This window comes from Frigoribacterium sp. VKM Ac-1396, from assembly GCF_015350895.1.
In the GTDB taxonomy this organism is placed as follows: Bacteria; Actinomycetota; Actinomycetes; order Actinomycetales; family Microbacteriaceae; genus Frigoribacterium.
Genome location: NZ_JADKSD010000001.1, coordinates 686274 through 742347, shown reverse-complemented (window position 1 = coordinate 742347; position 56074 = coordinate 686274). Strand labels below are relative to the sequence as shown.

60 protein-coding genes and 1 tRNA gene are annotated in these 56074 nt (G+C 71.9%); 41 read left to right on the top strand and 20 right to left on the bottom strand.

What is annotated here, in order from left to right; genetic code table 11:
• Positions 1-161 precede the first annotated feature (161 nt).
• Complete coding sequence (locus ITJ55_RS03495; RefSeq protein ID WP_194594090.1) at positions 162-938, top strand: SDR family oxidoreductase; 777 nt, start codon at positions 162-164, stop codon at positions 936-938.
• 37 nt (positions 939-975) lie between these two features.
• Here ITJ55_RS03495 and ITJ55_RS03490 read toward each other — a convergent pair whose 3' ends face one another.
• Entirely contained in the window at positions 976-1551 is a 576-nt protein-coding gene (locus ITJ55_RS03490; RefSeq protein ID WP_194594089.1) for a hypothetical protein, read from the bottom strand.
• A 618-nt stretch (positions 1552-2169) separates the two neighbouring features.
• Here ITJ55_RS03490 and ITJ55_RS03485 point away from each other — a divergent pair.
• From ITJ55_RS03485 to ITJ55_RS03460, 6 genes are all read left to right on the top strand, one after another.
• The gene (locus tag ITJ55_RS03485) at positions 2170-3132 is read left to right on the top strand and encodes a glycosyltransferase (protein WP_194594088.1); all 963 of its coding nucleotides are present in this window, start codon (positions 2170-2172) and stop codon (positions 3130-3132) included.
• A gap of 113 nt (positions 3133-3245) precedes the next feature.
• Positions 3246-4010 carry a YqjF family protein gene (locus ITJ55_RS03480; RefSeq protein WP_194594087.1) on the top strand — a complete coding sequence of 255 codons (765 nt, stop codon included), beginning with the start codon at positions 3246-3248 and terminating at the stop codon, positions 4008-4010.
• Positions 4011-4044: 34 nt separating this feature from the next.
• Positions 4045-4593 (top strand): phosphoribosyltransferase, encoded by a 549-nt coding sequence (locus ITJ55_RS03475; protein WP_194594086.1) that lies wholly within the window; start codon positions 4045-4047, stop codon positions 4591-4593.
• Entirely contained in the window at positions 4590-5333 is a 744-nt protein-coding gene (locus ITJ55_RS03470) for a Type 1 glutamine amidotransferase-like domain-containing protein (RefSeq protein ID WP_370543998.1), read from the top strand. Before ITJ55_RS03475 ends, ITJ55_RS03470 begins: the two co-directional genes overlap by 4 nt.
• 5 nt (positions 5334-5338) lie before the next feature.
• Complete coding sequence (locus ITJ55_RS03465) at positions 5339-6109, top strand: uracil-DNA glycosylase (RefSeq protein WP_194594085.1); 771 nt, start codon at positions 5339-5341, stop codon at positions 6107-6109.
• A gap of 33 nt (positions 6110-6142) precedes the next feature.
• On the top strand, positions 6143-6736 hold the full coding sequence (locus ITJ55_RS03460; protein WP_194594084.1) for a GNAT family N-acetyltransferase: 594 nt from the start codon (positions 6143-6145) through the stop codon (positions 6734-6736).
• Between the two features lie 3 nt (positions 6737-6739).
• Here the strand turns inward: ITJ55_RS03460 and ITJ55_RS03455 are convergent, their stop codons facing one another.
• Positions 6740-7345, bottom strand: a complete 606-nt coding sequence (locus ITJ55_RS03455; protein ID WP_194594083.1) for a TetR family transcriptional regulator — start codon at positions 7343-7345, stop codon at positions 6740-6742.
• Positions 7346-7349: 4 nt separating this feature from the next.
• Positions 7350-7688, bottom strand: coding sequence for a multidrug efflux SMR transporter (locus ITJ55_RS03450; protein WP_056257100.1), 339 nt, complete (start codon positions 7686-7688; stop codon positions 7350-7352).
• 121 nt (positions 7689-7809) lie between these two features.
• Here ITJ55_RS03450 and ITJ55_RS03445 point away from each other — a divergent pair, with 121 nt between their 5' ends.
• On the top strand, positions 7810-9234 hold the full coding sequence (locus ITJ55_RS03445; RefSeq protein ID WP_194594082.1) for an amidase: 1425 nt from the start codon (positions 7810-7812) through the stop codon (positions 9232-9234).
• 32 nt (positions 9235-9266) lie between these two features.
• Here the strand turns inward: ITJ55_RS03445 and ITJ55_RS03440 are convergent, their stop codons facing one another.
• From ITJ55_RS03440 to ITJ55_RS03420, 5 genes are read right to left on the bottom strand one after another with little or no spacing between them, the layout of a single operon-like run.
• Positions 9267-10073: an ABC transporter ATP-binding protein gene (locus ITJ55_RS03440; protein ID WP_370543997.1), complete on the bottom strand. Its 807-nt coding sequence runs from the start codon at positions 10071-10073 to the stop codon at positions 9267-9269.
• A complete protein-coding gene (locus ITJ55_RS03435; RefSeq protein ID WP_194594081.1) occupies positions 10070-10849 on the bottom strand; it encodes an ABC transporter ATP-binding protein in 780 nt (259 codons plus the stop codon). The genes ITJ55_RS03440 and ITJ55_RS03435 overlap by 4 nt, the downstream gene beginning before the upstream one ends.
• Entirely contained in the window at positions 10846-11790 is a 945-nt protein-coding gene (locus ITJ55_RS03430; RefSeq protein WP_194594080.1) for an ABC transporter permease, read from the bottom strand. The genes ITJ55_RS03435 and ITJ55_RS03430 overlap by 4 nt, the downstream gene beginning before the upstream one ends.
• On the bottom strand, positions 11787-12740 hold the full coding sequence (locus ITJ55_RS03425) for an ABC transporter permease (RefSeq protein WP_194594079.1): 954 nt from the start codon (positions 12738-12740) through the stop codon (positions 11787-11789). The genes ITJ55_RS03430 and ITJ55_RS03425 overlap by 4 nt, the downstream gene beginning before the upstream one ends.
• Positions 12737-14236 (bottom strand): ABC transporter substrate-binding protein, encoded by a 1500-nt coding sequence (locus ITJ55_RS03420; RefSeq protein WP_194594078.1) that lies wholly within the window; start codon positions 14234-14236, stop codon positions 12737-12739. Before ITJ55_RS03420 ends, ITJ55_RS03425 begins: the two co-directional genes overlap by 4 nt.
• A gap of 284 nt (positions 14237-14520) precedes the next feature.
• Between ITJ55_RS03420 and ITJ55_RS03415 the strand changes: the two genes are divergently transcribed.
• Together ITJ55_RS03415 and ITJ55_RS03410 are read left to right on the top strand one after the other, a co-directional pair.
• On the top strand, positions 14521-14949 hold the full coding sequence (locus ITJ55_RS03415) for an SIP domain-containing protein (protein ID WP_194594077.1): 429 nt from the start codon (positions 14521-14523) through the stop codon (positions 14947-14949).
• Positions 14950-14963: 14 nt separating this feature from the next.
• Entirely contained in the window at positions 14964-15902 is a 939-nt protein-coding gene (locus ITJ55_RS03410) for a siderophore-interacting protein (RefSeq protein WP_194594076.1), read from the top strand.
• Between the two features lie 74 nt (positions 15903-15976).
• On the opposite strand, the gene ITJ55_RS03405 is transcribed toward ITJ55_RS03410, so the two are convergent.
• From ITJ55_RS03405 to ITJ55_RS03395, 3 genes are read right to left on the bottom strand one after another with little or no spacing between them, the layout of a single operon-like run.
• Positions 15977-16798: an SDR family NAD(P)-dependent oxidoreductase gene (locus tag ITJ55_RS03405; protein WP_194594075.1), complete on the bottom strand. Its 822-nt coding sequence runs from the start codon at positions 16796-16798 to the stop codon at positions 15977-15979.
• Positions 16795-17151: a Fe-S oxidoreductase gene (locus tag ITJ55_RS03400; protein ID WP_194594074.1), complete on the bottom strand. Its 357-nt coding sequence runs from the start codon at positions 17149-17151 to the stop codon at positions 16795-16797. The genes ITJ55_RS03405 and ITJ55_RS03400 overlap by 4 nt, the downstream gene beginning before the upstream one ends.
• Positions 17148-18548, bottom strand: coding sequence for an NAD(P)/FAD-dependent oxidoreductase (locus ITJ55_RS03395; protein ID WP_194594073.1), 1401 nt, complete (start codon positions 18546-18548; stop codon positions 17148-17150). The genes ITJ55_RS03400 and ITJ55_RS03395 overlap by 4 nt, the downstream gene beginning before the upstream one ends.
• Before the next feature lie 194 nt (positions 18549-18742).
• Here ITJ55_RS03395 and ITJ55_RS03390 point away from each other — a divergent pair, with 194 nt between their 5' ends.
• A complete protein-coding gene (locus ITJ55_RS03390) occupies positions 18743-18913 on the top strand; it encodes a CsbD family protein (protein WP_056257081.1) in 171 nt (56 codons plus the stop codon).
• A 108-nt stretch (positions 18914-19021) separates the two neighbouring features.
• Here the strand turns inward: ITJ55_RS03390 and ITJ55_RS03385 are convergent, their stop codons facing one another.
• The 6 genes from ITJ55_RS03385 to ITJ55_RS03360 form a co-directional block, all read right to left on the bottom strand.
• Positions 19022-19828 (bottom strand): crotonase/enoyl-CoA hydratase family protein, encoded by an 807-nt coding sequence (locus ITJ55_RS03385; protein ID WP_370543995.1) that lies wholly within the window; start codon positions 19826-19828, stop codon positions 19022-19024.
• Positions 19825-20667 carry an arginase family protein gene (locus ITJ55_RS03380; protein WP_370543994.1) on the bottom strand — a complete coding sequence of 281 codons (843 nt, stop codon included), beginning with the start codon at positions 20665-20667 and terminating at the stop codon, positions 19825-19827. Before ITJ55_RS03380 ends, ITJ55_RS03385 begins: the two co-directional genes overlap by 4 nt.
• 13 nt (positions 20668-20680) lie before the next feature.
• Positions 20681-21757, bottom strand: a complete 1077-nt coding sequence (locus ITJ55_RS03375; protein ID WP_194594072.1) for a DUF418 domain-containing protein — start codon at positions 21755-21757, stop codon at positions 20681-20683.
• 59 nt (positions 21758-21816) lie between these two features.
• Positions 21817-22539, bottom strand: coding sequence for a PspA/IM30 family protein (locus ITJ55_RS03370; RefSeq protein WP_194594071.1), 723 nt, complete (start codon positions 22537-22539; stop codon positions 21817-21819).
• Between the two features lie 77 nt (positions 22540-22616).
• Positions 22617-24635, bottom strand: a complete 2019-nt coding sequence (locus ITJ55_RS16175) for a TPM domain-containing protein (RefSeq protein WP_194594070.1) — start codon at positions 24633-24635, stop codon at positions 22617-22619.
• Positions 24636-24726: 91 nt separating this feature from the next.
• Positions 24727-25134: a hypothetical protein gene (locus tag ITJ55_RS03360; protein ID WP_194594069.1), complete on the bottom strand. Its 408-nt coding sequence runs from the start codon at positions 25132-25134 to the stop codon at positions 24727-24729.
• 50 nt (positions 25135-25184) lie between these two features.
• On the opposite strand from ITJ55_RS03360, the gene ITJ55_RS03355 reads away from it, so the two are divergent.
• From ITJ55_RS03355 to ITJ55_RS03340, 4 genes are all read left to right on the top strand, one after another.
• Positions 25185-26075, top strand: a complete 891-nt coding sequence (locus tag ITJ55_RS03355) for an EamA family transporter (RefSeq protein ID WP_194594068.1) — start codon at positions 25185-25187, stop codon at positions 26073-26075.
• A gap of 147 nt (positions 26076-26222) precedes the next feature.
• Positions 26223-26438: a hypothetical protein gene (locus tag ITJ55_RS03350; RefSeq protein ID WP_157490025.1), complete on the top strand. Its 216-nt coding sequence runs from the start codon at positions 26223-26225 to the stop codon at positions 26436-26438.
• Positions 26439-26536: 98 nt separating this feature from the next.
• The gene (locus tag ITJ55_RS03345; RefSeq protein ID WP_194594067.1) at positions 26537-27121 is read left to right on the top strand and encodes a recombinase family protein; all 585 of its coding nucleotides are present in this window, start codon (positions 26537-26539) and stop codon (positions 27119-27121) included.
• A gap of 40 nt (positions 27122-27161) precedes the next feature.
• Complete coding sequence (locus ITJ55_RS03340; protein ID WP_194594066.1) at positions 27162-27812, top strand: hypothetical protein; 651 nt, start codon at positions 27162-27164, stop codon at positions 27810-27812.
• A 73-nt stretch (positions 27813-27885) separates the two neighbouring features.
• Here ITJ55_RS03340 and ITJ55_RS03335 read toward each other — a convergent pair.
• Positions 27886-27960 (bottom strand) — tRNA-Arg (locus ITJ55_RS03335).
• Positions 27961-28037: 77 nt separating this feature from the next.
• Between ITJ55_RS03335 and ITJ55_RS03330 the strand changes: the two genes are divergently transcribed.
• Positions 28038-28757, top strand: a complete 720-nt coding sequence (locus ITJ55_RS03330) for a pyridoxal 5'-phosphate synthase (RefSeq protein WP_194594065.1) — start codon at positions 28038-28040, stop codon at positions 28755-28757.
• 127 nt (positions 28758-28884) lie between these two features.
• Positions 28885-29709: a gamma-glutamyl-gamma-aminobutyrate hydrolase family protein gene (locus ITJ55_RS03325; RefSeq protein WP_228497555.1), complete on the top strand. Its 825-nt coding sequence runs from the start codon at positions 28885-28887 to the stop codon at positions 29707-29709.
• A gap of 105 nt (positions 29710-29814) precedes the next feature.
• Here the strand turns inward: ITJ55_RS03325 and ITJ55_RS03320 are convergent, their stop codons facing one another.
• Complete coding sequence (locus ITJ55_RS03320; RefSeq protein ID WP_194594064.1) at positions 29815-30441, bottom strand: hypothetical protein; 627 nt, start codon at positions 30439-30441, stop codon at positions 29815-29817.
• Positions 30442-30505: 64 nt separating this feature from the next.
• Here ITJ55_RS03320 and argS point away from each other — a divergent pair, with 64 nt between their 5' ends.
• The 21 genes from argS (at position 30506) to ITJ55_RS03215 (ending at position 52806) form a co-directional block, all read left to right on the top strand.
• Positions 30506-32167, top strand: coding sequence for an arginine--tRNA ligase (argS, locus tag ITJ55_RS03315; RefSeq protein ID WP_194594063.1), 1662 nt, complete (start codon positions 30506-30508; stop codon positions 32165-32167).
• Between the two features lie 83 nt (positions 32168-32250).
• Positions 32251-33030 (top strand): DUF2993 domain-containing protein, encoded by a 780-nt coding sequence (locus tag ITJ55_RS03310; RefSeq protein ID WP_194594062.1) that lies wholly within the window; start codon positions 32251-32253, stop codon positions 33028-33030.
• Between the two features lie 118 nt (positions 33031-33148).
• Positions 33149-34543, top strand: coding sequence for a diaminopimelate decarboxylase (gene lysA, locus ITJ55_RS03305; protein ID WP_194594725.1), 1395 nt, complete (start codon positions 33149-33151; stop codon positions 34541-34543).
• 69 nt (positions 34544-34612) lie between these two features.
• On the top strand, positions 34613-35944 hold the full coding sequence (locus tag ITJ55_RS03300; protein ID WP_194594061.1) for a homoserine dehydrogenase: 1332 nt from the start codon (positions 34613-34615) through the stop codon (positions 35942-35944).
• Positions 35944-37026, top strand: coding sequence for a threonine synthase (gene thrC / locus ITJ55_RS03295; protein WP_194594060.1), 1083 nt, complete (start codon positions 35944-35946; stop codon positions 37024-37026). Before ITJ55_RS03300 ends, thrC begins: the two co-directional genes overlap by 1 nt.
• Positions 37023-37976: a homoserine kinase gene (gene thrB / locus ITJ55_RS03290; protein ID WP_194594059.1), complete on the top strand. Its 954-nt coding sequence runs from the start codon at positions 37023-37025 to the stop codon at positions 37974-37976. Before thrC ends, thrB begins: the two co-directional genes overlap by 4 nt.
• 272 nt (positions 37977-38248) lie before the next feature.
• Positions 38249-40573: a transcription termination factor Rho gene (rho, locus tag ITJ55_RS03285; RefSeq protein WP_194594058.1), complete on the top strand. Its 2325-nt coding sequence runs from the start codon at positions 38249-38251 to the stop codon at positions 40571-40573.
• A 2-nt stretch (positions 40574-40575) separates the two neighbouring features.
• Positions 40576-41658 carry a peptide chain release factor 1 gene (gene prfA / locus ITJ55_RS03280; protein ID WP_194594057.1) on the top strand — a complete coding sequence of 361 codons (1083 nt, stop codon included), beginning with the start codon at positions 40576-40578 and terminating at the stop codon, positions 41656-41658.
• Positions 41655-42545, top strand: a complete 891-nt coding sequence (gene prmC / locus ITJ55_RS03275; protein ID WP_370543993.1) for a peptide chain release factor N(5)-glutamine methyltransferase — start codon at positions 41655-41657, stop codon at positions 42543-42545. The genes prfA and prmC overlap by 4 nt, the downstream gene beginning before the upstream one ends.
• 39 nt (positions 42546-42584) lie before the next feature.
• Complete coding sequence (locus ITJ55_RS03270; protein ID WP_194594056.1) at positions 42585-43262, top strand: L-threonylcarbamoyladenylate synthase; 678 nt, start codon at positions 42585-42587, stop codon at positions 43260-43262.
• Positions 43259-44539, top strand: a complete 1281-nt coding sequence (locus ITJ55_RS03265) for an MraY family glycosyltransferase (RefSeq protein WP_194594055.1) — start codon at positions 43259-43261, stop codon at positions 44537-44539. Before ITJ55_RS03270 ends, ITJ55_RS03265 begins: the two co-directional genes overlap by 4 nt.
• A complete protein-coding gene (locus tag ITJ55_RS03260) occupies positions 44536-44961 on the top strand; it encodes a hypothetical protein (RefSeq protein ID WP_194594054.1) in 426 nt (141 codons plus the stop codon). Before ITJ55_RS03265 ends, ITJ55_RS03260 begins: the two co-directional genes overlap by 4 nt.
• 182 nt (positions 44962-45143) lie before the next feature.
• Positions 45144-45950, top strand: coding sequence for a F0F1 ATP synthase subunit A (atpB, locus tag ITJ55_RS03255; protein ID WP_194594053.1), 807 nt, complete (start codon positions 45144-45146; stop codon positions 45948-45950).
• A 54-nt stretch (positions 45951-46004) separates the two neighbouring features.
• Positions 46005-46238, top strand: a complete 234-nt coding sequence (gene atpE, locus ITJ55_RS03250; protein WP_043594505.1) for an ATP synthase F0 subunit C — start codon at positions 46005-46007, stop codon at positions 46236-46238.
• A gap of 20 nt (positions 46239-46258) precedes the next feature.
• Positions 46259-46819: a F0F1 ATP synthase subunit B gene (locus tag ITJ55_RS03245; protein ID WP_194594052.1), complete on the top strand. Its 561-nt coding sequence runs from the start codon at positions 46259-46261 to the stop codon at positions 46817-46819.
• 2 nt (positions 46820-46821) lie between these two features.
• On the top strand, positions 46822-47616 hold the full coding sequence (locus tag ITJ55_RS03240) for a F0F1 ATP synthase subunit delta (RefSeq protein WP_194594051.1): 795 nt from the start codon (positions 46822-46824) through the stop codon (positions 47614-47616).
• 59 nt (positions 47617-47675) lie between these two features.
• On the top strand, positions 47676-49313 hold the full coding sequence (atpA, locus tag ITJ55_RS03235) for a F0F1 ATP synthase subunit alpha (protein WP_194594050.1): 1638 nt from the start codon (positions 47676-47678) through the stop codon (positions 49311-49313).
• A 44-nt stretch (positions 49314-49357) separates the two neighbouring features.
• Positions 49358-50257, top strand: a complete 900-nt coding sequence (locus ITJ55_RS03230; RefSeq protein WP_043594511.1) for a F0F1 ATP synthase subunit gamma — start codon at positions 49358-49360, stop codon at positions 50255-50257.
• A 41-nt stretch (positions 50258-50298) separates the two neighbouring features.
• Positions 50299-51759: a F0F1 ATP synthase subunit beta gene (gene atpD, locus ITJ55_RS03225; RefSeq protein WP_194594049.1), complete on the top strand. Its 1461-nt coding sequence runs from the start codon at positions 50299-50301 to the stop codon at positions 51757-51759.
• Between the two features lie 2 nt (positions 51760-51761).
• Positions 51762-52022: a F0F1 ATP synthase subunit epsilon gene (locus ITJ55_RS03220; RefSeq protein ID WP_056256999.1), complete on the top strand. Its 261-nt coding sequence runs from the start codon at positions 51762-51764 to the stop codon at positions 52020-52022.
• Between the two features lie 28 nt (positions 52023-52050).
• Positions 52051-52806 (top strand): YaaA family protein, encoded by a 756-nt coding sequence (locus tag ITJ55_RS03215; protein WP_194594048.1) that lies wholly within the window; start codon positions 52051-52053, stop codon positions 52804-52806.
• A 47-nt stretch (positions 52807-52853) separates the two neighbouring features.
• On the opposite strand, the gene ITJ55_RS03210 is transcribed toward ITJ55_RS03215, so the two are convergent.
• Positions 52854-53414, bottom strand: coding sequence for a methylated-DNA--[protein]-cysteine S-methyltransferase (locus ITJ55_RS03210; protein ID WP_194594047.1), 561 nt, complete (start codon positions 53412-53414; stop codon positions 52854-52856).
• Positions 53415-53606: 192 nt separating this feature from the next.
• Here ITJ55_RS03210 and ITJ55_RS03205 point away from each other — a divergent pair, with 192 nt between their 5' ends.
• The 3 genes from ITJ55_RS03205 to ITJ55_RS03195 all read left to right on the top strand — a co-directional run.
• Entirely contained in the window at positions 53607-54155 is a 549-nt protein-coding gene (locus ITJ55_RS03205; protein WP_194594046.1) for an FHA domain-containing protein, read from the top strand.
• Entirely contained in the window at positions 54152-54949 is a 798-nt protein-coding gene (locus ITJ55_RS03200; RefSeq protein ID WP_370543992.1) for a PP2C family serine/threonine-protein phosphatase, read from the top strand. Before ITJ55_RS03205 ends, ITJ55_RS03200 begins: the two co-directional genes overlap by 4 nt.
• Positions 54950-55122: 173 nt before the next feature.
• Positions 55123-56074: serine/threonine-protein kinase (locus tag ITJ55_RS03195; protein ID WP_194594045.1), on the top strand; the 952-nt coding region annotated here is incomplete at its 3' end.

The following is a 56074-nucleotide window of genomic DNA, read 5'->3' as shown; positions in this document are numbered from 1 at the left end:
GGGGTCTGGGGTCTGGGTCCGGCTCGGGGTGACAGCCACGGTACGGTCCGCCCGCCCGGCCGTCCACGATGCCGGACACGTGACGTAACCGGGCCGCTAGCGTGGGCGGGTCGCGTCCGCACGGACGACGACGACGACGGACGAGGCAGCAGGAGGCGCACATGGTGGGACGGGTCGTGGTGACGGGGGCCAGCTCGGGCATCGGAGCGGCGACGGTGCGGCTGTTCCGCTCGCGCGGCTGGGACGTGCTGGCGGTCGCCCGACGCGAGGAGCGCCTCCGTGCGCTCGCCGACGAGACGGGCGCGACCTGGTTCCGGGCCGACCTCACGAGCGACGACGACGTGGCCGCCCTGCGGGCCCACGTCGAGGGCACCGGTCCGCTGCACGCGCTCGTCAACAACGCCGGCGGCGCGTTCGGCCTCGACAGCGTCGAGCACGGCTCGATCGACGACTGGCAGCGCATGTTCGACGTCAACGTGCTCGGCACGAAGCGCGCGATCACCGCGCTGCTGCCGTCGCTGCGTCGGGGAGCCGAGGAGGCGCGGGGCGCCGACGTCGTCACGGTCACCTCGATCGCCGGTCACGTCGCGTACGAGAACGGCGGCGGCTACAACGCCTCGAAGTTCGCCGAGCACGCCCTCGTGGCCGTGCTGCGGCTCGAATTGGCCGGCGAACCGATCCGCGTGATCGAGATCGCCCCGGGCATGGTGCACACCGAGGAGTTCTCGCTCGTGCGCTTCGACGGCGACCGGGACCGCGCCGACGCCGTCTACCGCGACGTCGAGGCACCCTTGACGGCCGACGACGTCGCCGAGTCGATCGTGCACTCGGTCGAGCTGCCGGCCCACGTCAACCTCGACCTGGTGACCATCAAGCCGGTGGCCCAGGCGGCGACGTACAAGGTCGCGAAGGGCGAGCTGCGCGTCCGGAAGGACTGACCGGGCCGGGCCTGGCCGGGCCGGGCGGTAGGGGGCGTCAGGGGCGTCCGGGCCGCGGGTGCGCCTCGCGCAGGGCGGCCAGGTCGCCCTCGACGAGGTCGCGCAACCGCTCGGCGCGACCGTCGTCGTAGTCGTCGGCGGGCCGGGCGGCCCAGCCCAGCCGGTCGACGACGGTCTGCCCGACGTCGTCCCACGCGCGGGCCCGGGCGTCCGCCACGACCCCGCCGACGAAGTCGTCGTCGTCCCGTCGGGCCGCGAGCTCTCGGGCCACGCCCTTCGAGGCGGCCTCACGCAGCTTGAGCGCCTCGGCGTCCTCGGGTCGGTAGTCGAACTGGTGTCGCGACTGACCGTACGACCGGCCGGTCATCCGGCGCAGCTTGCGAACCCGCACGGCGGCGGCCGTCTGCTCGGCCGCCAGGCGGTCGATCTCGTCCCGCGTGACCCGGGTGGCGACGCCGTCGTCGAAGGGCAGGTGCTCTTGCAGCGCACGCCGGATGATCTGGTTGGTGACGGCGACGACGAGCGCCGAGCGGACGATCAGCACGCCCTCGTCGACCGCACGCTCGAGCGCCGTGCGTTCGGCTCGGCGCCGTGTTCCCGATCCGTGGGGCACTCGTCGACGTCCTCTCGTGCTGGGGTCAGGCTCCGACACTACCGGCGTGGGCACGGGCCCCGACCGGGCGAGGGGGCCGGGTGTGGGGCGGACGCGCGACACCGCCACGGGTCACCGGCGGGTGGTTCCTGCCCGGGGCGACCGGGCTCGTGACCGGGCGGACGCGGCCGACCGACCGGCGCCTCCTGCCGTCCGGGGGTCGCCGGGCCGCCGAACCGCGCGGGACGGCGGGCCTCACCCCGGGGGGTGCGTGACGGCGAGGGTGCCCACCCGGGCGTCACCCGGACGGGTCCCCCCTCGAAAGGGGGACCCCCGTTCGCCTCGTCTTCCCAGGACGTCCCGCGTAGCGTTGGACGCGTCAGGTCGCCCCGTACCCGAATCCGGGGCGCGCCTCTGCCGCGGTCGCCCGAATCGACCACCGGCCGACGCCGCCGAGCCACCCACTCGGCCCCGTCACCCGAACGCACCCTCCGACGAGGGTCGCCACCCGAACGCGCCGTCCGCGGCGTGACCGGCGACCGTCGACGAACCCCGAGGAACCCCCGTGACCCTCTGCGTCCGCTTGCCCGAGCCCGCCGTCCGCCCGTCCGCCAGCCACCCCACCCGGGGAGGCGTCGCGTGAACCGCCCCGCCCCCCGCATCAGCGTCGTCGTCTGCGCCGACGAGACCACGCCCTTCGACGGGCTGTTGGCCTCGCTCGACTCCGTCCTGCGTGACGGGGGAGTGCACGAGGTGCTCGTGGTCGTCGACCGGGCACCGCGGCTGCGCGACGACCTGCGCCACCGGTACGACGACCTCGTGGTCGTCGACAACACCCGGACGCCCGGCCTCGCCGGCAGCCGCGACACCGGCATCGAGTCGTCCCGTGGCGACGTCGTCGCGTTCCTCGCCGCGGACGCCTCGGTCCACGCGGGCTGGGCGCACGCGCTCGCGGCCCCCTTCGACGAGGTCGACGTCATCGCCGTCGTCGGGCGCACCGAGCCGACCTGGCCCGGGACGGCCGCGACGAGCCTGCCCGACGCCCTGCTCTGGGCCGTGGACTGCACGCCCCGCGCGCGTCCCGACGGGCTGCTCGGCCTCGAGGACGTCTCGGGTCCGAGCGTCGCGTTCCGCCGGTGGGACCTCTTGCAGGTCGGTGGTCTTGCCAGCGGCGCCGACGTCGCGGACGCGACCCCCCACGGCGCCGAGTTCGTCGAGCTCTGCCTGCGCCTCGCCGCGGACGAGCCGGAGGCGCGGGCCGTCTCGACCTCGTCGGCCCGCGTCTCGCGCACGGTCACCCCGGGCGAGACCCGGTGGCGGTCCGTCGCCGGTGCCGCGTTCGACCGCGGCGTCGCCCAGACCGCCCTTCGACGCTCGCTCGGTCGCGACGCCGACGCGGGCACCGTCCGCGGGGTCACGCCCGGTCGGCTGGCCGCGGCCGCGTGGCGGTCGCTGGTCGGCCGTCGCCCGGCAGTGTCGCTCTTGGCCGTCGCCGCGCTGGGCCTGGTGGCCGGTCGCGTCTCGGGCCTGCTGCGCGGAGCCCGCATCGGCGTGCCGGTCGACCACCTCGAGCCGCTGCGATCGGCGACGGTCCGCCACTGACGGCCGTCGCCGGGCGCCCGTCGCCGGGGTGGACGACGCACCTCGGCCGTCCTCGTGCGACTCCCGCCGACCGACCCGGCCCGCTCACGGGCGGCGTCCGTAGCGTGGGCGTCATGGACCCGACCACGCAGGGGGCCGAGCCCGAGCCGGTCACCGCCACCGCCCCTCCGTTGCTCCGCCCCGCTTTCATCCGGCAGCACTGGGGCGGCCTGGCCTTCGCGCACTGGCGGGTCGAACCCGAGCGGGTCGCGCCGTTGCTGCCGCCAGGCACCCGGCCCGACGTGTTCGACGGTTCGACCTGGGTGGGGTTGATCCCGTTCGAGCTGACCGGCAGCGCGTTCGGTCCGCTGCCGGCCGTGCCGTGGGCCGGCGACTTCCTCGAGACCAACGTGCGGCTGTACTCGGTCGACGCCCTCGGGAGGCGCGGCGTCGTGTTCCGCACCCTCGAGGCCCAGCGGCTCGTCTCGGTGCTCGCGGCCAACGTCGGCCTCGGCCTGCCGTACCGGTGGGCGTCGATGGAGCGCTCGCGGGCCGACGGCGTCGTCACCTACCGCAGCACCCGGCTCGGGCCCGGGGCGAACCCGTCGTCGCTGTTGGCCGTCCGTCCCACCGACGAGGTGGTCGCGGGCGACCCGCTCGCGGAGTTCCTCACCGCCCGCTGGGGCATGCACGTCGCCCGCGGCGGACGCACCCGCTACTGGCCGAACCGGCACGAGACGTGGTCGCTCCGTCGTGCCGAACTGGTCGACCTCGACGACGAGCTGGTGGCCGACGGCGGCCTGCCGGGCGTCACCGACCGCGAACCCGACTCGCTGCTCTGGTCCGACGGCGTCGACACCGTCTTCGCGCCGCCCGGGGGTGCCTGGGTCCCCGCGTGACGCGCGGAGGCCTGCGCGCGTTACGGTTGTCGGCATGGTCACCCCACCCGACGACAGCCAGGCCGCCCCCGCACGACCAGAGGTCGAGGCTCCCGAGAGGGAGGTGCTGGGCTGGCTCGAGTTCGGTGAGGCCGCCCGCCACCTGGCCTCCGACGTCGTGCAGGCCGGCTTCGTGCCCGACGTGATCGTGGCCGTGGCCCGGGGTGGGCTCGTGCTCGCGGGGGCCGTCTCGTACGCGCTCGACACCAAGATGTGCGGCTCGATCAACGTCGAGTTCTACACCGGGGTCGACGAGCGGCTGCCCGAGCCGGTGCTGCTGCCGCCGACGCTCGACGCCCCGTCGCTCGAGGGCAAGAAGGTGCTCGTCGTCGACGACGTCTCCGACTCCGGGCGCACGCTCGTGCTCGTGCGCGACCTGCTCGCCGAGGTCGCCGCCGAGGTGCGCACCGTGTGCCTCTACAGCAAGCCCCGCACCGTGCTCGAGCCCGACTTCGTCTGGAAGCGCACCGACCAGTGGATCACCTTCCCGTGGAGCGCGCTGCCGCCCGTGACGCGCGAGGTCGGTTCGGGGGCGGGCGCGTGAGCATCCACCTCGTGGGCGGCGGATGGTCGCCCGACGACACCGAGCTGTACGACCTCTTCGTGGCCGAGGCCGCCGTCCGAGGCGCCGCCGTCGGTCGCAACGTGCCGCGCATCGCCGTGCTGATCGTCGTCGCCGACGACTCGCCCTCCGCCGAGTTCCGTGACGGGTACCCCGCCATGCTCGCCGCCGGCGGACGCTGCGAGGCGCTCACCACCATCGTCACCGCGGGCGACGAGTTCGACACCCGCGTGCTCAGCGACGTCGACGGCCTGCTGGTCGCGGGCGGACTCACCCCCGCCTACCTCGACGCCGTCGCCCCGCTGATCGACCAGGTGCGCCTGCTCGTCGCCGACGGGCTGCCCTACCTGGGCTTCTCGGCCGGGGCCATGATCGCGGCCGACCGCGCCCTGCTCGGCGGTTGGCTGATCGGCGACGTCCCGGTCTGCCCGGAGGACGCCGCCGAAGACCTCGACGAGGTCACCCTCGCCGACGGCCTCGGGCTCGTCGACCTCGCCATCGACGTGCACGCCGCCCAGTGGGGCACCCTGACCCGCCTGATCGCCGCCACCGAGGCCGGGCTCGTCCGCGGCGGCGTCGCGATCGACGAGAACACCGCGCTCGTGGTCGGCGAGGGCGCCCTCGCCGTGCTCGGCACCGGCAGCGTCTGGCGGGTCGAACCGCAGCTCGACGACGACGGCGAGATCGTCGGCGTCTCGGTCGGCACGCTCGGGGTCGAGTGACCGACGTGAGCGGTGCCGACCAGGGCTGCGAACCCGGTCACGAGCCGGTCGGCGAGCCGGGCGGCGAGCCGGGCCGCGACGAGGGGCAAGGCCACCGTCGACCGCTCTCGGAGCAGATCGACCCGTCGTGGGCGGCCGCCCTCGAACCCGTCGCCGACCGCATCGCCGACATGGGCGAGTACCTCCGCGGCGAGGTGCGCGCCGGGCGCGGCTACCTGCCCGCCGGCGAGAACGTGCTGCGGGCCTTCCGTCAGCCGCTCGACGAGGTGCGCGTGCTGATCGTCGGCCAAGACCCGTACCCGACGCCGGGCCACCCGATCGGGCTGTCGTTCGCGGTCGACCCGCACGTCCGTCCCGTTCCGCGCAGCCTGGCGAACATCTACCGCGAGTTGCACGACGACCTCGGCGTGCCCGTGGTCGAACACGGCGACCTGACCTCGTGGTCGCGCCACGGCGTGCTGCTGCTCAACCGCGTCCTCACCGTGCGCCCGGGCGAGACGGCGTCGCACCGCGGCAAGGGCTGGGAGCCCGTCACGCAGCGCGCGATCGAGGTGCTCGCCGCCCGGGGCGGACCGCTCGTGGCGATCCTCTGGGGGCGCGACGCGTCGGCGCTGAAGCCGCTGCTCGGCGACGTCCCGTCGATCGAGTCGCCGCATCCGAGCCCCCTGTCGGCGTCGCGGGGGTTCTTCGGCTCGCGGCCGTTCAGCCGGGCGAACGAGCTGCTCGTCGCCCAGGGCGGCGAGCCCGTCGACTGGGCGTTGCCGCCCGCGTCCTGACCCGGGCCGCACCCGGCGTGGCAGAGTGGGCCCGTGCTCGAAGAGGAATACCAGCCCCGACGGCGCCTTCCGCGAGCCCTGCGGCCGCCGGCTCCGGTCGAACCCGGCTTCTCGTACGAGATCCGGCCCGCGACGTCCGCCGACCTGCCCTACGTGCGTGAGATCTACAACCACTACGTCGCCAACTCGTCGGTGACCTTCGACGAGGACGCGATGACCCTCGCCGAGTGGCGCCGCAAGTTCGCCTTCGTGACGAAGCTCGGCATGCCCTTCCTCGTGGCGGTCAACCCGTCCGGTGAGGCCCTCGGCTACGCGGTCGCGACCCCGTGGGGTGGCAAGGCCGCCTACCGCTACACCGTCGAGAGCTCGATCTACCTGCGGGCCGCGTCGACCGGCAAGGGGCTCGGCCGGGCACTGCTCGAGGCCCTCGTCGAGGCGTGCCGCGACGCCGGCATCCGCGAGATGATCGCCGTCATCGCCGACAAGAACGCCGAGGCGTCGATCGGCCTGCACGCCCGTCTCGGCTTCACCGAGGTCGGACGCATGGGGCGGGTCGGCTTCAAGTTCGGCCGCTGGCTGGGCACGGTCACGATGCAGAAGTCGCTCAAGAAGCGACGCAAGGGCTGAGGCTCAGGGGGTCGGTCCGACGATCTCGCGCAGCACGCGCTCGGTCGCGGCGACGGTGGCCGGTTCGCCGCGCCAGAGCATGCGGACGATCAACCCGTCGACCGCCAGGGCCGCGACGTCGACCCGGTCCGGCGGCACACCCGCCCGCGACAGCACGTGCTCGAGCGACGAGTACCAGAGCTCGGCGTCCTCGCGCAGCGACTCGTCGCGCATCGCGGTGAAGAGCAGTTCGTACTGCGCCCGCGCCGCCCCCCGCTCGGTGACGGCGTAGCGGACGAGGGTCTCGGCGAGGTCACGCAAGGAGGCGCGCTCGAGTCGGTCGAACGACCGCGCCCAGTCGGTGGTCGCGTGCCGCAGCGCCGCACGGAGCAGGTCGTCGCGACCGGCGAAGTAGTACGTGGCCGCCGAGACCGGGACGCCGGCGGCCCGGGCGACCGCCCGGTGCGTCACGGCCGAGGGGCCGCCCGCCTCGAGGACGGTCAGGACGCCGTCGAGCAGCGCGCGCCTCCTCATCTCGCCCTTGGGGGTGAGCGCCGGGGAGCCGGGCGCCGAATCGCCGGGGGTCGGGCCGCCGGGGGCCGGGCCGTCGCCCGACGTCTGGTCACGCACCGGGTCAGGCCGCGGCCTCGTGGCGCCCGCCGAGCTCGAGCATCGTCACGCCGCCGATGACGAGGACGATGCCGCCGAGCTGGACGAGCGTCAGGGGCTCCTTGAAGAAGATCCAGCTGATCAGGGCGACGAGAACGACGCCGATGCCGGCCCAGATCGCGTAGGCGATGCCGAGCGGCACGCCCTTGCTGAGCGACTGCGAGAGCATCGCGAACGCGAAGACGTAACCCACCACGACCGCGGCGTACTGCCACCACTTGGCGTCGGGGCCGCTGGTGACCTTGAGGAAGCTCGTGGCGAAGACCTCGCCGACGATGGCGAGTGCGAGGAAGAGGTAACCCATGACGGAGTCCTGTCGAGACGCGCGACGGTCCCGGCGGCGACCTGCGGCCGGGGGAGCACGAATGGAACAAACGTACCAGAAAACGGGACGGGCGTCCCGGCCCGCGGCCTAGGCTCGACGGGTGTTCGAACTCCACCACCTGAGCGCCCACGAGCAGTGGGACTGGCTGCGTCGGGGCGAGGTCTCGCCCCGCGAACTGACCGCCCACTACCTCGAGCGCATCGCACGGCTCGACGGCGACCTCGGCGCCTTCGTCACCGTGACCGGCGAGGCCGCGCTCGAGCGGGCCGACGCCCTCGCCGCGGCCGGCCCGTCGGTCGCCGCACTTTGGGGGCTGCCCCTGGCCGACAAGGACCTCAGCGACCGCGCGGGCGTGCCGACCTGGTCGGGGTCGCGCCTCAGCAGGGGCCGCGTGCCGACGACGTCGTCCGAGATCACCGAGGCCCTCGACCAGGCCGGGAGTGTCAGCCTGGGCAAGACGGCGACCCCCGAGTTCGGGCTGACCGCCTACACCGAGACGCTCGTCGGCCCTCCCACCCGGAACCCCTGGTCGCCCGAGACCGGTGCCGGCGGATCGAGCGGAGGGGCCGCGGCAGCCGTCGCCGCGGGCCTGCTGCCGTTCGCCCCCGGCTCGGACGGCGGGGGCAGCATCCGCATCCCGGCCGCCGCCACGGGGCTGGTCGGCCTCAAGCCCTCGCGGGGCCGGGTGCCGGCCCAGTCAGGTCTCACGAGCCTCGCGGGGCTGCCGGTCGGCGGGGCCCTGGCCCGGTCGGTCGCCGACGCCGCCCTGCTGCTCGACGCGATGGTGTCGCCCGACGGGCACGCACCGCGCCACCACCAGGCCCTCTGGGCCCCGCCGTCGCCCGACGGGGCCTACCTCGGCACCGCCGTCCGGGGCGAGGGGCGGTTCCAGGTCGCGGTGATGACGACCAGCCCCTGGGACGAGGCCTTCGACGTCCGGGTCGACCCGCGCCTCCTCGGCGTCCTCGGCGAGACCGCCGACCTGCTCGCGTCGATGGGCCACGGCGTCGACGAGACGAGCCTGCCGCCGTCGGACTACCCGGCGCTCTTCCGCACGATCTGGCAAGCGGGCGCCGCGGGCATCCCGGCCGAGACCGAGGCCGAGCTCGCGCTGCTCGAACCGATCACCCGGTGGCTGGTCGAGCGCGGACGCCGCGTGACGGCGCGCGAGCTGTCGGCGGCGCTCGTCGGGCTCGCGGCCTTCGAGCGCGGCGTGATCGAACGCTTTGCGCCGTTCGACGCCGTGCTGACGCCGACCCTGGCGATGCTGCCGCGCCCGATCGGCTGGTACGACGCCGAGGACGCCGAGCGCAACTTCGAGCAGCAGTGCCTCTACTCGCCGTTCACCTCGTTCGTCAACGTGGCCGGGCTGCCCGCGATCAGCCTGCCGGTGGGCGAGGTCGACGGCGTGCCCGCGGGCGTGCAGCTGATCGGTCGGCCGGGACGCGAGGACGTGCTGCTCGCGATCGGCGCACAACTCGAGCGGCGCCTGCGCTGGCAGCGCCGCCACCCACCGATGTGGTGAGCGGGGCGCCCGCCCCGACGTGAGAGCGGGCCTCAGTCGAGCGTGGGCACCGAGTCCACGAGCGTGCGCGTGTAGGCGTGCTGCGGCCGTCGCAGCACGTCGTCGGTCGCGCCCTGCTCGACGATGCGGCCGTCACGTAGCACGGCGACCCGGTCGGCGAGGTGCTGCACGAGACCGATGTCGTGCGACACGAGCAGCAGCGCGAGACCCCGTTCGTCGCGCAGCTCACGCAGCAGCTCGAGGATCTGCGCGCGCACGGTGACGTCGAGGGCGCTCATCGGCTCGTCGCCGATCAGCAGCCGGGGGCGGTGCACGAGGGCCCTGGCCAGGGCGATGCGCTGACGTTGCCCGCCGCTGAACTCGTGCGGCCAGGCCTCGGCGTCGCCGGGGGCCAGGCCGACCCGGTCGAGCATCTCGGCCACCAGGCGGGCGTGGTCGCCCTCGACGCCGAGGGCGCGCAACGGCTCGGCGATCGTGTCGCCGACGCGCATGCGCGGGTCGAGCGAGCTGTAGGGGTCCTGCAGCACGATGCCGGTCTGGCGACGCAGCCAGCGCAGGCGTGACGCGCGGTCGGGTGCGACCGGCCGCCCGTCGAAGGTCACCGTGCCGGACGTGGCCCGGTCGAGGGCGAGCAGCAGGCGCACGAGGGTCGACTTGCCCGACCCCGACTCGCCGATCAACGCGACGCTCTCGCCGGCCGCGACCTCGAGGTCGGCGTCGACCAGGGCGTGCCGGACGGGCCCCGGCTGGAACGGCGACCGCCGCGGCAGCGTGAAGGTGCGGGTGAGGCGGCGGGCCACGAGCAGAGGAGGCGCGGCGTCGGTGGTCCGGTCGCTCACGAGGCCCTCCAGGTCGTCGCCCGCGTCGCCTCGACGAGCCCGCGGGTGACCTCGTGCTCGGGGCGGTGCAGCAGCTGCTCGACCGGGCCGCTCTCGACGACGCGACCGTGCGAGAGGACGGCGGCGTGGTCGGTGATGCGCGAGAGCACGGCGAGGTCGTGGGTGACGAACAGCAGCGACGTGCCCCGTTCGTCGACCAGGCGCTGGAAGAGTGCGAGCACCTCGGCCTGGGTCGTGACGTCGAGGGCGGTCGTGGGCTCGTCGGCGAGCACGAGCCCCGGGCGGTTGATCAGGGCCATGGCGATGCCGACGCGTTGGCGCTGGCCGCCCGAGAGCTGGTGCGGATAGAGGTCGACGACGGACTCGGGGTCGGGCAGGCCGACCTCGGCGGCGGCGGCCACGGCCCGGGCGCGGGCGTCACGTCGACCGACCCGGGCGTGCAGCCGCAGGGGTTCGGCGATCTGCCGACCGACGGTGACGACCGGGTCGAGGGCCGTGCCGGGGTCCTGGAAGACCGTGCCGACGACGCGGCCGCGGAGGTCGGCGAGCTCGCGCTCGGGCGCGCCGAGCAGTTCGCGTCCGTCGAGTCGGATGCTGCCGCTCGCCCGTGCGCCGTCGGGCAGCAGGCCGAGCACGGCCAGGGTGGTGAGCGACTTGCCCGAACCCGACTCGCCGATCAGCCCGACCCTGGCCCCGTCGGGCACGTCGAGCGAGACGCCGTCGACGACGCGGCGGCCGCCGATGGTGACGGTGAGGTCGTCGATCACGAGGCTCACGAGACGACCTCCGGGGTGACGGGCCGCGGGTGGGCGGCAGGTGGCGTCGGGTCGGTCGGGCCGGACGGCCCGCCCGGTCCCGTCTCGGTGGCGCGCCCTCCCCGGCCCGACCGCAGCCGGGGGTCGGACGCGTCGCGCACCGCGTCGCCGAGCAGGTTGAGGGCGAGCACGGTCAGGGTGATGGCGAGACCCGGCCAGACCACCGAGCCCGGGTGGATGCCGATGAACTTCTGCAGGTCGCTGAGCAGACGGCCCCACGAGGCGGTGTCGGCCGGGGCGCCGTAGCCGAGGAACGACAGACCCGCCTCGGCGAGCACGCTCGTCGCCATCGACAGCGACAGCTGGACGACGAACACCGGGGCGACGTTCGGCAGCAGGTGCCGCCGCAGAACGGCCCCGGTGCCGAGGCCGTTCGCCCGGGCCGCGAGGACGTAGTCGGTCCGCGCCACCTGCCGGATCTCGGACCGGCTGACCCGGGCGATCGACACCCCGTAGCCGATGCCGACCGCGACGACGACGACCGTGAGCGACCCGCCGAACGCGGCGGCGAGGGCCATGGCGATCAACAGGGTCGGGAACGCCACGAGTACGTCGATCAGCACGGCGACGGACTCCCGCACCCAGCGCGCCGTCAACGAGCCGAGGGCGGCGAGGCCGACGCCGACGACCGTCGCGACGACCCCCGAGGCGACGGCGACGACGACGGTCGTGCCGGTGGCGGCGAACACGTAGCTGAAGATGTCGCGTCCCACCGAGTCGGTGCCGAACGGGTGCCCGGGCGACGGCGTCAGCCAGGCCGAGTAGGGGTCGGTGTCGAACGGGTCGAGTGGCGTCCAGAACCGGCTGACCACGGCCGACGCGACCACCAGGGTGAGCCACCCGAGGCCGAAGGCGCCCTGCGGTCGCCGCAGCAGGTCGCGGACGAACGCGCCGCGCCTCATCGCTCGCCCTCCCGGAGGCGCGGGTCGAGCCGGCGGTGCACCACGTCGATCACCAGGCCGATGGCCAGCACGAGGGTGGTCAGCGTCATCAGCTCACCCTGCACCTTCGTCAGGTCGCGGCGGCCGACGTCGGTGACGAGCATGCGGCCGAGGCCCGGCAGGGTGAAGAGCTGTTCGACGATGACGGCCGAGACGATCAGGCCCGCGACCTGCAGGCCGAGGATCGACACCACGCTGAGCACGACGTTCGGCAGTCCGTGCCGCACGAGGGCGCGCGAGCGGGTCATGCCGTTGGCGGCGGCGGTCCGCACGTAGTCCTGGTCGAGGGCGCCGAGCGCGGCCGAGCGCGTGAAGCGCAGCAGCACGGCCCCCTCGACGATGCCGATGGTCAGCGCCGGCAGGACGAGCGAGCGCAGGGCCCGCCCGGGGTCGGCCCAGCCGTCGGCCGGGAAGCCCTGCGTGGGCAGCAGCCGCAGCGTCACGGCGAAGACGCCGATCAGCAGCATGCCCGCCCACACGACGGGGACGGCCGCGAGCAGCTGGGCCCCCGTGCCGAGCACCACCCCGGAGGCGCGGCCCCGGCGGAGTGCGCTGGTCACCCCGAGCGGGATGCCGATCAGCAACCCGAAGACGAGCGAGAGCCCGGCGAGCGGCAGGGTGACGGCGAGCTTGTCGAGCACCTCGTCGACGACGGGGGTGCCGGTCACGAGCGACTCGCCGAGGTCGAGGCGCAGGAGGCCCCCCGCCCAGTCGAGGTACTGCACGACCACCGGTCGGTCGAGGCCGAGCTGCTGACGCAGGGCCGCGACCTGCTCGGGCGACCCGGTCGTGCCGGCGATCGCCTGGGCGACGTCGCCCGGCAGCAACCGCAGCGTCGCGAAGATGAGCACGCTCGCGACGGCCAGCCCCCCGACGAAGAGGAGCAGGCGGCCCGCGACGAAGCGGGTCACTCCGCCTTGGCCAGGTCAGCCAGGTCGAGGCGCGTCGTGGTCGAACTCGTCGGGAACCCGGTGACGCCGTCGTGGATCGCCGTCAGCGTCGTCGCCGTGTAGAGCCACTCGGCGGGAGCGTCCTCCGACACGATCTTCGCGGCCTCGGCGAGCTTCTCGTCGGCCACCGTGGGGTCGGTCGCGGCGATCGACTCGGCGTAGAGCTGCTGCACGGGAGCACTGTCGTAATTCCAGTAGTAGTCCGGGTTCGCCCAGTTCGAGAAGTCGTGGGTCTCGGCGTGGTTCACCATGCTGAGCTCGAAGTCCCCGTTCGAGTACACGTCGTCGAGCCAGGTGCTGAAGTCGACCTGCTGCACCGACAACGTGACGCCGACGGCCTTGAGCTGCGTCGTCAGCACGTCACCGATCGCGGTCGGGTAGACGTTGGGGTACTCGAGGGTCAGCGACAGGTCGCCGTCGTGGCCGGCCTCGGCAAGCAGGGCCTTCGCCTCGTCGGGGTCGTAGGCGTCGACGCTCGTGAGGTCTTGGTAGCCGGGGTCGAGCTCGGGGATCGGGCCGCCCTGGTCGACGGCGGACCCGCCGACGGCGGCGATCAGCGAGTCGTTGTCGATCGCGAGCCGCAGGGCCTTGCGGACCTTCGCGGCGGTGAACGGTGCGACGGCGTTGTTGAAGGCGAGGGTGTACTTGTCGGTCGTCTTGCCCTTCTCGACCGTGATGCCGTCGACGCCGTCGAGCTGGCTCGACAGGGTCGCGTCGACCGCGGTCTGCACGTCGACGTCGCCCGAGATCGAGGCGTTGATCGCGGCGGACGGGTCGGTCACGTACCGGAAGGTCACGCCGGCGACCTTCGCCGGGCTGCCCCAGTAGTCGGCGAAGCGACCGAGCTGCAGGTTGTCGCCCTGGCGCCAGCTGGTCAGCTCGAACGGGCCGGTGCCGTTGGCCGTGGTCGAGAGGTCGTTCGTCGCCGACTGCTGCAGCACGAGACCGGCCCTCCCCGTCAGGTCGAACAGCAGAGACGAGTCGGGCCGCGAGAGCGTCAGCACGACCGTGTCGGCCGAGGGGGCCGTGATCGTCGAGACGGCGGCGAGGTCGGCGTGGTTCGCGAGGGAGGCGTCGTCCTTCACCTGCGACAACGACCACACGACGTCGTCGGCCGTCAGGGCGGCCCCGTCGTGGAAGGTCACGCCGTCGTGCAACGTGAACGTGTAGGTGAGGCCGTCGTCGCTGATCGTGTGGCTCTCGGCCAGCACGTCTCGGATCTCGTTGTCCTGCGTGCGGCCGACGAGGCCCTGGTACACGTTGTCGATCAGCACCTGGTCGAGCGCGATGCCCGCCGTGCTGCGGATGTCGAGGTCGCTCGGCTCGAGCACGAGTCCGACCGTGACGGTGGCGTCAGCGTCGGGGGTGCCCGACCCGTCGGGGGACGAGGCGGACGAGCAGCCTGTCGCGAGAAGCAACAGCGCGGCGACGGCGGCGGAGAGGGGGAGGGTGCGCACCTGGTGGGGCCTTCCGGGGACGGCCGTGGCGGTTCGTCCACGGCGACGGGGGACCGGAGGCGCGGGAGAGCCCCTCGGTCGTTCGGCGGGGGAGCACCGGTCGCTGCTGAACCGGTCCACGCGATCCGCCACCGTGTTGCTGTCGGACACGGCACGGCCCCTCGTTCCGGGCGTCGCTGACGGACGCCGGACCCGTCAGAACTTACCATCACGGCAGCGAGGTCGCTGTCAATCGAGAGACCCGTGTGGCGGATGAGGCAAGCCTTACCTATATTGAAGGGGACATGCTCCTCGTAGACCAGAACCCGCCCCTGCCGCACGACGCCCTCCGCGTCCTCTTCGCCGCAGACGCCTCGTCGATCCCCGTGCTGCGAGAGATGCTCTCGGTCCTGCCGATCTGCGCCCGGGGCCAGGTGTTCGTCGAGGTCGACAGCGCCGACGACGTCGAGCCGCTCGCCTCGCCCGGTCGGGTCACGGTCACCTGGCTCGCCCGTGACCGCCGCTCGGGCGTGCCCGGCACCGGCACGGCGTGCGCCCCCGGCCAGGCGCTCGACCGCGCCGTTCGGGCCTGGCTCGGCGAGATGTACGTCGAGCCGGACTCGGTGGCCACCGGTGAGCACGTGGTCTGGATCGGCGGCCCTCCCGCCTTCGCCTACGACCTGCGGCACGACCTGCACGAGGCCTTCCACGTCGGCGCCCCCGCCGCCGTCTGACCGGCGACCACCTGATGACCAGCGCGACCGCCACGATCGTCGAGCGCTCGGCGAAGCCGGCCCATCGTCCCTACCGCGTGCGCGTCGCGGCCGTCCGTCGCCTGGCCCCGTCGTTCGTCCGCATCACCTTCACGGGTGACGACCTCGGCGACTTCGGCGTCGACGGGCTCGACCAGCGCATCAAGGTCGTCCTGCCCCTCGAGGCCACCGGGTACGACACCTTCCCGACCGACGACTGGTACGCCTCATGGCGTGCCCTGCCGGCCGAGCAGCAGAACGCCTTCCGCACCTACACCGCCCGGGCCGCGCGTCCGGCGATGCGTGAGGTCGACGTCGACTTCGTCTGTCACGGCGACACCGGCCCCGCCTCGGCCTGGGCCGGACGCGCCCGGGTCGGCGACGAGCTGATACTCGTCGGCCCCGACGCCACGAGCGGCGTCACGGGCAGCGGCGTCGAGTGGTCGCCGGGCGACGCGCGCACCCTTTTGCTGGCGGGCGACGAGACCGCCGCGCCGGCCATCTGCTCGATCGTCGAGTCGCTGCCGGCCGACGCCCGGGGCTGCGTCTTCATCGAGATCCCGACCGCAGCCGACGAGCTCGACCTGGTCGCGCCTCCCGGGGTCGACGTCCACTGGCTGCCGCGCCGCGAGGCGTCCTCGGGTCACGGCGAGGCCCTCGTCGTCGCGGTCCGTCGCTGGACGGCGCGCTTCGTCACCGCCTGGCACCACGGCGTCGAGGTGAGCGAGGTCGACGTCGACCACGACCTCCTGTGGGACGTCCCGCACGGCGACGACCCGCACGGCGCGGCCGTCAGCTCCGACCTCTACGCCTGGTTCGCGGGCGAGGCCGGGGCGATCAAGACCCTGAGGCGCTTCTTGGTCAGCGAGGTCGGCATCGACCGTCGCCAGGTCGCCTTCATGGGGTACTGGCGGATCGGCAAGTCCGAGTCCTGACGCCGGGGCGTCGACGACGAAGGAGGCGCGACCACGTCGGTCGCGCCTCCTTCGTCCGGTCGTGCGGTCGCGCCTCAGACCTCGGCGGGCAGGCCCACGAGCTCGGAGGTGCGGTCCCAGAGGGCCTCGGCGAGCAGCGGGTCGGTGGCCTGCCGGTGCAGCCGACCGTGCGGCTTCAGCTGGTCGAAGTAGGTGCCGCTCTCGACCGCGATGGTGGTCGGGCCCGCGAGCTGGATCAGCGGTACCGCACCGGCCGAGGCCGAGATGCCGTAGTTGCCGTTGGTGAGCACGTTCGCGACGCGCATCGCCCGGGAGTCCGAGCCGAAGCCGGTGACGACGATGCCCGGGTGGAACGAGAACGCCTCGAGCCCGGTGCGCTTCGCCAGTTCGCGGATGAACAGCACGGTCTCGATCTTCGTCGTGCCGTACTGGCGCCACCCGCCCGCCCAGCGTCGCTTCGACCAGTTGAGGTCGTCGAGCCGCACGTGCCCCAGCAGGTTGGCGGTGCTCGCCGTCGAGACCACGCGACCGCCGCTCTCGACCAGACGGGGCAACAGCAGCCGGGTCAGCAAGAAAGGAGCCAGGTGGTTCGACTGCAGGGTGCGCTCGAAGCCGTCCGCCGTCACGCCGCGCTCGCTGACGAGGCCGCCGGCGTTGTTCGCCAGGGCGTCGATCCGCGGGTAGCGGTCGAGCAACCGGTCGGCGAGCGACCGGACGTCGTCCAGCCGGTCGTAGTCGGCCAGGAAGGCCGTGCCGCCCACCTCGTCGGCCACGGCCTGCGTGCGCTCGGGGTTCCGCCCGACGACGGCGACGTCGGCGCCGCCCTTCGCGAGCTCGCGGGCGGCCTCGCGGCCGATGCCGCTGCTCGCCCCGGTGATGATCACGGTGCGGGTCATCGATATCCGCCCTTCTCGAGGCCGGCCTCGATCTCGAACCTGTTCGACAGCGGGTCGCTGCCGGCCAAGAAGTACAGTACGGGCATCAGCATGCCGTACTTCTGCCACTGACGGACGTGCACGGCCTCGTGCTCGAGCACGCCGGAGCCGTCGTTGTCACGGGTGAGGTAGACCCGACCGACGCACGTGCCGCCTCGCTTGAACGCCCATCGGGGCAGCCCCCGGCAGACGATCAGGTCGCCGACCACGCGGACGCGACCGACGCTGAGCGGCACGCCGACCGCGAGGCCGACGACCGTCGCCCAGGAGCAGCCGAGCCGCGAGATCGGCGAGTCGACCAGCGGGTTGATCACGGACGGCCGTACGCGTCCAGCAGGCGCAGCCAGACTTCGCTGACCGTGGGGTACGAGGGGACGGCGTGCCACAGCCGGTCGATCGGCACCTCGCCGACGACCGCGATCGTCGCGGCGTGCAGCAGGTCGCTCACGTCGGGGCCGACGAAGGTGGCGCCGACGATCACCTTGCGGGACTCGTCGACGACCAGGCGGGCCTGACCCTTGTACTCGTCCGAGTGGATCGCCGAGCCGGCGACGGCCGCGAGGTCGTAGTCGACGACCTTCACGTCGATGCCACGCTTGCCCGCGGCGTCGGCGGTGAGGCCCACGCTCGCCACCTCGGGGTCGGTGAAGGTGACCTGCGGCACGGCGGCGTCGTCGGCGGTCGCGACGTGCGCGCCCCACGGCTCGGCCTGGACGGGCCTGCCGAATGCACGCGCGGCGATGACCTCGCCGGCGGCGCGGGCCTGGTACTTGCCCTGGTGGGTCAGCAGCGCACGGTGGTTGACGTCGCCGACGCCGTAGAGCCAGTCCGTGCCCGTGACGAGCATGGTGTCGTCGACGTCGAGCCATTCGCCCGGGGTGAGCCCGACGTTCTCGAGCCCGAGGTCGGTCGTGCGGGGCACGCGGCCGGTCGCGACGATGATCTCGTCGGCGATCACCGTCGAGTCGTCGTCGAGGGTGACCTCGACGGTGTCGTGCTCGGTGCGCAGCACGTTCGAGGGCGAGACGCCGAGGCGGACGTCGACGCCGAGTCCGCGCAGCGAGTCGGCGACGAGCTCGCCGGCGAAGGGCTCCTGCCCGCCGAGCAGGCCGCTGCGGGCGATCAGGGTGACGGTCGAGCCGAGCTGCTGGTAAGCGGTGGCCATCTCGGCCGCGACGACGCCGCCGCCGACGATGACGACGCTCTGCGGCATCGTCTTGACGCTGGTGGCCTCGCGGCTGGTCCACGGCTTCGACTCGGCGAGGCCGGGGATGTCGGGCAGCAGTGCCGTCGACCCGGTCACGGCGGCGACGGCGTACTTGGCCTGGTGCACCTCGCCGTTCACCGTCACCTCTTTCACGCCCGTGATGGTCGCGTGCCCGCGGATGAGGTCGATGCCGGCGCCCTCGACCCAGTCGGCCTGGCCCGAGTCGTCCCAGTTGCTGGTGAACGAGTCGCGGCGACGCAGCACGGCGGCGACGTCGACGTCGCCCGTCACGGCCTGCTTGGCCCCGTCGAGCGACTTGGCCGCCCGGACGACGGCATTCGAGCGCAGCAGGGCCTTCGACGGCATGCAGGCCCAGTACGAGCACTCGCCGCCGACGAGCTCCGCTTCGACGAGGCCCACCTTGAGGCCGTTGCGGGTGGCGTAGTCGGCCACGTTCTCGCCGACTGCGCCGGCTCCGATCACGATGAGGTCATAAGTCGTCATGGCCCTGACGCTAGTCGCCCCGGGGCCCACGTTCTCAGGCACGTCCGCGCGGGGGACATGGCCGTTCAGTGAGGCGTGACTGGGTCTTTCCTGAACGCCGTGAGCGCGACAAGACGCTCGTTGATAACGTGCCCTGCAACAGCGCAGCACCGCGAACCATGCGGTGGGGCGCGTCAATCTACGAGGAGGCACACATGGGACTCGACGACAAGATCAAGAACGCCGCTCAGGACATCGCCGGCAAGGCGAAAGAAGCTGTTGGCGACCGCAAGGGCGACGACCAGCTGAAGGCCGAAGGTCAGAAGGACCAGGCCGGTGCCTCCGCCAAGAAGGCCGGCGAAGACGTCAAGGACGTCTTCAAGTAAGCCGACCCGCCTCGTTCTCGAGCCCGTCCACCCCTCGGGGTGGGCGGGCTCTTTCGTGTCTCCGCTCGTTCGTGTCTCGCCTCCTCGCGTCCCCACGAGGAGGCGCGGTCAGCGTCCCGTGAACTCGGCGGCGGTCCGCGACGCGAAGGCCTCGAACCCGATCCGGGCGTCGTCGGTCGCGAGCAGCCGCACGAGTTCGGGCTGCAGTGCCGCCTCGGCCGCGGCGTCGCCGTCGCGGACGGCCAGACGGGCGTTGGCGAGGGTCGCCTGGACGGCCAGGGGTGCCTGGGCGGCGATCTTCCGGGCGAGCCCGAGGGCGTGCTCGTGGGCCGACCCGACGTCGACCAGGTCTTGCACGAGTCCGATGCGCCGCGCCTCCTCGGCGTCGAACGGGTCACCGGTCAGCAGGTAGCGCATGGCGTCGCCCCAGCCGACCCGTCGTGGCAGCCGGATCGTCGCCCCGCCGAAGGGCAGGATGGCGCGACTGACCTCGATCTGGCCGAAGCGGGCGCTCCGGTCGGCGACGACGACGTCGCTCGCCAGCGCCAGTTCGACGCCCAGGGTCAGGCACGTGCCCTGCACCGCCATGACCACGGGCTTCGAGACGTGGCGCCCGTGGACCTGCCACGGGTCGAGACCGCCCTCGGGCACGACGTCGAGGCCCGCGTCGGTCACTGCGGGCACGACGTCGCCGAGGTCGAGGCCGGCCGTGAAGTGGTCACCATGTGCGAATAGCAGGCCCACGCGCAACTCGGGGTCGCGGTCGAGCTCGCCGTAGGCCAGGGCCAGCTCGCGGAGCATCCGCAGGTCGGCCGCGTTGCGCTTCTCGGGACGGTCGAGTCCGATCAGCAGGACGTGGCCGTCGCGTCCGACGGTGACGCGGGGACGGTCCGTGCCGGGGGGCACGGCGGTCACGGCGCGGGCGTCTCTCGCGCGAGCGCCCCGAGGATGCGCAGGATGGTGCCCATGTCGTCCGAGGCGGCGGCGGCGTCGACGGGGGCGAACGAGCAGAGGCCGGCGCCGACGAGGGTGAAGCGCTGCTTGAGCGTCGTGATGGTCTCGATCAGCACGCCGGCGTCGAGGCCGAACGGCTGCGGGTCGAGCAGCCCTTCGATCACGCCTGGGTCCAGGACGTCGAGGTCGACGTGCAGGTAGACCTCGGTCGCCCCCGAGTCCTCGACGGCCGTGATCACCTCGGCGGGGTCGAAGTCGAGGGACGACACCGTGCGGACGTGTCGGCTCTCGATGTAGCGGTCTTCGGAGTCGTCGTAGCTGCGGGCTCCCGCGAGAACCACCCGTGCCGGGTCGAGCGGCTCGGGCGTCGGGCCCGGCCCGATGGTCGGCAGGTCTTCGGTGGCGTCGCCGATGAGAGCCCGGAGCACCATGCCGCTGAACGCCCCGCTCTCGCTGCTGCGCGGGCTGTGCAGGTCGGGGTGCGCGTCGAACCAGACGACGGCGGTACGGGGGGTGACCGCGTGGCGGACGGCTGCGAACTCGACGCCGCAGTCGCCCCCGACGACGATCGCGGGGGAGTCGTCGGTGCGCAGCTCTCGACCGACGGACTCGGCGATGGTCAGCACCGACGAGAGCCGGTGCACGCGGGTGCCGAGCGAGTCGCCCGCCCCGACCGGCACCTCGACCATGGTCGTCGCGGTCGACGGCAGGTCGCCGAGGATCGCGTACGCCCCCTCGGCGAGCCGCATGGCCCTCGACGACGGTGAACCCTGCCACTGTGGAACCACGACGAACCTCACGGGCGTCAGTCTGTCACGGGCGGGTGCCCGCGCTCCAGGCCCAGGGGCGACTCAGTGCGCCGACCGCCCGCTCAAGGGGCCCGCGGCCGACGAACCGTTGCCAGAGCGTCGCGTAGGCGAGCGTGACGACGACGGCGGCGATCAGGTGGCCGAGGGGCAGCCCGTACGCGGCGTCGGGGTCCGACAGCCGGTACACCGTGAAGAGCGGCGAGGTGATCAGCACGTGTGCCGTGTAGACCGTGAGGGGTTGTGCACCCGTGGCGGCGAGCGGTCGCAACACGGTGCGGACGACCCCGGCCGCGCCTCCTGTGGGCTCGCGGTCCGTCGACGTCGCGCGACGGGACGCCGTGACGAGCAACAGCAGCCCCAGCACGGCGGCGGCGACGCCGCCCGAGCCGACGATCTCGGCCGGCATGCCCTCGTGGTCGGCGGGGTCGAACCACGAGATCGAGGAGGCGCCGGGCACGAAGCGCGCCGAGTACCCCACGGTCGCGGCCACCGTCCCGGCGACGAGCAACGTGACCTGGGTGCGGGTGCGGGTCAGGTCGGAACGCGCCGCGGCGAGGCCGACGAGCACGAAGGGCGTCCAGACGAGGGCGGGGTAGGCGCCGACGAGCAGGGCCTGGGTCGCGAGGCCGCCCGCTCCGGACAGCGCGGTGTCGCCGTAGGCGTCGACGGGGACGGCCGAGGCCAGCCACGGGGCCACGACGGCGAGCAGGGCGGCCACGCCGAGCAGCACCGCCCGGGGTGCGAAGAGCAGTGCCAGGGCCAGGACGAACATCACGCCGTAGTACGGCAGGATGACGAGCAGGTAGGGGTTCCAGGCCTGCAGGGCGAGGCCCAGCACGATCAGCAGGGCGGCCCGGATGGCGATGCCTCCGACGACCCTGCCCCGCCGGCCGGAGGGCGTCGGTCGGGAGCCACCCGACACCAGTCCGAGCGAGACCCCGGCGAGGGTGGCGAACAGGATGGCCGACCGCCCGTCGAAGATCCTCTCGTCGAGCAGCTCGCGGGGCCACAGGTGCGCGGCGAACATGCCGATGACCGCCAGCCCTCGGGCGACGTCGACGCCCATCAGGCGGGGCGCCACCCGGCTCGCCCGCGTCGGCGGTGGCACCACCGGGGCGGGCGAGCGGGGCGGCGGCTGGCTCACTTGTCGAGCGCGCCGAGCTTGAGGGCGGCGAGGCGGGCGTCGACCTCGGTCTGCTCGCCGAGGTCGTCGAGGCTCTCGAACTGCGCGTCGAGGCTCGACGCGGCCAGTTCTTGTCGGCCGAGCATCTTGGCCTCCTCGCGACGGACCTTGTCCTCGAAGCGGCTGATCTCGCTGGTGGGGTCGAGGATGTCGATGCTCTGGACGGCGTCCGCGACCTTGGTCTGCGCCTCGACGGTCTTCGACCGGGCGTTCAGTTCGTCACGCTTGGCGGCGAGCTGGTCGAGCTTGGACCGCATGCCCGAGAGCCCGGTCTTCAGCTTCTCGACGACCTCGGTCTGCGAGGCGATCTGGGGTTCGGCGGTCGTGGCCTCTTTCTCGCTGGTCAACTGCTTGCCGAGGGCCACCCGGGCGAGGGCGTCGAACTTGTCCGCGTCGACGGCGTTGCCCGAGGAGCGCAGTTCGTCGGCCTTGTTGCTGGCGGCGAGGGCCTTGCGCTCCCAATCGGCGGCGGCGGCCACGTCTTCTGCGTGGTCCTGCTCGAGCAGTCGCAGGTTGCCGATGGTGGTCGCGACGGCCTCCTCGGCCTCGGCGATGCTGTTGGTGTAGTCGCGGACCATCTGGTCCAGCATCTTGCTGGGGTCCTCCGCCTGGTCGAGCAGGCTGTTGATGTTCGCGCGGGTGAGCTGCGCGATGCGTCCGAAGATCGACTGCTTTGCCATGGTGCGTCCTTTCGAGAGATGGTGCCGATGGATGGTGCTCGTCGTGTCGCGGGTCGTGGGCGCCGGGGCGGGCAGGCTCAGAACCGGCCTCCGCCGGAGCTGCGGCCACCGCCGCCGCCACCGCCGCCGCCACCGCCGCCTCCGCCGAAGCCGCCGCCGCCTCCGCCGAAGCCGCCACCTCCGCCTCCGAAGCCGCCGCCCCCGCCGAAGCCCCCGCCGCCTCCGCTGAAGAGTCCGCCGAGCAGCATGCCGGTGACGACGCCGCCCAGGTCGGCCCCGGCCGACCCGCGGGACGCCCCGCCGAAGGGGCTCCCCTGCTGGTACGACGACACCTCGGCCTCGGCACCGGCCGCGGCCGCCTGCGACAGCTGGACGGCCTGGTGGGCCTCGAACAGGGCGGCGTCGCGGTCGGAGGTCGCGAGCGAGACGGCCGTCGCCAGGTGGCGTTCGGCCTCGGACAGCCGCGTGCGGGGCTGCGGTCCGATGCCTCCGCGGCGCGTCTCGATGAAGTCGCGGGTGGCGCTGATCTGGCTGCGGGCGGTCAGCAGGGCCTGGTCGAGGGCCGCCTGCGCCCGCCGTCGCTTCTCGGCCTCTTCGAGCACCTCGGCCAGGACCTGGTCGATGCGCTCGTTGGCGGCGCCCAGCGAGGCGACGACGGCGAGCGGGTCGTCGGTGGTCGTCTCGGCCAGGGCCACGGAGGCGCGCGCGGCCGACACGGAGCCCGCGACGTCGACGCCCCGCGGTGCCGAGCCGTCGGGCAGCCCCTCGGCCGTGGCGATGTCGCGGCGCAGGTCGTCGGTCATCGCCGAGATGGTGCTGCCGGCCGTCCGCAGCGACTCACCGGCCCCGTCGACCGCCGTGAGCAGTTGGTCGACCTGGGCCAACGCCTGGCGCGCCTCGCGGATCGCCACGACGGCTTCGGAGGGGGACGACGTCGACAGGGCCGTCGCGGCCGTGCCGCGACGTTCGTCGGCGAACTCGAGCAGGCGGTCGGCCTGGTCGTCGTTCTGGTCGATCGACGCGACGGCCCGGGCCGAGTAGAGCGACGTGAGCTCGTCGATGGTGGTGCGAGCCTTCGCCAGTCGGGCCCGTCGTGTCTCGATCTCGCCCGGCAGGGACTCGAGGTCGCGTGGTGCCCGGGTCTCGGCTTCGCGGAGCTCGTCGAAGGCGGCGGACTGCTCGGCGAGGGAGGCGTCGGCCGCCTCGCACAGCTCGATGATGCGCGTGGTCCACTCACGGCGCTGTTCGGGAGAGTCGGGCACGGAGTCGTCGAGCCTCTGTTGCAGCTCGAACGCTTCGCGGGCGTGCACCCGCGCCGCGTCGAGCGCCTCGGCGAAGGGACGGGCGGCCTCGTCGCCGAACTGCGCGGCGGCGAAGCCGACCTCGTGGGCGCCGGCCGTCAGCTCGTCGTCCAGGGCGACCAGCACCCGGGCCGCGCGCTGGTCGAGTTCGGCCTGGTCGGCCTTCTGCGCGTCGAACTCGCGACGGCGGCGTCGGGCGCGGCGGACCGCGAACACGATCACGACCACGACGACCACGAGGACCAGCACGACCAGCGCCCAGAGCACCCAGCTCAGGTCGGGTCCGGCCTCGTCGCTGCGGATGCCGTCGGCCAGGGCGACCGCGGCCCCGGCCCAGTCGCCGTCGCGCAGCTGGGGGACGACCACGTCGGTCTCGAGCGCCTGACGGTCGGACTCCGAGACCACCGAGGTGTCGGTCGAGAGGTCGTAGAGGCGGTCGTCGACCGCCACCGAGAGCAGCACGTCGTTCGGACCGAACTGGTTCAGGGAGGCCGTCGCCTCGCCCCAGGCCGTGCGGTCGGAGGGGGAGGAGAACGAGTCGACGTACACGACGAAGAGGTTGACCCCCGTGTCGGTCGAGAGCGAGTCGAGCGCGTCGGCGACCTGGCTCTCGTCCGCGCTCGAGAGCACGTCGGCCTGGTCGACCACGTAGGCGCCCGAGAACTCGACCGGTGCGACCGCCTGGGCCGGGGCGACCCCGAAGGCCAGCGCACCGACCAGGGCAAGCACCGCCGTGGCCCAGGCGGACACCGCTCGGCGCGTCGGACGTCGGCCGGTCGTTGCGTTCGCGGTCACGACGCTCCCCTCGCTCGTTGCGGGGGAGTCTATCGACGGCCCCCGTCGGAGCGCCCGGGTCGTCCGGCGGCCGGGGTGCCGTGGCGGCCGGTCAGGACACGAACAGCAGCCCCACCGACGCGACGGCGCAGACCGCCCCGACCGCGTAGAGCACGACCCCCACCGTGCGAGGCGCCCGACCGTCGTCGTGGGGCGGGTGGACGCGGGCCCGGTGCGGGCGGTCCGGGTCGTAGTGCACGGTGAGTTCGGTCTCGAGCGGGGTCGTCACCGGGACGTCGCCGAACTGCGTCTCGTGCAGCTGCCCGTCGACGTCCATCCAGCGGGCAGTGGCCGCCCTGGCCCAGTCGGGCGGGGGGATGACCACGCCCACGGTGCTCTCGAGGCGGGTGGCGCGGCGACGCAGCACCCAGCCCGCGACGAGGAAGGGACTGCCGACGACGAAGCCGAACCAGCCGAAGAGCTCCACCACCGGCGCGATGACGGAGAAGGCGTCGCTCATGCCACGATCGTACTGTGCCGCCGCACACCCCGTGACGAACCCGGAGCCCCGTGAACCCCAGCCCCCTCGGCCGCGTGCCCGCCCCCCTGCTCGCCGTCGCTGCGATCGTCTCGGTGCAGTTCGGGGCCGCCCTCGCCAAGACGCACTTCGAGGCCCTCGGGCCGACCGGCGCGGCCGCCCTGCGCCTCGCGTTCGGTGCCGCCCTGCTGCTCGTGGTCTTCCGGCCCCGCCCGTGGCGCTGGCCGCGCCGCACGTGGCTCGGCGTGGTCGTGCTCGGCCTCGCCCTGGCGGGCATGAACTCCCTCATCTACCTCGCCATCGACGTCGTCCCCCTGGGGGTCGCGGTCACCCTCGAGTTCCTCGGACCGCTCGTCGTCGCGCTCGTCCAGACCCGGCGCTGGTGGGACGCGGCCTGGGCCCTGCTCGCCCTCGCCGGCGTCGTCCTGCTCGGCTCCGACTCGAGCGGGGCGATCCCGTTCGTCGGGGTGCTGCTCGCGCTCGGAGCCGGAGCGTTCTGGGCCTGCTACATCCTCGCCAACGCCGCCCTCGGCCGAGGACGCGACCCGATGGGCGCGCTCGCGACGGCCATGCTCGTCGCCGCCCTCGTCGTCGTGCCGTTCGGTGCGCACGACGCGACGGTCGCCGTGCGGGCCGACCCGCGCCTCCTGCTGGTCTTCCTGGTGGTGGCGGCCCTGACGTCGGCGATCCCCTACGCACTCGAGTCGGTGGCGTTGCGTCGGTTGCCGACCCGGGTGTTCGGGGTGCTCTCGAGCCTCGGCCCGGCCGTGGCGGCGCTCGCCGGACTCGTCGTGCTCCGCGAAGCCCTCGGCCCGCGTGAGGTCGTGGCCCTCGCCTGCGTCACGGTCGCCAGCGTCGGCGTGACGGTGGCGGCGGGCCGGCGTCGACGTCGCGGGGCCCTGCCCGAGGCTTCTGCCGCCTGACCCGAGGTCGCCGCCCCGCCTGTCCGCCCTGCGAACGAGTGGTCGAGCCTGACGACTCTCAGGGGTCTTGTACCCCACCTGCGGGGTACGCTGCGATCACGGCCCACCTGACGGGCCGGAGAACGAAGCAAGAAGTGAGGAGACATCATGGGTGCTGTCTTGGAGCGTACGTCCCGAGCCGAGGTCGTCCCGCTGGGCGACGGATTCCACCGCGTGTCGACGCCGACCGCCGGGGTGATCGGGTTCGTGCACGAGAGCGACGGGTCGTTCGAGGTCCTGCGGGGTCGCGTGCGCACGGCCGTCCGACGCGAGGGGTCGTACCGCACGCTCGACGTCGCGGTCATCGCGCTCACCTACAGTTGAGAACCGCCGTCCGTTGACGGGTGCCCCCGGGCATCCACGCCAGGCCTCGCCGTCGGCGGGGCCTCACCTCTCTGTCCGCCCTCGCCTGGAGGCCCACCGTGACCGTCGTCGGGTACGCCCGCGTCTCGCGCGACGACCCGTCGTCCGAGGCACAGGCGGAGCGCCTCCGCGCCCGCGGGTGCGACCGGGTCTTCGTCGACCACGCCACCGGCACGAAGCAGTCGCGGCCCGAGTTCGCCAAGGCGATCGGCAGCCTGCGCGAGGGCGACGTCTTCGTCGTGACGGCCGTGGACCGCATCGGTCGCTCGGTCGCCGAGCTGGTCGGGGTGATGGCGACCCTCGACGCCCTCGGGGTGGCCTTCCGGTCGATCGACGAGCAGATCGACGAGCTCAACGCCTACGGGCGCTTCTTCTTCCGCGTGACGGCGGCCCTGGCACGGTTCGACGAGCAGGTCGGTGGCGAGCCGCACCGCGCCGAGACCCGCAGACGCCAGGAGGCGCGGGTGGCGCAGACCCCGAAGCCCCCGGTCTCGAGACGCCGCCTCGACGCGGCCCGCCAGTTGCGCGCCGGGGGAGCGAGCATGCGTGAGGCCGCCGAGCACGTCGCCGTGCCCGAACGCGTCCTGCGGCGCGAGCTCGAGCGTGACGACGCCGACCGCGCCCGCCGCCAGCAGGTCGACTGACCTCGGACGCGAGTCCGCTCGGGCCGCTAGCGTCGGCACCATGACCGACGAGCTGCCGCACGGCGACCGGGCACCGGCCCCCGCAAGAGCCGACTGGGCCGATGTCGCCCGCCGCGTCCGCGACGTCACCGAGCACGGGCAGCGGTTCCGGGGTCCGTCCTCGCAGGCGGTCATGCTCGCCACCACCGTCCTGGCTTCGGCCCTCGCGATCGGGGTCGCGGGTGGTGACGACGGAGGGCCCGTGGCCGTCACGATCGTCCTCGGTGTCTCCTCGGTGGTCGTGGCGCTCGTCGGGTGGCTCCTGGCCCGCTCGTCGAGGACGCTCCTGCCCCTGAATGTCTGGAGCACCACGGGCACCCCGACGTCCGATCTCGGCCCGGTGGAGCGGCGGTCGCTCAACCGGCAGGTGATGGGCCGCGTCCCGATCGAGCCCGAGGTGGCCGATCTCGTCCGGGCCCTCGTCGCACGGAAACGGCGTGTGAACCGGGCCTCGTTCCTGTCCGTCGCCGCGATGCTGCTCATGATCGCCGCCCTCGGGACGGCTGCCGGCACCCTGCTGCTCGCCGTCGGCGCGCCCGTGTTCCTGGTCGTCTTCCTGGCGGTCGTGACGGCCTACGAGACCCGTCGTGACGACCGGGTGCTCGCCGCCGCGGACGCCGCCGCGGACTCCACCGCGGCGGGCACGGCGTGACGACGAGGAGCGTCGGGGGCGACCGATCGACGACGCGGCCTGCGACGGGCCGGATGCTCGGCATGAAGACTCGTGGTGCCCCCAGAAGGATTCGAACCTTCGCCCCTGCCTCCGGAGGGCAGTGCTCTATCCCCTGAGCTATGGGGGCCCGGGAACGTCGTCAAGGCTAGCAGCGAATCGGCGACGTCTGGGACGCCCCGGGGCGATGGGGTGCATCGTGGACGGGTGACCGACGACAACAGCACCGACCGAGCCGAGACCGGCACCCGTTCCGACCGCACCGACCCCGACGGCCCGACGTTGCGTGAGCGTCTGCGCTCGGCCAAGGTCTTCCACCCCGAGCTGCCCACCTTCGACGTCGACGCCGTGGCCGACGACGCCGTCGACCAGTTCGTGGACTGGCTCGTCGAAGCCGTCGAGCAGGACGTCGCGCAACCGCACGCCATGGTGATCTCGACCTCGTCGTCCGACGGCGACGTCACGGCCCGCACGCTGTTGCTCAAGGACGTCGATGACGGGGCCCTCTGGTTCGCGACGTCGTCGATCAGCCCCAAGGGCCGGCAGATCACCGAGAACCCGCGGGTGGCGCTGACCCTCTACTGGCGCGAGCAGGGCCGTCAGGTCCGCGTGCTGGGTCGCGCATCGGCCGGACCGCGCGAGGTCAGCGAGAAGGACTTCACCGCCCGCCACCCCGACTCGCGTGCCGTCGCGATGACGCAGCCGCAGAGCAGCCCGATCACCGACGAGGCCACCACCCGGTCGCGACTCGCCGAGGCGAAGGCCGCGATCGAGGCCGACCCCGACCTCGTCCCCGACGACTGGACGGCCTGGCGGGTGGACCCGACCTCGATCGAGTTCTGGCAGGCCACCACGGGGCGCGACCAGGTGCGCCTGCGGTACGACCGCGACGGTGACGGCTGGACCCGCGCCTCCTTGTGGCCCTGATGCCTGATCGGCGCTGACGTCCGATCGGCGCCGACGTCCGAGCGGCGCTGACGTCGCGGGCCCCTCGCGGGCGTAACGCGACGACACGCACCTGGCCGCCGGCCGGTCGCGGCGGCAGCATGGAGGCATGACCTCGCAGCCTGCCCCGACGATCCGCCCGAGCGACCCCGCCGTCGCCTCGATGCGCCTCGCCGTGGTCGAGGTGACCCGGCACCGGCCGCACGCCGCCGAGTACCACGCGTACGTCGACGACATGAACGCGCGGGTGCAGGCCACGGCCGAGGCCGCCGGCTGGCAGGCGGTCCGCCTCGCGGCGGGCGATCTCGGCACCGCCGAGCTGCTGCGGGCGACCGACGGTGCCGACGCGATCGTCGTGCTCGGTGGCGAGGACGTCACGCCCCGGTTCTACGGCGGTGCCACCGGCTACCCGGGCGAGGGTCGTCACGAGCCGGTGGCCGACGAGGCGCAGCTGGCCCTCGTGCGCCGAGCCGTCGCCCGCCGCACCCCGTTGCTCGGCGTCTGCCGCGGTCACCAGGTGATCAACGTCGCCCTGGGCGGCGACCTCGTGCAGCACCTCGACGACCACGAGGGCCTGCACCGCACCCCCGGGGCACCGGTCGAGCAGCTCATGCACCCGCACGCCGTGTCGCTCGACCCCGGCAGTCGCCTCGCCCGCGCCCTCGGCGCCGAGCCCGTCGTCCAGAGCGCCCACCACCAGGCCGTGGGACGACCGGGCAGGGGCCTGCGAGTCGTCGGTCGCGCCGACGACGGCACGGTCGAGGCCGTCGAGCACGTCTCCGCCCCCGTCGTCGGCGTCCAGTGGCACCCGGAAGACCGAGGCGCGCCGGTCGGTCAACTCGAGGCCCTGCTGGCACAGCTGGCCGACGCCGTCGAGGCCGGTCGACTCACGACCGTCGCCTCGCGAACCGACCAGGAGGCGCTGGTCGCCTAGGCCACGCCCCTCACCCGAGCGCGCCTCCCGCCCGTCGGCGAGGCCCGTCGGCGAGGCAGGTCGGCGAGGCCGGTCGGCGTGACCGGTGGCGGTCGGCCGCGATCGTCAGTCGATGGTCTTCAGCGCGGAGACCACGGCCGAGACGACCGGCTCGGCGTCGCCCGGCTCGAGGAAGGTCGTCGACCGGGCCACGACGAACGCGGGCGACGAGAACGCCTCGGCCGTGCCGACGCCGCCCGGGGTGTCGAAGTACCCCTCGACGCCGAAGGTCGGCACCGAGTTGCTCGTCGCGACGAGGTCGTTGGCCAGTTCGTTCAGGCTCTCGTCGTCGAAGCGGGCGACCCCGACCGTGATCGTCGCCCCGTCGGCGTCCTGCCAGGTGCAGGTCGTGCCGTCGGCGTCGGCCACGACCTCGAGGGCCTCACCGTCGCGGCTCTCGTCGCCGCTGACGTCCTCCGCCGGGACGGGGGCGAGGGCGGAGTAGTACTGCGAGAGGTTGCCGGCCGCGAGCAGGTCGTCGCAGTCGACGGTGAACGGCGTGCTCACCAGGTCGGGGGCCGGTGCCGTGGTCGCCGTCGCCTCGGCGGTGGCCGGCGACGCCGCGCTCGGGGTCGTCGTGTCGTCCGGCCCGGCCGGCGACGGGCTCGTGCACGCGCTCAGGGACAGGGCGAGGGCGCCCGTCACGACGAGGGTGCGCAGGACGACGGAGGGGCGGGTCGGGGCGTGACGCATCCCTCCATCATCGCCGACGCCCGGCTCGTCGGGGGCCTCGGCGCTGCCGGTAAGATCGACCCTCGTGACTCCCGCCGAACTCTCTACGTCCCTGCTCGCCGTCGTCCAGGGCGTCCTCGAGCGCCGCGGCACCGTCGACGTGGCGGTGACCGACGGCGACGTCGCGCTCGAGCGGCCGAAGAACCGCGACCACGGCGACTGGGCCTCGAACGTCGCCATGAAGTTCGCCAAGCGCGTCGGGACGAACCCGCGCGAGCTCGCCACCGAGATCGCGGCCGAGCTGGCCGAGGTCGACGGCGTCGCCGACGTCGACGTGGCCGGCCCCGGCTTCATCAACATCCGCGTCGACGCGGCGGCGGCCGGCCTGCTGGCCCGCTCGATCGTCGAACAGGGCGAGGCGTACGGCCGCGGTGACTACTACCGCGGCGTCACGATCGACCTCGAGTTCGTCTCGGCGAACCCCACCGGCCCGATCCACCTCGGTGGCGTCCGCTGGGCGGCCGTCGGCGACAGCCTGGCCCGGGTGTTCCAGGCCCAGGGTGCGCTCGTCACCCGCGAGTACTACTTCAACGACCACGGCGGGCAGATCGACCGCTTCGCCCGCAGCCTGCTCGCCAGTGCCCTCGGCGAGCCCACCCCCGACGACGGCTACGGCGGGCAGTACATCGCCGAGATCGCCGCGCGTGTCGAGGCGACCGTCGACGGCGACGTGCGCGCCCTGCCCCGTGACGAGGCGCAAGAGACGTTCCGCTCGGTCGGCGTCGACTTCATGTTCGCCGACATCAAGGCGTCGCTGCACGACTTCGGCGTCGACTTCGACGTCTACTTCCACGAGAACTCGCTGCACGAGTCGAAGGCCGTCGAGCGCGCCGTCGCCCGCCTCCGCGAGCTGGGGCACGTCTACGAGGCCGAGGGCGCCACCTGGCTGCGCACGACCGAGTTCGGCGACGACCGCGACCGCGTCATCGTCAAGAGCGACGGCGAGGCGGCCTACATCGCCGGCGACCTGGCGTACTACCTCGACAAGCGCGAGCGGGGCTTCGAGCGCAACCTGATCATGCTCGGTGCCGACCACCACGGCTACGTCGGCCGCATGATGGCGATGTGCGCGGCGTTCGGCGACGAGCCCGGCGTCAACCTCGAGATCCTCATCGGCCAGATGGTCAACCTGTTGCGCGACGGCGAGCCGCTGCGCATGTCGAAGCGCAACGGCACCGTCGTCACGATGGAGGACCTCGTCGACGCGGTCGGCGTCGACGCGGGTCGGTACTCGCTCGTCCGCAGCCCGGTCAACAGCTCGATCGACATCGACCTCGACCTGCTCACCAAGCGCAGCAACGACAACCCCGTGTTCTACGTGCAGTACGCCCACGCCCGCACCCGCGCCGTGGCCCGCAACGCCGAGGCCGCCGGGGTCACCCGCGACGCCTTCGACGCGTCGCTGCTGACCCACGAGACCGAGAGCGCGCTGCTCGGTGCGCTGTCCGAGCTGCCCCGCGTCGTCGTCCAGGCCGCCGAGCTGCGCGAGCCGCACCGCGTGGCCCGGTACGTCGAAGAGCTGGCCGGCACGTACCACCGCTGGTACGACACCTGCCGCGTCACGCCGCTCGGCGACGACGAGGTCACCGACCTGCACCGCACGCGACTCTGGCTCAACGACGCGGCCGGTCAGGTCATCCGCAACGGGCTCGGCCTGTTGGGCGTCTCGGCACCCGACCGCATGTGACCCGGTGCGCCGCGCCTCCTCGGTCTCGACCGCAGGAGGCGCGGCGCGCGCGGTCGCCCGGCGCCGGCTGACAAGATGGCCCGATGAGCGACATCGACTCCGACTTCTTCGAGGCCAAGCCCGTCGCCCGACGCCGGGGTCGCGGCTTCGGCATCTTCGTGTTCGTGCTGCTCGGCATCGTGGTGATCCTGGGCGTGCTGGCCGTCGTCGCCGACCTCGTGGTCCGGACGGTCGCCGAGGACCAGGCCGAGAAGCAGATCTCGCAGCAGCTCGGCGACGCGGCAGGCCCCGTCGACGTGCAGATCGGCGGCTTCTCGATGCTGTGGCAGCTCGTCCAGGGCAGCATCGACCAGGCCACCATCTCGTCGGCCGGTTCGTCCGGCGGCCTCTCGTTCGACTTCGACGTGCGGGACGTGCCGACCGACCTGTCCGGCACCACCGGAGCGATCACGGGCACCGTCACGGCCGACGCCGCGACGGTCAACGGGCTCGCCGCCGTGCAAGAGAGCGGTGGCGCGATCTCGTTCGGCGACGGCCAGGTCACGTACGCCCGCGACTTCGAGATCCCGGTCATCGGCACCGTCGTGCCGGTGGACGTCGTCGCGACCCCCGCGATCACCCAAGAGGGGCGGGTCATCTCCCTGACGCCGGTCTCCGCCTCGCTGCGCGACACCTCGCTCTCGCTCGACCTCGCTCCGTTCATCGGCGGGTACGCGTTCGACGTCTGCGCGGCGCAGTACCTGCCGCAGGGAACCACGCTCACGGGCGTCGCCGTCACGTCGTCCGCCGCGACGCTCGACGTCACCTCGCCGGGCCTGCCGATCTCGTCGAGCGGCATCGGCAGCAAGGGGTCCTGCTCCTGAGCCCGGACCACGCCGGAGCCACCCCGCCGCGGCCGCGGCCCCGGTCGTGGCCGTCACGGTCGTCGACTCTCGGTAGGCTCTGATGTCGTTCCCCGTCCCCCGATCACCCGAGGTCCGCGTGTCCCCGAACCCCCTGGCACCCGCCTGGCTCGTCGAGCCGGCCGACGCCAACGCCCTCGATCCGGTCGTGTGGTCGGCCACGGCCGAACGCTCGCCCGAGGGTGAGCTCGTGCTGGGCGGCGTCCCGGCCTCCGAACTCGTCGCGACGTTCGGCACCCCGCTCTACGTGGTCGACGAGGCCGACGCCCGCACCCGTGCCGTCGAGGCGGTCCGCTCGTTCGAGCGTGAGGCGGCCCGCATCGGCACGACGGCGACGGTCTACTACGCGGCGAAGGCCTTCTTGTCGGCCGAGGTGGCCCGCTGGGTGGCCGAGGCGGGCATGGCCGTCGACATCTGCACCGGGGGCGAGTTCGCCGTCGCCCGGGCCGCGGGCGTCGACCCGGCCCGCATGGGGTTCCACGGCAACAACAAGTCCCTCGCCGAGATCGACCGCACCGTCGAGGCGGGCATCGGCACCATCGTGCTCGACAACGCCGCCGAGGCCGACCGCGTGGCGGCCGCCGCCGAACGGCACGGACGCGTCCAACGCGTCCGCCTGCGCGTCAACTCGGGCGTGCACGCCTCGACCCACGAGTACCTCGCCACCGCGCGCGAAGACCAGAAGTTCGGCGTCCCGCTGACCGAGACCGCCGACATCGTCAAGTCGATCCGTGCGCATGACGCCCTCGAGTTCGTCGGCCTGCACTCGCACATCGGCTCGCAGATCTTCGGCTCCGACGGCTTCGCCGAGGCCGCCCGACGCCTGCTCGCCGTGCACGCCGAACTGCTCGCCACCGGACCGGTGCCCGAGCTCAACCTCGGCGGCGGCTTCGGCATCGCCTACACGAGCGCCGACGACTCCCGACCGCTCGACGAGCTCGCCGTCGCCCTGGCCGACATCGTCCAGGCCGAGTGCTCCCGCCTCGAGATCGACGTCCCGCTGCTCGCCGTCGAACCCGGGCGCGTCGTCGTCGGCCCCGCCGGGACGACTCTCTACGAGGTCGGCACGATCAAGGACGTGACGGTCTCGTCCGACGCGGGCAGCGCCGTGCGGCGCTACGTCAGCGTCGACGGGGGCATGAGCGACAACGCCCGGACGGCCCTCTACTCGGCGGACTACTCCGTGCGCATCGCGAACCGCGCCTCCTCGGCCTCGCCGGCGCTCGTCCGCGTGGCCGGTAAGCACTGCGAGAGCGGCGACCTCGTCGTCCTCGCCGACTACCTGCCCGGCGACGTCGCCCCCGGCGACCTGCTCGCCGTGCCCGCCACCGGTGCCTACTGCCACAGCCTGGCCAGCAACTACAACCACGTCGGGCGCCCGCCCGTCGTGGCGGTCCGCGACGGCCGGGCCCGCGTGATCGTCCGGGGCGAGAGCGAGGCCGACCTGCTGGCCCGCGACGCCGGCCTCGACTGAGCGACCCGCGCCTCCTGCCCTCGCGACACCCCGCACCCCGACGACGACGCACCCGAGAAACGGACTGACATGATCGAATACCGCAACGTGAGGGTCGCCCTGCTGGGCGCCGGCTCGGTGGGGTCGCAGGTGGCGCGGTTGCTGCTCGAGCAGGGTGCCGACTTCGCCGGCCGCGCGGGTGCCGGGCTCGAGCTGGTGGGCATCGGCGTCCGAGACGTCGACGCACCCCGAGACGTCGAGCTGCCCCGAGAGCTGTTCACGACCGACGTCGAGTCGCTCATCGTCGGAGCCGACATCGTCGTCGAGCTGATCGGCGGGCTCGAACCGGCCCGCAGCTACGTCCTGCAGGCGCTGAACTCGGGGGCCGACGTCATCACGGGCAACAAGGCCCTGCTCGCGAGCCACGGCACCGAGCTCTTCGACGCGGCCGAGCAGGTCGGCGCGCAGGTCTACTACGAGGCGGCCGTCGCCGGGGCGATCCCGATCATCCGCCCGCTGCGCGACAGCCTCGCCGGCGACCGCGTCCAGCGCATCATGGGCATCGTCAACGGCACGACGAACTTCATCCTCGACCGCATGGACACCGACGGTTCGACCCTCGAGGACGCCCTGGCGACGGCCACCGCCCTCGGGTACGCCGAAGCCGACCCCACCGCCGACATCGAGGGGTACGACGCCGCACAGAAGGCCGCGATCCTGGCGAGCCTCGCGTTCCACACGGCCGTGCCCCTGTCCGCCGTGCACCGTGAGGGCATCACGTCCGTCACGCACGACCAGGTGGTGGCCGCTCGCAAGGCGGGCTACGTCGTGAAGATCCTCGCGATCTGCGAGCGTCTCGTCGACGACGACGGGGTCGAGGGGGTCAGCGCGCGCGTCTACCCCGCGCTCGTGCCCCTGAGCCACCCGCTGGCGGCCGTGCACGGCGCGAAGAACGCCGTCTTCGTCGAGGCCGAGTCGGCCGGCGACCTGATGTTCTACGGCGCCGGCGCCGGGGGAGTCGAGACCGCGTCGGCCGTGTTGGGCGACCTCGTCTCGGCCGCCCGCCGCCACGTGATCGGCGGGCCCGGCGTCGCCGAGTCCACCCACGCCAACCTGCCGGTGTTCCCGATCGGACGTGTGTCGACCCGCTACCAGATCACCCTCGACGTCGCCGACCAGCCGGGCGTGCTCGCCGAGGTCGCCGGGGTGCTCAGCGATCACGGCGTGAGCGTGCACAGCGTCGAACAGACCTCCGGCGCGACGCCGGGCGTCACGGTCGAGGGCGACGGCGCGGCCACCGCTACGCTGATCATCGGCACCCACCGGGCGCGCGAGTCCGACCTCGCCGCGACGGTGACCGCCCTGAAGAACGCCACGGTCGTGAACTCCGTCACGAGCGTGCTGAGAGTCGAAGGAGCCTGATGGCCCACCAGTGGCAGGGTGTCCTGCGCGAATACGCCGACCGTCTCGACGTCACCGACGCGACCCCGATCGTCACGCTCGGCGAGGGCGGCACGCCGCTCATCCCGGCCCCGGCGCTCTCGAACCGCACGGGCGCCAAGGTGTACGTCAAGTACGAGGGCATGAACCCGACCGGGTCGTTCAAGGACCGCGGCATGACGATGGCCATCTCGAAGGCCGTCGAGCACGGCGCCAAGGCCGTCATCTGTGCGTCGACGGGCAACACGTCGGCCTCGGCCGCCGCGTACGCGGCCCACGCCGGCATCACGGCCGCCGTCCTCGTGCCCGAGGGCAAGATCGCGATGGGCAAGCTGAGCCAGGCCGTCGCCCACGACGGGCAGCTGCTGCAGATCCAGGGCAACTTCGACGACTGTCTCGACATCGCGCGCGACCTGGCGGCGAACTACCCGGTCCACCTGGTCAACTCGGTCAACAACGACCGCATCGAGGGCCAGAAGACCGGTGCGTTCGAGGTCGTCGACGTGCTCGGCGACGCCCCGGACTTCCACTTCATCCCCGTCGGCAACGCCGGCAACTACACCGCCTACACGCGGGGCTACCGCGAAGACCTCGAGATCGGTCGGGCCACGAAGCTGCCGCGCATGTTCGGCTTCCAGGCCGCGGGTTCGGCGCCGATCGTCGCCGGCGAGGTCGTCAAGGCCCCCGAGACGATCGCCAGTGCCATCCGCATCGGCAACCCGGCCTCGTGGCAGCTCGCCCTCGAGGCGCGCGACCTGACGGACGGCTGGTTCGGGGCGATCACCGACGAGGCCATCCTCGCGGCCCAGAAGATCCTCTCGGCCGAGGTCGGCGTCTTCGTCGAGCCCGCGTCGGCCATCAGCGTGGCCGGTCTGCTCGAGCGCGCCGACGCCGGCGTGATCCCCGCCGGCGCCACGGTCGTGCTGACGGTCACCGGCCACGGCCTGAAAGACCCGCAGTGGGCCCTGCGTCGAGCAGACGGCAGTGACGTGCAGCCGACCGTCGTCGCGAGCGACACCGCCCGGGTGGCCGAGGTGCTCGGTCTCGTCCCGGCCTCTGCATGACCTCCGAGGTCGTCGGTCGGTCGGTTCTGGTCAAGGTCCCCGCGACCTCGGCCAACCTGGGGCCGGGCTTCGACACCCTCGGCCTCGCCCTCTCGCTCTACGACGAGCTCGAGGTCTCCGCGACGCGTGATCCCGGAGTCCGGGTCGACGTGTCCGGCGTCGGGGCCGGCCAGGTGCCGACCGACGCGTCGAACCTCGTCGTGCAGTCGATCGCCACCGCGTTCGCCTCGGTCGACGTCCCCTTGCCGGGGCTGCACCTCCGGGCGCGCAACGCGATCCCGCACGGTCGGGGGCTGGGTTCGTCCGCCGCGGCGATCGTCTCCGGCATCATGGCCGCCAAGGGGCTGCTCGAGGGCACGGTCGAACTCGACTCGAACGCGTTGCTGGCCCTCGCGACCGACATGGAAGGCCACCCCGACAACGTCGCCCCGGCGCTGTTCGGTGGCCTCACGATCGCGTGGATGAACTCGCACGGTCCGTCGCACAAGCGGCTGCTCGTGCACCGAGGCGTCTCGCCCGTCGTGTTCGTGCCCGAGTCGACGCTCTCGACCAAGCTCGCACGAAGCCTGCAACCGGCCTCGGTGCCGCACGAGGACGCCACCTTCAACGTGTCGCGCTCGGCCCTTCTCGTGGCGGCCCTCGTGCAGAGCCCCGAACTGCTGCTCGCGGCGACCGAAGACCGACTGCACCAGAGCTACCGGGCCAGCGCCATGCCCGAGACCGACGCGCTGATCCGCATGCTGCGCGACGCCGGCCTCGCGGCAGTGGTGTCGGGTGCCGGGCCCTCGTTGCTCGTGCTCGGCAGCGACCCCGCCCAGCGCCTCTTCGCCGCCGACCTGGTCCGCGAACACGCCGTGTCGGCGTGGCGTCCGTTGATGCTGGCCGTCGATCTCAAAGGTGCTACAGTGGTGCCGCACCCGGTAGAAAACTCAGATTTCCTGGGCATCTAGCACCGTCCCCACCGTCATTCGTGGGGTCGACCGCGTGGGGTCACAAGTCTTCGAGTCCCCGGGTCGCACATCCCGTAGTGCACATCTAGCAGTGTTCGTCTGCCGATCTGGTCGGCGCGCACCGCACCTCCCCGGCCTCCTGCTCATCCCGTGCAGAGCCCGCACAGGGCAGCCCCTCGGGGCGAACCCGCACAGTGCAGGCCCGAGGCCGCGAGGTGTGACCAGCTCTGCCCCGCCGATCAACGCGGGGGAGCGAAAGGAACCCATCACTCGTGACTGACGTCCAGAACGGCGCCGCTGCGCCGTCCACGCCCGAACTCACCGCCATGCGCCTGCCCCAGCTGCAGGCCCTCGCCTCGTCGCTCGGCATCAGCGGCATCTCGAAGCTGCGCAAGGGCGACCTCGTCGCCGCCATCGCGGCGAAGCAGGGCGAGGGGGCCGCCGCCGAGGTCGCCCCCCAGCCGACGCTCGACGGTGTCGTCGACGCCGGCGTCCCGGCCTCCGTCGAGACCGCCGTCGCCGAGGGCACCGAGGCCCCCGCGACCGAGGCGGCCGAGCCCGCCGAGGCGCCGATCCGGGCCCGTCGCGGCTCGCGTCGTGCCACGTCCGCCGCCGGGGCTCCCGAGTCCCGCGGTGCCGGCGACCACGTCAACGCCGGCGAGACCGGCGTCGCCCCCCTCGTCGAGGTGCCCGCCACCGAGGCCGTCGCCGTCGACGCACCGGCCGCACCCGCGCAGGCCACCGAGCAGCCCGCCGCCGAGCAGGACGCCCCCGCCGAGCGTCCGTCGCGCCGTCGGGGCTCGCGCCGCGCCTCCGACGCGTCGGTCGCCGCCGACGCCGCCCAGCCCGGCTCGTCCGCCGACGCCCCGGCCGCCGACGCGACCGCCTCCACCGAGACGACCGAGGGCGCGTCCGCCCAGACCGCCACGACCGAGACCGCCACGACAGAGGCCGACGCCTCGGCGTCCGGCGACGACGGCACCGCCGACCAGCAGGGCCGGGGCGACCAGGGTCAGGGCGACCAGCAGGGCGCCGACCAGCAGAACGGCGGCCAGCAGGGTGGCGGCCGTCGCAGCCGCAACCGCAACCGTGGCAAGGGCGGCTCGCAGCAGGGCCAGGCCGAGCAGAACGGCCAGCAGAACGGCGGGCAGAAGGCCGACGCGTCGCAGAACGCCCCGCAGCAGAACGGCGGCCAGCAGAACGGCGGCCAGCAGAACGGTCAGCAGCGTGCCGACCAGAAGGCCGAGCAGCAGGCCCAGCGTGCCGCCGGCGAGAAGAACGACGCCGCCCGCGGCGAGCAGTCCGGCACGGGCCCGCAGTCCGGCGGCCAGGTCGATGAGGGCGGCCGTCAGGGTCGTGGTCGTCAGCGCGACCGCAAGCGTGGCCGCGGGGCCCAGAACGACGACCTCGAGCCCGAGATCGGCGAGGACGACGTGCTCATCCCCGTCGCCGGCATCCTCGACGTCCTCGAGAACTACGCCTTCGTCCGCACCACGGGCTACCTGCCCGGGGCGAGCGACGTCTACGTCTCGCTCGGCCAGGTCAAGAAGTACCACCTGCGCAAGGGCGACGCCGTCGTCGGTGCCATCCGCCAGCCGCGCGAGGGCGACCAGGGCCAGGGGCGTCAGAAGTACAACGCCATCGTCAAGATCGACTCGATCAACGGCCAGCCCGTCGACGAGGCCGCGAAGCGCGTGGAGTTCAGCAAGCTGACCCCGCTCTACCCGCAGGAGCGCCTGCGCCTCGAGACCGAGCCGCAGAAGCTCTCGACCCGCATCATCGACCTCGTGTCGCCGATCGGCAAGGGCCAGCGTGGTCTCATCGTCTCGCCGCCCAAGGCCGGCAAGACCCTCGTGCTGCAGTCCATCGCGAACGCCATCGCGGTGAACAACCCCGAGGTGCACCTCATGGTCGTGCTCGTCGACGAGCGGCCCGAAGAGGTCACCGACATGCAGCGCACCGTCAAGGGCGAGGTCATCGCCTCGACCTTCGACCGCCCCGCCGAAGACCACACGACCGTCGCCGAGCTCGCCATCGAGCGGGCGAAGCGCCTGGTCGAACTGGGCCACGACGTCGTCGTGCTCCTCGACTCCATCACGCGCCTCGGTCGGGCCTACAACCTGGCCGCCCCCGCGTCGGGTCGCATCCTCTCGGGCGGCGTCGACTCGTCGGCGCTGTACCCGCCGAAGCGCTTCTTCGGGGCCGCGCGCAACATCGAGAACGGTGGCTCGTTGACCATCCTCGCGACCGCCCTCGTCGAGACCGGTTCGAAGATGGACGAGGTGATCTTCGAGGAGTTCAAGGGCACCGGCAACATGGAGCTCCGCCTGTCGCGCCACCTGGCCGACAAGCGCATCTTCCCCGCCGTCGACGTCAACGCCTCGGGCACGCGTCGCGAAGAGATGCTGCTCAGCCCCGACGAGGTCAAGATCACCTGGCGCCTGCGCCGTGCCCTCGCCGGGCTCGACCAGCAGCAGGCACTCGAGATCGTCCTGCGCAACCTGCGCGAGACGCAGTCGAACGTCGAGTTCCTCGTCCAGGTCCAGAAGTCGGTCCCCGCCTCGAACGGACACGACTCGGGCCACAAGGAGCACTGAGCGTGTTCGAGTCGGTGGCCGTGCTGCTGTCCGAGCACGACGACCTGCAGACGCAGCTCAGCGACCCCGCGGTCCACGCCGACGCCGCGCGCGCCAAGAAGATCAACCGTCGCTACGCCGAGCTCAGCCGCATCGTGGCTGCCCACTCGACGTGGCAGCAGGCGGGCGAAGACCTCGAGGCCGCTCGCGAGCTCGCGAAAGAAGACGAGGCCTTCGCCGACGAGGTGCCCGCCCTCGAGCAGGCGCTCGACGAGTCCCAAGAACGCCTGAGGCGCCTCCTGATCCCGCGCGACCCCGACGACGGACGCGACGTCATCATGGAGATCAAGGGCGGCGAGGGTGGCGCCGAGAGCGCCCTCTTCGCGGCCGACCTGCTGCGCATGTACCTGCACTACGCCGAGTCGAAGGGCTGGAAGTCCGAGATGATCGCGAGCGACGACTCCGACCTCGGCGGCTACAAGAACGTGCAGGTGGCGCTCAAGTCGAACGCGTCCGACCCCTCGCAGGGCGTCTGGGCGCACCTCAAGTACGAGGGCGGGGTGCACCGCGTGCAGCGCGTGCCGGCGACCGAGTCGCAGGGGCGCATCCACACCTCGACCACGGGCGTGCTCGTGTTCCCCGAGGTCGACGAGCCCGAAGAGGTCGACATCAACCAGAACGACCTCAAGATCGACGTGTACCGGTCGAGCGGCCCCGGTGGTCAGTCCGTCAACACGACCGACTCCGCCGTCCGCATCACCCACCTGCCGACGGGCATCGTGGTGGCCATGCAGAACGAGAAGAGCCAGCTGCAGAACCGTGAGGCCGGCATGCGCGTCCTCCGGGCACGCATCCTCGCGCGTCAGCAAGAAGAACAGGCGGCCATCGCGTCGGACGCCCGCAAGAGTCAGATCCGGGGCATGGACCGGTCGGAGCGCATCCGCACCTACAACTTCCCCGAGAACCGCATCGCCGACCACCGCACCGGCTACAAGGCCTACAACCTCGACGCGGTGATGGACGGCGCACTCGACCCGGTGGTCGAGTCGTGCATCCAGGCCGACGAAGAGGCTCGTCTCGCCGAGATCGGCGACACCTCGTCGTGAGCGACGCCACCGCCGCGGCCTTCGAGGGCGTGACGACGGTCGACGGTGCCCTCCGCGCGGCCTCGACCGTCCTCGCGGGCGCCGGCGTGCCGTCACCCGAGGTCGACGCCGAGCTCCTCCTCGGCCACGTCACGGGCCTCGGGCGAGGGGTGGTCCGCGCTCGGGCCGTCACCTCGGCACCTCTCTCGGTCGACGAGCAGGAGGCGCTGGTCACCGCGGTCGCGCGCCGCGCCTCCCGCGAGCCCCTGCAGCACATCACGGGGCGGGCCTCCTTCCGCCACCTCGAGCTGCACGTCGGGCCGGGGGTCTTCGTGCCGCGGCCCGAGACCGAGGGCGTCGCCCAGTTGGCGATCGACGCCCTCCGGGCCGTGCCCGAGGCGTCGCCCCTGGCGGTCGACCTCGGCACCGGCAGCGGTGCGTTGGCGCTGGCGATGGCGTCCGAGGTGCCGACGGCGTCGGTCGTCGCGGTCGAGCTGTCCGCCGAGGCTGCCGTCTGGACCCGCCGCAACATCGCGGCCGTGGGGGTCGACAACCTGCGCCTGGTCGAGGGCGACCTCGCCGACGCGTTGCCCGAACTCGACGGCCTCGTGTCGGTCGTGGTCTCGAACCCGCCCTACGTGCCCACGGGCATGGTCCCGCGCGACCCCGAGGTGCGCCTGCACGATCCGGCTCTGGCCCTCTACGGCGGCGACGACGGCCTCGACCTGGTCCGGGCGCTGTCGCTGACGGCCCGACGCCTGCTCCGGCCCGGGGGAGCCCTCGTCATCGAGCACGGCGAACTCCAAGGAGGCGCGATCCGCGACCTCCTGACGGCGGACGGTTGGCGGTCCCCGGCCACGCATGCCGACCTCACCGGTCGCGACCGGGCCACCACGGCGGTGCGCTGAGCGGGTTCTCCCGGTCCGTCGCACTATCATCGTCAGGTCATGGCCACTTTTCACGACTGCTCCGTCGACTCCGAACTGCTCGCCGGCATGCGCATGGCGCGCGGTGCCATCGGGCGGGGTGAGCTCGTCGTGCTGCCCACCGACACCGTCTACGGCGTGGCCGCGGACGCGTTCGACCCGACCGCCGTCCAGCGTCTGCTCGACGCCAAGGGGCGCGGACGCCAGTCGCCGCCGCCGGTGCTCATCAAGGGGCAAGAGACCCTCGCCGCACTCACCGACCGCGTTCCCGAGGTCGTCCGCCCGCTGCTCGATGAGTTCTGGCCCGGGCCCCTCACGGTGATCTTCCGGGCGCAGGCCTCGCTCAGCTGGGACCTTGGCGAGACCCGTGGCACCGTCGCCCTCCGCGTGCCGAGCCACCGGATCGCCCTCGAGCTGCTCGAAGAGACCGGCCCCCTCGCGGTGTCGAGCGCCAACCTCACGGGTCGTCCGGCCGCCGAGTCGGCGGGCGACGCCCGACGCATGCTCGGGGACTCGGTGTCGGTGTACCTCGACGACGGCCTCGCGGGCACGTCATACGAGCACATGGCCGGCGCCAACACGGGCTCGACCATCGTCGACGCCACGGCGGGTGCCGACGGCGTCCTGCGCATCGTGCGGCACGGCGTCCTCTCCGACGCCGACGTCATCCGCGTCGTCGGGGTCGACGCCCTCGCGTGAGGTACTACCTCCTCGCGCTGGCGATCTCGGCAGCGGTGAGCTTCGTGCTGTCCGTGGTCGTCTGGCGGGTGGGCCTCAAGTACCGCCTCTACCCGAAGATCCGTGAGCGCGACGTCCACCAGACCCCGACGCCCCGCCTCGGCGGCATCGCGATGTGGGCCGGCATCGTGGTCGCGCTGCTCGCGGCGTGGTTCGTCTTCCCCCTGATCTCGGGCGTCGACTACTTCCGTCTGGTCTTCGCCGACGCGGGGCCGCCCCTGGCCATCATCGGGGCCGCGACCATCATCGTCGTGATCGGCGTCGTCGACGACCTCTACGACCTCGACTGGATGACCAAGCTGGCCGGGCAGATCATCGCTGCGGGGGTGCTGGCCTGGCAGGGCGTCCAGCTCGTCTCGCTGCCGATCGGGGGCAGCCTCGCCATCGGGTCGCCCTACATGTCCCTCGTGCTGACGGTCCTCACCATCGTCCTGGTGATGAACGCCGTGAACTTCATCGACGGGCTGGACGGTCTCGTCGCCGGGGTCGCGATCATCGCGAACGGCGTGTTCTTCGTCTACAGCTTCGTCATCTCGATCACCATCGGCCAGACCGAGTACTTCAACCTCGCGGCCTTGTTGTCCGCCGTCCTGATCGGGGCGTGCCTGGGCTTCCTCCCGCTGAACTGGCACCCGGCGAAACTGTTCATGGGCGACGCCGGTGCGCTGTTGACCGGCCTGGTCATGGCCACGAGCGCCATCTCGGTGACCGGTCAGATCGATCCGGCGGGCATCTCACGGACGGCGCTCCTCCCGGCGTTCATCCCGATCGTGCTGCCGTTCGCGATCCTCGTCGTGCCCCTGCTCGACTTCGGCCTCGCGGTCCTCCGGCGGCTCAGCGCGGGCAAGTCGCCGTTCACGGCCGACCGCAAGCACCTGCACCATCGTCTGCTCGACATGGGGCACTCCCACTTCCAGGCCGTCCTGATCTTCTACGCCTGGACGCTCGTCGCGGCCGTGGGCGGGTTGATGTTCTTGTTCGTCAAGCCGACCTACCTCGTCGCCGTCTTCCTCGGGGTGGGGCTCGTCGCCTGCACCGCCGCGACCCTCTCGCCGCTGAGCCGTCGCAAGAAGGTCGAGATCGCCGTCCAGACCACCCCGACCGGCGAGCTGTCGACGACCGCGTCCGACCGGTTCGATCCGCTCGACGCCGCGGCGGACGCCCTCGACCCGCACGACACCGACACCGCGGCCCAGGCCGTCGTGCCCGAACTGACGAACCCGAAGGACCACCCATGAACGCCAGCTCGATCTTCACGCAGATCCTCAAGTACACGGGCCTGCTCGCCCTCGTCATCGCCGTGGTCGGCGGGGGGCTCGGCTACCTGTTCGCCGGCACCGACGGACTCTGGAGCGCCCTCGTCGGCGTGGGGCTCGCCATCCTGTTCGCCGCGATCACGGCCGCGAGCATGCTCGTGGCCATCCGCTTCACGCTGGGGGCCTTCTTCGGCATCGTGATGGGCGCGTGGTTGCTCAAGCTGGTCATCTTCATCGTGCTGCTCGTCGTGCTGCGTGACCAGCCCTTCGTTGACGACGTCGTCCTCTTCCTCGCGCTCGTCGTGTCGATCATCGGCACCCTCGCGGTGGACGCGCTGGTGGTCGTCCGGGGTCGGCTGTCGTACGTCAGCGACGCGACCTTGCCCCCCGCGCCCACCGACTGACGGCGATGCGTGCACAGGGTGAAAATAGCTCGACCGATTCGTGGAAGCAAGCATTACCTTGATAGGGTTGACGACGTTCCCCGGCCGCGTCTCCAGCGTGCACGGATGACAAACCCCACCAATCGTCGCGACACTTCAGGGTGCTCGCCCCGACACAGGAGATAGCGCTGATAGCGAACGCTGTGAACCTGCTCTCCGCTGCCGAAGCCGGCCACGGGGACGGGGGATTCCACGCCCCGACTCTTGACGAGTTCTTCCCTCCCGCCATCTTCTTCGAGGGCACTCCCTTCGAGCTGAACCGCATCATGCTGGTCCGCCTCTTCGCGATCGCCGTCATGTTGCTGCTGTTCTGGCTGGCCCTGCGCAAGGGGCGGCTCATCCCGTCCCGCGGGCAGAGCATCGCCGAGCTGGGCCTCGACTTCGTCCGAATCCAGATCGTCGAAGAGATCCTCGGCGAGAAGCTCGGTCGCAAATACCTTCCGATCCTCGCGGCCATGTTCTTCGGCATCTTCGCCATGAACATCACCGGCATCATCCCCGGCCTGAACATCGCGGGCACGTCGGTCATCGCCATGCCGCTGCTGCTGGCGGTCGTCGCGTACGTCATGTTCATCTACGCGGGTTTCCGCGAGGCCGGTGGGGCGACCTTCCTGCGCAACGCGCTCTTCCCGCCCGGTGTGCCGTGGGTCATGTACATCCTGCTGACGCCCATCGAGTTCATCAACATCTTCATCGTGCGCCCCATCTCGCTGGCACTGCGACTGCTGTTGAACATGATGGTCGGCCACCTCTTGCTGGTGCTCTGCTTCGCCGCGACGCACTTCTTCTTCTTCAGCATGAGCGGGGGCTTCATGGCCTTCGGTGCGCTCACCCTCATCGGTGGCTTCGTGATGACCATCGTCGAGATGGCCGTCGCCGTGCTGCAGGCCTACGTCTTCACGCTCCTCGCCTCGGTCTACATCCAACAGGCCGCGGCGACAGAACACTAAATACAGACGACGCACGTCATCCGACGAGCATCGCCCAACCGGAAGGAAACACAAGTGGACACCACCACGATCCTCGCTGAGATCAACGGCAACATCGCGACCGTCGGCTACGGCCTCGCAGCGATCGGCCCCGGCATCGGTATCGGCATCGTCGCGGGCAAGACCGTCGAGGCCATGGCCCGTCAGCCCGAGCTGGCCGGCCGCCTCCAGGTCACGATGTTCCTCGGCATCGCGTTCACCGAGCTGCTGGGCTTCATCGGCCTCGCCGCCGGCTTCATCTTCTCCTGATCAGTTAGGACGACACACCGATGATCGAGACGATCCTCGCGGCCGAGGGTGGTGCGCCCGAAGGCGCCGCCATCTTCTTCCCCGCTGGTTACGACATCCTCTGGTCCTTGGTCGTCTTCGTGGTCATCGCTGCGTTCTTCGGGCTCTTCGCGATCCCCAGGTTCCGCAAGATCCTCGACGAGCGGGCCGAGCGCATCGAAGGCGGCATCAAGCACGCCGAGGCCGCCCAGGCCGAAGCGGCCAAGGCCCTCGACGAATACAAGAAGCAGTTGGCCGACGCCCGTGCCGAGGCCGCCCGCATCCGTGAGGCTGCGCGCGCCGAGGGCAACGAGATCATCGCCGAGCTGAAGCAGCAGGCGCAGGCCGATGCCGACCGCATCACCGCGTCCGCCCACGCTCAGATCGAGGCCGAACGCCAGGCCGCCGTGGCCTCGCTGCGGTCCGAGGTGGGGTCCTTGGCCATCGACCTCGCGTCGGGCGTCATCGGTGAGTCGCTCAGCGACGACGCCAAGGCGTCGGCCGTCGTCGACCGCTTCCTGGCCGACCTCGAGGCGAACGAGAACGCTAAGGCGGGCAACTGACGATGGGTTCCATGTCCCGAGAAGCACTCGGCTCGGCGCGGGCGGTCCTGACCGACCTCGGCGAGTCGGTCGACCTGGCGACGGGCGAGCAACTGCTCGACGCCGGCCGGGTCGTCGGCGGCTCCGTCCAGCTGCAGTCGTACCTCGCCGACCCCGCCGTCGACGTCGCGACGAAGAAGCAGCTGCTCGACCGGCTCTTCGGGTCGTTCTCCGAATCGGCACGAGCGTTGCTCGTGTCGGTCGTCGGTGGCCGCTGGTCGTCGTCCGACGACCTGCTCGCCGGCATCGAAGAAGTCGCCTTCCGGGCGATCGCCTCGACCGCACCTGCCGACAGCGGCATCGAGAACGAGCTCTTCGCCTTCGACGCGGCCGTCCGCACCGACGCGCAGCTCGAGCTCGCCATCGGTTCGAAGCTCGGTGACCCGGCTGCCAAGGCGGGGCTCGTCGAGCGACTGCTCGGCGGCAAGGCCAGCCGACAGACGGTCGCCATCGTCATGCACCTGGTCCGACAGCCCCGCGGCCGTCGCATCGGAGAACTCCTGCGGCACGCGGCCGACATCGTCGCCGACGAGTCCGACCAGCTCGTCGCCACCGTCACGAGCGCCGTCGTCCTCGACGGGGCCCACGTCACGCGGCTGGAGCACGGCTTGGCCAGGCAGTTCGGGCGTAGCCTGCGCATCAACCAGGTCATCGACCCCGCCGTCGTCGGCGGTCTCCGCGTCCAGGTGGGCGACGAGGTCATCGACGGCACCGTCGCGACCAAGCTCAGCCTGCTCCGCCTGCAACTCGCCGGCTAGTCACGCTCTCACACACAGACTCGAGGCCTCCCGAAGCCTCGCTACGAATAGGAATCACAATGGCAGACATCAAGATCAGCCCGGATGAGATTCGCGACGCGCTGAAGGACTTCGTCTCGTCGTACGAGCCCTCGAAGGCCTCGACCACCGAGGTCGGCCACGTCACGGACGCAGCCGACGGCATCGCCCACGTCGAGGGTCTCCCCGGCGTCATGGCCAACGAGCTCATCCGCTTCGCGGACGGCACGCAGGGCCTGGCCCAGAACCTCGACGAGGACGAGATCGGCGCCATCGTGCTCGGCGAGTTCTCGGGCATCGAAGAAGGCATGGAGGTCACCCGCACGGGTGAGGTCCTGTCGGTCCCCGTCGGCGACGGCTACCTCGGTCGCGTCGTCGACCCGCTGGGTGCGCCGATCGACGGTCTCGGCGAGATCGCCACCGAGGGCCGTCGTGCCCTCGAGCTGCAGGCGCCCGGCGTCATGCAGCGCAAGTCGGTCCACGAGCCGATGCAGACCGGCATCAAGGCCATCGACGCCATGATCCCGGTCGGCCGTGGCCAGCGTCAGCTCATCATCGGTGACCGCCAGACCGGCAAGACGGCCATCGCGATCGACACGATCATCAACCAGAAGGCCAACTGGGAGTCCGGCGACACCAACAAGCAGGTGCGCTGCATCTACGTCGCCATCGGACAGAAGGGCTCCACCATCGCTTCGGTGAAGGGTGCCCTCGAAGAGGCCGGCGCCATGGAGTACACGACGATCGTCGCGGCTCCGGCGTCCGACCCGGCCGGCTTCAAGTACCTCGCCCCCTACACGGGTTCGGCCATCGGCCAGCACTGGATGTACAGCGGCAAGCACGTCCTCATCATCTTCGACGACCTGTCGAAGCAGGCCGAGGCCTACCGCGCCGTGTCACTGTTGCTGCGTCGTCCGCCGGGACGCGAGGCCTACCCGGGTGACGTGTTCTACCTGCACTCGCGTCTGCTCGAGCGTTGCGCGAAGCTGTCCGACGAGCTCGGCGCCGGATCGATGACGGGTCTGCCCATCATCGAGACCAAGGCCAACGACGTCTCGGCGTACATCCCGACCAACGTCATCTCGATCACCGACGGTCAGATCTTCCTGCAGTCCGACCTGTTCAACGCCAACCAGCGTCCCGCGGTCGACGTCGGCATCTCGGTCTCGCGCGTCGGTGGCGACGCCCAGGTCAAGTCGATCAAGAAGGTCTCGGGGACGCTCAAGCTCGAGCTGGCCCAGTACCGGTCGCTCGAGGCCTTCGCGATGTTCGCGTCCGACCTCGACGCGGCGAGCCGTCGTCAGCTGGCCCGTGGTGCGCGCCTGACCGAGCTGCTGAAGCAGCCGCAGTACTCGCCGTACCCCGTCGAGGACCAGGTCGTCTCGATCTGGGCCGGCACGAACGGCAAGCTCGACGAGGTGCCCGTGCCCGACATCCTGCGCTTCGAGCGCGAGCTGCTCGACTACATGGGTCGCAACACGTCGGTGCTGTCCGACCTGCGCGAGAAGAACGTCCTGACCGACGAGATCGTCGCGGCCCTCGAGAGCGGCATCGACTCGTTCAAGCAGGAGTTCCAGACCGGTGAGGGCAAGCCGCTCGCCTCGGTCGGACGCGAAGAGTTCCAGGCCACCGACGCCGACGACGTCAACCAGGAGAAGATCGTCAAGACGAAGCGCTGACGCGCCCGTCCGACGTTCACGACTGACGAGACAACAGGAGAGTAATGGGAGCCCAACTCCGGGTCTACCGGCAGAGGATACGCTCTGCGCAGACGACCAAGAAGGTCACTCGCGCGATGGAGCTCATCTCGGCCTCGCGCATCCAGAAGGCGCAGGCCCGGATGAAGGCTTCCGGGCCGTACTCGCGGGCCATCACCCGGGCGGTGTCGGCCGTGGCGACGTTCTCGGACGTCGACCACGTGCTCACCACCGAGCCCGAGACGGTCGAGCGTGCCGCGATCGTCGTGTTCACGTCCGACCGCGGTCTGAACGGTGCGTTCAGTTCGAACACGCTGAAAGAGAGCGAGCAGCTGGCACAGCTGCTGCGCAGTCAGGGCAAAGAGGTCGTCTACTACCTCGTGGGCCGCAAGGCCCAGGGGTACTTCGCCTTCCGTCGTCGTGACGCCGAGCAGGTCTGGACGGGCAACACCGACCAGCCCGAGTTCGCCACGGCGAAAGAGATCGGCGACGCCGTCGTGTCGAAGTTCCTCACCGAGGCGGCCGAGGGCGGGGTGGACGAGATCCACATCGTCTACAACCGCTTCGTGAACATGGTCAGCCAGGTTCCCGAGGTCGTCCGCCTGCTGCCGCTCGAGGTCGTCGAGGGCATCGAAGAGCCCGGTGAGGACGAGGTCCTCCCGTTGTACGACTTCGAGCCCGATCCGACCGAGGTGCTCGACGCCCTGCTGCCGGTCTACATCGAAAGCCGGATCTTCAACGCCATGCTGCAGTCGGCCGCTTCCGAGCACGCCGCCCGTCAGAAGGCCATGAAGGCGGCCAGCGACAACGCCGACACCCTCATCCGCGACTTCACCCGCCTCGCGAACAACGCGCGTCAGGCAGAGATCACGCAGCAGATCTCCGAGATCGTGGGCGGCGCAGACGCCCTCGGATCGGCCAAGTAGAGCTCTGCACCACAGCATCATCATCCGAAGAGAGAGAAGCCATGACTGACACCGCAACCGCACCGGTCGCGACCGAGTCGGCTCCCGGCGTCGGGCGCATCGCCCGGGTCACGGGCCCCGTCGTCGACATCGAGTTCCCGCACGATGCCATCCCCGGCGTCTACAACGCGCTGACCACCAAGATCACCATCGGTGAGACGACCACGCAGATCACGCTCGAGGTCGCCCAGCACCTCGGTGACGACCTCGTCCGTGCCATCGCCCTCAAGCCCACCGACGGCATCGTCCGTGGTCAAGAGGTCATCGACACCGGAGCACCCATCTCGGTGCCCGTCGGTGACGTCACCAAGGGCAAGGTCTTCAGCGTCACGGGTGAGATCCTCAACCTCGAGGGCGACGAGACGGTCGAGATCACCGAGCGTTGGCCGATCCACCGCAAGCCCCCGCAGTTCGACCAGCTCGAGTCCAAGACCCAGCTGTTCGAGACCGGCATCAAGTCCATCGACCTCCTCACGCCGTACGTGCAGGGTGGAAAGATCGGCCTGTTCGGCGGCGCCGGCGTGGGCAAGACGGTTCTCATCCAAGAGATGATCCAGCGCGTCGCGCAGGACCACGGTGGCGTCTCGGTGTTCGCCGGTGTCGGTGAGCGCACCCGTGAGGGCAACGACCTCATCGCCGAGATGGACGAGGCCGGCGTCTTCGACAAGACCGCCCTCGTGTTCGGCCAGATGGACGAGCCGCCGGGAACCCGTCTCCGCGTCGCGCTCTCGGCCCTGACCATGGCCGAGTACTTCCGTGACGTGCAGAAGCAGGACGTGTTGCTCTTCATCGACAACATCTTCCGCTTTACGCAGGCCGGTTCCGAGGTCTCCACGCTGCTCGGACGCATGCCCTCGGCCGTGGGCTACCAGCCGAACCTCGCCGACGAGATGGGCGTGCTCCAAGAGCGCATCACCTCGACGCGTGGTCACTCGATCACCTCGCTGCAGGCGATCTACGTGCCGGCCGACGACTACACCGACCCGGCCCCGGCCACGACGTTCGCGCACCTCGACGCGACCACGGAGCTGTCGCGCGAGATCGCGTCGCAGGGTCTGTACCCCGCGATCGACCCGCTGACCTCGACGAGCCGCATCCTCGACCCCCGCTACCTGGGCCAGGCGCACTACGACACCGCCATCCGGGTGAAGGCGATCCTGCAGAAGAACAAAGAACTGCAAGAGATCATCGCCATCCTCGGTGTCGACGAGCTGTCCGAAGAGGACAAGATCACCGTGTCGCGCGCCCGTCGCATCCAGCAGTTCCTGTCGCAGAACACCTACATGGCGAAGAAGTTCACCGGTGTCGAGGGCTCGACCGTCCCCCTGAAGGACACCATCGAGTCGTTCACGGCCATCGCCGACGGCGAGTTCGACCACGTCGCCACGCAGGCGTTCTTCAACGTCGGCTCCATCTCGGACGTCGAAGAGAAGTGGGCTCAGATCCAGAAGGAGAACGGCTGATCGTGGCTGCTCTCACTGTCAGCGTCGTCTCGGCCGACCACGAGGTGTGGTCGGGCGAGGCGTCGTCGATCGTCGCTCGCACCGCCGAGGGTGAGATCGGAATCCTCCCCGGCCACGAGCCCATCCTGGCGATCTTGGCCTCGGGCCAGGTCAGGGTGCGGTTGTCCGACGGCAGCACCGTCGAGGCGACCGCCGACGACGGGTTCCTCTCCGTCGAGAACGACACCGTGACGGTCGTCGCGCGCAACGCGCAGCTCAACTGACCACGATCCGTTCGCACCGACCAGATCCATGCTGTTCCTGCTGCCCCCGTCCGAGACGAAACTCGACGGGGGCAGCGTCGGTTCACGACTCGACGTGACGGGGCTGTCGTTCGAGGCTCTCGAGGCGCCGCGCCGCGCCTCCTTGGCACTTCTCGACGAACTGTCGTGTGACGAGGTGGTGGCAGCCCGGGCGCTCAAGCTCGGGCCGACCCAAGCCCACGAGATCGTGCGCAACCGGATCGTGACGTCGTCACCGACGATGCCTGCACTGGCCCGCTACACCGGCGTCCTCTTCGACCCGCTCGCCGTGTCGAGTCTCGACGCCGACTCGTGGCGGTGGGCACACCGGCACGTCGTGGTGCACTCCGCCTTGTTCGGGTTGGTTCGAGCCGGGGACGAGATCCCGGCTTACCGGCTGTCGCACGACTCGAAGGTCGCCGGCACGACCCTGAAGAAGGTGTGGCGGTCGTCGGTGTCGCGGGTCCTGGCCGGGCTGGACGAACCCGTCGTCGACCTCCGATCCGAGGGCTACGTCGGCCTCGGGCCCGCCGGTGAGGGGTCGACGTACGTGCGGGTCGTGTCGGACGCCGGCGGCCGGCGTCGTGCCCTGAACCACTTCAACAAGAAGACCAAGGGGTTGTTCGTCCGGGCCCTCGTGACGGATCGACCCGAGTTGACGGACGTCGGCGACCTGACGGACTGGGCCCGCGCGCGGGGCTTCGTCATCGAACCGGGTGCCGAGACCGTCCTCGTGGCCGAGTCCGTCCTCGACGCGGCCGCCTGACGTCGTCGCGGTCGCGCCGGTCACCGGCACACGGTCGACGCCGGTGATCAGTCGAGGGGGACGGGGCCGTCACGGAACGCGATGCCCTCGTGACGGAGCAACCACTTCTTTGTCTCGACGCCCGAACCCACCGTGTAGCCGGTGATCCCGCCCGTCCTGCCGAGGACGCGGTGACACGGGACGAGCAGGGGCAACGGGTTGGCGGCGACCGCCCCGCCCACCGCTCGGCCCGCGCGGGGGTTGCCGAAGGTTCCCCCCAGGCGGCCGTACGTCGTGGCCGAGCCCCATTCGACCTCGAGCAGGGCCGACCAGACCGACCGCTGGAAGCTCGACCCGACGAGCCGCAGCGGCAGGTCGAATCGCGTGCGGACCCCGTCGAAGTAGCCGTCGACCTGTCGTCGGGCGGCGTCGAGCAAGCTGTCGGGACGTTCGGGCAGGTGGTCGTGAGGCAGGTTGCCGCAGCGTTCGATCGTCAGGGCCTCGACCGCGAAGTGTCGGCTGACGATCTCGATGCGCCCGACGGGGGAGTCGAACCGCACGAGCCCCGGCGGCTCGTCGTCGGCCGTCGGGCCCGGTGGCAGCGGGGGCACGAGGACGAGGTCGGTCATGGCGTCACGCTAGGACTCGTGGGGCGCGCCGGACGGCGGTCGGCATCGCCGTTGTGGACGAACGGTCTGGTCTGGCGCTTGGGGAGGACACGATGGCCACGTCGTCGCCCGTCGCGGGCGCACCTCGCACGGGCGGTAGCGTGGAGGTCCTGCCTACCGGCACGAGTGCCGGGCGCCGACGAGAGGAGCGACATGCCCAGCGAACGACCGCGCGACCCGTGGCACGAGCTGCCGGGCGTCGACGACACGGTGGTCGTCCGTCCGCGGGGCTCGACGGTGGTGCCCGACGACGAGGACACCGTCCTGCGGGCACGGGGCCGATCCACGGCGACGGCGGCGCAGGGGGTCGGTGCGTCCGCTCGACCGGCACCGCGCCTCCACGGGGTTCGCGTCGCCGGGCGCGACCTGCTCCTCGACGTTCCCGTCGTGGTGGGCCGGAGGCCGACGGCGCCTCGGGTGGTCGCCGGCGTCACACCGCGTCTCGTCGAGGTGCCGTCGCCGAGCCACGAGGTGTCGGGTTCGCACGTCGAGGTGCGCCAGCACGGTGAGACCGTGGTCGTCACCGACCTGCGCTCCACGAACGGCACGCGGGTGACCGAGCCCGGGCGGGTTCCCGTGAGTCTGCGGCAAGGCGAGTCGCTCGTAGCGCGTGCAGGCACGATAGTTGACGTAGGTGACGGGAACCTTCTCGAGATCCTGCCTCCCCAGCGCATCATCCCGACGAAAGAACCCCTCCTGTGACAGAGCTCGGCCGCCCCACGACCGCCCACGCCCTCGGCCTCGACGACGTGGGCCTGACCCTCGACTGGGCGGGGGTGACCGACGTCGGTCGGCGACGCGCCCACAACGAGGACAGCTACCTGGCCGACTCCCCGCTCTTCGTGGTCGCGGACGGCATGGGCGGGCACAGCGCGGGTGACGTCGCGAGTGACGCCGTCGTCCGACGCATGAGCGAGATCCCATCACGCCCGTTCGCCACCACGGACGACGTCGAGACGGCCTTGCGCGTCGCCACCGCAGACATCGCCGTGGCCGCGGCCGACACCGAGCTCGGGGTCGGGACGACGGCCACGGGTGCGTTCCTCTCGCGCGACGGCGACGAGGGCGACGTCGAGTTCACGGTGTTCAACGTCGGTGACTCGCGGGTCTACCTGTTCGAGGACGGCCTCCTGCGACAGGTCACGGTCGACCACTCGGTCGTCCAAGAGATGGTGGACGCCGGTCTGTTGCACGCGGACGACGCCGAGAAGCACCCCGACAGCAACGTCATCACCCGGGCCGTCGGCTTCGACGTCGATCCCCGGCCCGACTACTGGCGCCTGCCGGCCCGACCGGGCCTGCGCCTCCTGGTCTGCTCGGACGGCCTGACGAAAGAGCTGCCCGCCGCACGGATCGCCGACCTGCTCGCGAGCGTGGAGGGCGCAGAAGCCGCCGCCACGGCACTCGTCGAGGCCGCCGTCGACGCGGGCGGTCGCGACAACGTGACGGCCGTCGTCGTCGACGTCCGCGGCAGTTCGACGTCGGACGCCGACTAGCCGACCACGCTCGTCAGGACGCCTCGTCCCCCGAAGTGGGGGGACCGAGCCCGTCCACAGACGGGCGGGCGGGCCTCTCGGGGGTCGGTGCCCCCCGTTTAGAATGACAGCGGTCGGACCGACGCCGACCGGCTCTGCCGAGCCGACCCCGCAACGATCCCCGAGGAGGCGACGTGGCTCGACGACTGCCGTCCGCGCCGCCCGTGCTGCCGGGCTTCTCCCACGTCCGCGTCCTGGGGTCGGGTGGCTTCGCCGACGTGTTCTTGTACGAGCAGAACATGCCGCGTCGCCAGGTCGCCGTCAAGGTCATGCTGAGCGAGGTCGTGAACGACCAGGTCCGGCAGATGTTCCAGGCCGAGGCCAACCTCATGGCCCAACTCAGCGCCCACCCGTCGATCCTCACGGTGTTCCAGGCGAGCGTCTCGGCCGACGGGCGCCCGTACCTCGTGATGGAGCTCTGCTCGTCGTCCCTCAGCGAGCGGTACCGCCGCGACCGCATCCCCGTCGCCGACGTGCTGCGCATCGGGGTCAAGATCGGCAGCGCGGTCGAGACCGCTCATCGTCAAGGTGTGCTGCACCGCGACCTCAAGCCCTCGAACATCCTCATGACGGCCTACGGCCACCCGGTCCTGTCCGACTTCGGCATCGCCGCGTCGCTCAGCGAGAGCGAACCGCAAGAGGTCGTGGGCATGTCGATCCCGTGGTCGGCGCCCGAGGTGCTGCTCGACGAGACGAACGGCACGATCGAGTCCGAGGTGTGGTCGCTCGGTGCGACCGTCTACTCCCTGCTCGCGGGACGCAGTCCGTTCGAGGTGCTGGGCGGTGACAAGAACGGTGCGTCGGACCTGATCGGCCGGATCGACAAGGCGAAGCTCGTGCCGACCGGCCGGACGGACGTCCCGCCGACGCTCGAGCGTCTGCTCGCGCGATCGATGTCCCGGCGGCCCGAACAGCGTCAGGCCAGCGTGCTCGAGTTCGTGCGCGAGCTCCAGCAGGTCGAGAGCGAACTCGGTGCAGCGCAGACGCCCATCGAGGTGGCCGTCGACGACTGGGCCCTGGCCACCGTCGCCGACCTCGAGGACAAGACGCGCCTCCGAGGGGTCACGCCCGTGCAGGCCTCGCGTC

Excerpts from the sequence above, each read along its gene's own strand:
- ITJ55_RS03495 (WP_194594090.1), top strand. The coding sequence starts at position 162 with ATGGTGGGACGGGTCGTGGTGACGGGGGCCAGCTCGGGCATCGGAGCG.
- ITJ55_RS03480 (WP_194594087.1), top strand. The coding sequence starts at position 3,246 with ATGGACCCGACCACGCAGGGGGCCGAGCCCGAGCCGGTCACCGCCACC.
- ITJ55_RS03475 (WP_194594086.1), top strand. The coding sequence starts at position 4,045 with ATGGTCACCCCACCCGACGACAGCCAGGCCGCCCCCGCACGACCAGAG.
- ITJ55_RS03450 (WP_056257100.1), bottom strand. The coding sequence starts at position 7,688 with ATGGGTTACCTCTTCCTCGCACTCGCCATCGTCGGCGAGGTCTTCGCC.
- ITJ55_RS03430 (WP_194594080.1), bottom strand. The coding sequence starts at position 11,790 with ATGAGGCGCGGCGCGTTCGTCCGCGACCTGCTGCGGCGACCGCAGGGC.
- ITJ55_RS03415 (WP_194594077.1), top strand. The coding sequence starts at position 14,521 with ATGCTCCTCGTAGACCAGAACCCGCCCCTGCCGCACGACGCCCTCCGC.
- ITJ55_RS03410 (WP_194594076.1), top strand. The coding sequence starts at position 14,964 with ATGACCAGCGCGACCGCCACGATCGTCGAGCGCTCGGCGAAGCCGGCC.
- ITJ55_RS03405 (WP_194594075.1), bottom strand. The coding sequence starts at position 16,798 with ATGACCCGCACCGTGATCATCACCGGGGCGAGCAGCGGCATCGGCCGC.
- ITJ55_RS03395 (WP_194594073.1), bottom strand. The coding sequence starts at position 18,548 with ATGACGACTTATGACCTCATCGTGATCGGAGCCGGCGCAGTCGGCGAG.
- ITJ55_RS03390 (WP_056257081.1), top strand. The coding sequence starts at position 18,743 with ATGGGACTCGACGACAAGATCAAGAACGCCGCTCAGGACATCGCCGGC.
- ITJ55_RS03370 (WP_194594071.1), bottom strand. The coding sequence starts at position 22,539 with ATGGCAAAGCAGTCGATCTTCGGACGCATCGCGCAGCTCACCCGCGCG.
- ITJ55_RS03360 (WP_194594069.1), bottom strand. The coding sequence starts at position 25,134 with ATGAGCGACGCCTTCTCCGTCATCGCGCCGGTGGTGGAGCTCTTCGGC.
- ITJ55_RS03350 (WP_157490025.1), top strand. The coding sequence starts at position 26,223 with ATGGGTGCTGTCTTGGAGCGTACGTCCCGAGCCGAGGTCGTCCCGCTG.
- ITJ55_RS03340 (WP_194594066.1), top strand. The coding sequence starts at position 27,162 with ATGACCGACGAGCTGCCGCACGGCGACCGGGCACCGGCCCCCGCAAGA.
- ITJ55_RS03325 (WP_228497555.1), top strand. The coding sequence starts at position 28,885 with ATGACCTCGCAGCCTGCCCCGACGATCCGCCCGAGCGACCCCGCCGTC.
- ITJ55_RS03320 (WP_194594064.1), bottom strand. The coding sequence starts at position 30,441 with ATGCGTCACGCCCCGACCCGCCCCTCCGTCGTCCTGCGCACCCTCGTC.
- ITJ55_RS03310 (WP_194594062.1), top strand. The coding sequence starts at position 32,251 with ATGAGCGACATCGACTCCGACTTCTTCGAGGCCAAGCCCGTCGCCCGA.
- ITJ55_RS03300 (WP_194594061.1), top strand. The coding sequence starts at position 34,613 with ATGATCGAATACCGCAACGTGAGGGTCGCCCTGCTGGGCGCCGGCTCG.
- thrC (WP_194594060.1), top strand. The coding sequence starts at position 35,944 with ATGGCCCACCAGTGGCAGGGTGTCCTGCGCGAATACGCCGACCGTCTC.
- thrB (WP_194594059.1), top strand. The coding sequence starts at position 37,023 with ATGACCTCCGAGGTCGTCGGTCGGTCGGTTCTGGTCAAGGTCCCCGCG.
- ITJ55_RS03270 (WP_194594056.1), top strand. The coding sequence starts at position 42,585 with ATGGCCACTTTTCACGACTGCTCCGTCGACTCCGAACTGCTCGCCGGC.
- ITJ55_RS03260 (WP_194594054.1), top strand. The coding sequence starts at position 44,536 with ATGAACGCCAGCTCGATCTTCACGCAGATCCTCAAGTACACGGGCCTG.
- ITJ55_RS03245 (WP_194594052.1), top strand. The coding sequence starts at position 46,259 with ATGATCGAGACGATCCTCGCGGCCGAGGGTGGTGCGCCCGAAGGCGCC.
- ITJ55_RS03240 (WP_194594051.1), top strand. The coding sequence starts at position 46,822 with ATGGGTTCCATGTCCCGAGAAGCACTCGGCTCGGCGCGGGCGGTCCTG.
- atpA (WP_194594050.1), top strand. The coding sequence starts at position 47,676 with ATGGCAGACATCAAGATCAGCCCGGATGAGATTCGCGACGCGCTGAAG.
- ITJ55_RS03230 (WP_043594511.1), top strand. The coding sequence starts at position 49,358 with ATGGGAGCCCAACTCCGGGTCTACCGGCAGAGGATACGCTCTGCGCAG.
- atpD (WP_194594049.1), top strand. The coding sequence starts at position 50,299 with ATGACTGACACCGCAACCGCACCGGTCGCGACCGAGTCGGCTCCCGGC.
- ITJ55_RS03215 (WP_194594048.1), top strand. The coding sequence starts at position 52,051 with ATGCTGTTCCTGCTGCCCCCGTCCGAGACGAAACTCGACGGGGGCAGC.
- ITJ55_RS03210 (WP_194594047.1), bottom strand. The coding sequence starts at position 53,414 with ATGACCGACCTCGTCCTCGTGCCCCCGCTGCCACCGGGCCCGACGGCC.
- ITJ55_RS03205 (WP_194594046.1), top strand. The coding sequence starts at position 53,607 with ATGCCCAGCGAACGACCGCGCGACCCGTGGCACGAGCTGCCGGGCGTC.